General features: G+C 63.8%; 56 protein-coding genes and 2 pseudogenes. 16 read left to right on the top strand and 42 right to left on the bottom strand.

Annotated features, from left to right (window positions below; translation table 11 throughout):
* Positions 1 to 13: 13 nt before the first annotated feature.
* The 4 genes from FJ940_RS19960 to FJ940_RS19945 all read right to left on the bottom strand — a co-directional run bounded on the left by FJ940_RS19960 (position 14) and on the right by FJ940_RS19945 (position 3096).
* Positions 14 to 895 carry a DMT family transporter gene (locus FJ940_RS19960; protein ID WP_140657648.1) on the bottom strand — a complete coding sequence of 294 codons (882 nt, stop codon included), beginning with the start codon at positions 893 to 895 and terminating at the stop codon, positions 14 to 16.
* Between the two features lie 129 nt (positions 896 to 1024).
* Entirely contained in the window at positions 1025 to 2263 is a 1239-nt protein-coding gene (gene arsK, locus FJ940_RS19955) for an arsenite efflux MFS transporter ArsK (RefSeq protein WP_140657646.1), read from the bottom strand.
* Positions 2244 to 2657: an arsenate reductase (glutaredoxin) gene (gene arsC / locus FJ940_RS19950; protein WP_140657644.1), complete on the bottom strand. Its 414-nt coding sequence runs from the start codon at positions 2655 to 2657 to the stop codon at positions 2244 to 2246. The genes arsK and arsC overlap by 20 nt, the downstream gene beginning before the upstream one ends.
* Positions 2658 to 2742: 85 nt before the next feature.
* A complete protein-coding gene (locus tag FJ940_RS19945; protein ID WP_140500133.1) occupies positions 2743 to 3096 on the bottom strand; it encodes a metalloregulator ArsR/SmtB family transcription factor in 354 nt (117 codons plus the stop codon).
* A 42-nt stretch (positions 3097 to 3138) separates the two neighbouring features.
* Here FJ940_RS19945 and FJ940_RS19940 point away from each other — a divergent pair, with 42 nt between their 5' ends.
* Positions 3139 to 3675: a DUF6428 family protein gene (locus tag FJ940_RS19940; protein ID WP_140565315.1), complete on the top strand. Its 537-nt coding sequence runs from the start codon at positions 3139 to 3141 to the stop codon at positions 3673 to 3675.
* Positions 3676 to 3837: 162 nt separating this feature from the next.
* Here the strand turns inward: FJ940_RS19940 and FJ940_RS19935 are convergent, their stop codons facing one another.
* The 4 genes from FJ940_RS19935 to minC form a co-directional block, all read right to left on the bottom strand.
* Positions 3838 to 5304 carry a hypothetical protein gene (locus FJ940_RS19935; protein ID WP_140657642.1) on the bottom strand — a complete coding sequence of 489 codons (1467 nt, stop codon included), beginning with the start codon at positions 5302 to 5304 and terminating at the stop codon, positions 3838 to 3840.
* A 339-nt stretch (positions 5305 to 5643) separates the two neighbouring features.
* Positions 5644 to 5916 carry a cell division topological specificity factor MinE gene (gene minE, locus FJ940_RS19930; protein ID WP_140500137.1) on the bottom strand — a complete coding sequence of 91 codons (273 nt, stop codon included), beginning with the start codon at positions 5914 to 5916 and terminating at the stop codon, positions 5644 to 5646.
* A complete protein-coding gene (gene minD / locus FJ940_RS19925) occupies positions 5913 to 6728 on the bottom strand; it encodes a septum site-determining protein MinD (protein WP_140500139.1) in 816 nt (271 codons plus the stop codon). Before minD ends, minE begins: the two co-directional genes overlap by 4 nt.
* 173 nt (positions 6729 to 6901) lie before the next feature.
* A complete protein-coding gene (minC, locus tag FJ940_RS19920; protein ID WP_140657640.1) occupies positions 6902 to 7735 on the bottom strand; it encodes a septum site-determining protein MinC in 834 nt (277 codons plus the stop codon).
* Between the two features lie 336 nt (positions 7736 to 8071).
* On the opposite strand from minC, the gene FJ940_RS19915 reads away from it, so the two are divergent.
* Together FJ940_RS19915 and FJ940_RS19910 are read left to right on the top strand one after the other, a co-directional pair.
* A complete protein-coding gene (locus tag FJ940_RS19915) occupies positions 8072 to 9061 on the top strand; it encodes a TAXI family TRAP transporter solute-binding subunit (protein WP_140500143.1) in 990 nt (329 codons plus the stop codon).
* An 85-nt stretch (positions 9062 to 9146) separates the two neighbouring features.
* A complete protein-coding gene (locus tag FJ940_RS19910; RefSeq protein ID WP_140657638.1) occupies positions 9147 to 11204 on the top strand; it encodes a TRAP transporter permease in 2058 nt (685 codons plus the stop codon).
* A 189-nt stretch (positions 11205 to 11393) separates the two neighbouring features.
* Here FJ940_RS19910 and FJ940_RS19905 read toward each other — a convergent pair whose 3' ends face one another.
* From FJ940_RS19905 to FJ940_RS19840, 14 genes and pseudogenes are all read right to left on the bottom strand, one after another.
* Complete coding sequence (locus FJ940_RS19905; protein WP_140500147.1) at positions 11394 to 11741, bottom strand: hypothetical protein; 348 nt, start codon at positions 11739 to 11741, stop codon at positions 11394 to 11396.
* Positions 11742 to 11897: 156 nt separating this feature from the next.
* A pseudogene (locus FJ940_RS28860) lies at positions 11898 to 11977 on the bottom strand (PRC-barrel domain containing protein); the annotation flags it as partial.
* 233 nt (positions 11978 to 12210) lie between these two features.
* Positions 12211 to 13368, bottom strand: a complete 1158-nt coding sequence (locus FJ940_RS19895; RefSeq protein WP_140649221.1) for a sulfite oxidase — start codon at positions 13366 to 13368, stop codon at positions 12211 to 12213.
* Between the two features lie 366 nt (positions 13369 to 13734).
* The gene (locus tag FJ940_RS19890; RefSeq protein ID WP_127204769.1) at positions 13735 to 13884 is read right to left on the bottom strand and encodes a hypothetical protein; all 150 of its coding nucleotides are present in this window, start codon (positions 13882 to 13884) and stop codon (positions 13735 to 13737) included.
* On the bottom strand, positions 13881 to 14213 hold the full coding sequence (locus FJ940_RS19885; RefSeq protein WP_140498999.1) for a DUF2934 domain-containing protein: 333 nt from the start codon (positions 14211 to 14213) through the stop codon (positions 13881 to 13883). Before FJ940_RS19885 ends, FJ940_RS19890 begins: the two co-directional genes overlap by 4 nt.
* Positions 14214 to 14411: 198 nt before the next feature.
* Positions 14412 to 14663, bottom strand: a complete 252-nt coding sequence (locus FJ940_RS19880) for a hypothetical protein (protein ID WP_140499001.1) — start codon at positions 14661 to 14663, stop codon at positions 14412 to 14414.
* 277 nt (positions 14664 to 14940) lie between these two features.
* The gene (locus FJ940_RS19875; RefSeq protein ID WP_140499003.1) at positions 14941 to 15537 is read right to left on the bottom strand and encodes a BA14K family protein; all 597 of its coding nucleotides are present in this window, start codon (positions 15535 to 15537) and stop codon (positions 14941 to 14943) included.
* A gap of 111 nt (positions 15538 to 15648) precedes the next feature.
* Positions 15649 to 16169, bottom strand: a pseudogene (locus FJ940_RS19870) (DoxX family protein).
* A gap of 198 nt (positions 16170 to 16367) precedes the next feature.
* Entirely contained in the window at positions 16368 to 16865 is a 498-nt protein-coding gene (locus FJ940_RS19865; protein ID WP_140657636.1) for a tetratricopeptide repeat protein, read from the bottom strand.
* A 31-nt stretch (positions 16866 to 16896) separates the two neighbouring features.
* Positions 16897 to 17868, bottom strand: a complete 972-nt coding sequence (locus FJ940_RS19860) for an MBL fold metallo-hydrolase (protein WP_140657634.1) — start codon at positions 17866 to 17868, stop codon at positions 16897 to 16899.
* 107 nt (positions 17869 to 17975) lie between these two features.
* Positions 17976 to 18221, bottom strand: a complete 246-nt coding sequence (locus FJ940_RS19855) for a DUF680 domain-containing protein (protein ID WP_140556414.1) — start codon at positions 18219 to 18221, stop codon at positions 17976 to 17978.
* Positions 18222 to 18507: 286 nt separating this feature from the next.
* Positions 18508 to 18813, bottom strand: a complete 306-nt coding sequence (locus FJ940_RS19850; protein WP_140499015.1) for a hypothetical protein — start codon at positions 18811 to 18813, stop codon at positions 18508 to 18510.
* Between the two features lie 199 nt (positions 18814 to 19012).
* On the bottom strand, positions 19013 to 20068 hold the full coding sequence (locus tag FJ940_RS19845) for an AraC family transcriptional regulator (RefSeq protein ID WP_140657632.1): 1056 nt from the start codon (positions 20066 to 20068) through the stop codon (positions 19013 to 19015).
* 242 nt (positions 20069 to 20310) lie between these two features.
* Positions 20311 to 20997 (bottom strand): helix-turn-helix domain-containing protein, encoded by a 687-nt coding sequence (locus tag FJ940_RS19840; RefSeq protein WP_348641159.1) that lies wholly within the window; start codon positions 20995 to 20997, stop codon positions 20311 to 20313.
* A gap of 51 nt (positions 20998 to 21048) precedes the next feature.
* On the opposite strand from FJ940_RS19840, the gene FJ940_RS29065 reads away from it, so the two are divergent.
* Complete coding sequence (locus FJ940_RS29065) at positions 21049 to 21441, top strand: hypothetical protein (protein WP_348641158.1); 393 nt, start codon at positions 21049 to 21051, stop codon at positions 21439 to 21441.
* A 28-nt stretch (positions 21442 to 21469) separates the two neighbouring features.
* Here the strand turns inward: FJ940_RS29065 and FJ940_RS19835 are convergent, their stop codons facing one another.
* Complete coding sequence (locus tag FJ940_RS19835) at positions 21470 to 22597, bottom strand: KamA family radical SAM protein (RefSeq protein WP_140657628.1); 1128 nt, start codon at positions 22595 to 22597, stop codon at positions 21470 to 21472.
* A 126-nt stretch (positions 22598 to 22723) separates the two neighbouring features.
* Between FJ940_RS19835 and FJ940_RS19830 the strand changes: the two genes are divergently transcribed.
* Complete coding sequence (locus tag FJ940_RS19830; protein WP_140556406.1) at positions 22724 to 23077, top strand: hypothetical protein; 354 nt, start codon at positions 22724 to 22726, stop codon at positions 23075 to 23077.
* A 72-nt stretch (positions 23078 to 23149) separates the two neighbouring features.
* Complete coding sequence (locus FJ940_RS19825; RefSeq protein WP_246671063.1) at positions 23150 to 23695, top strand: DUF1629 domain-containing protein; 546 nt, start codon at positions 23150 to 23152, stop codon at positions 23693 to 23695.
* Between the two features lie 24 nt (positions 23696 to 23719).
* Here FJ940_RS19825 and FJ940_RS19820 read toward each other — a convergent pair whose 3' ends face one another.
* Complete coding sequence (locus tag FJ940_RS19820) at positions 23720 to 24451, bottom strand: SDR family oxidoreductase (RefSeq protein WP_140657626.1); 732 nt, start codon at positions 24449 to 24451, stop codon at positions 23720 to 23722.
* A gap of 32 nt (positions 24452 to 24483) precedes the next feature.
* A complete protein-coding gene (locus FJ940_RS19815) occupies positions 24484 to 24969 on the bottom strand; it encodes a VOC family protein (RefSeq protein ID WP_140657624.1) in 486 nt (161 codons plus the stop codon).
* Between the two features lie 111 nt (positions 24970 to 25080).
* Here FJ940_RS19815 and gcvA point away from each other — a divergent pair, with 111 nt between their 5' ends.
* On the top strand, positions 25081 to 25965 hold the full coding sequence (gene gcvA, locus FJ940_RS19810; RefSeq protein ID WP_140657622.1) for a transcriptional regulator GcvA: 885 nt from the start codon (positions 25081 to 25083) through the stop codon (positions 25963 to 25965).
* Positions 25966 to 26001: 36 nt separating this feature from the next.
* Here the strand turns inward: gcvA and FJ940_RS19805 are convergent, their stop codons facing one another.
* On the bottom strand, positions 26002 to 27624 hold the full coding sequence (locus FJ940_RS19805) for an ABC-F family ATP-binding cassette domain-containing protein (RefSeq protein WP_140657620.1): 1623 nt from the start codon (positions 27622 to 27624) through the stop codon (positions 26002 to 26004).
* A gap of 264 nt (positions 27625 to 27888) precedes the next feature.
* Between FJ940_RS19805 and FJ940_RS19800 the strand changes: the two genes are divergently transcribed.
* Both FJ940_RS19800 and FJ940_RS19795 read left to right on the top strand, forming a co-directional pair.
* Positions 27889 to 28200 (top strand): hypothetical protein, encoded by a 312-nt coding sequence (locus FJ940_RS19800; RefSeq protein WP_246671064.1) that lies wholly within the window; start codon positions 27889 to 27891, stop codon positions 28198 to 28200.
* A gap of 36 nt (positions 28201 to 28236) precedes the next feature.
* Entirely contained in the window at positions 28237 to 28506 is a 270-nt protein-coding gene (locus tag FJ940_RS19795; protein ID WP_140556396.1) for a hypothetical protein, read from the top strand.
* A 164-nt stretch (positions 28507 to 28670) separates the two neighbouring features.
* On the opposite strand, the gene FJ940_RS19790 is transcribed toward FJ940_RS19795, so the two are convergent.
* Positions 28671 to 29576 (bottom strand): S1C family serine protease, encoded by a 906-nt coding sequence (locus FJ940_RS19790; RefSeq protein WP_140556395.1) that lies wholly within the window; start codon positions 29574 to 29576, stop codon positions 28671 to 28673.
* A 231-nt stretch (positions 29577 to 29807) separates the two neighbouring features.
* Between FJ940_RS19790 and yghU the strand changes: the two genes are divergently transcribed.
* Together yghU and FJ940_RS19780 are read left to right on the top strand one after the other, a co-directional pair.
* Positions 29808 to 30674 carry a glutathione-dependent disulfide-bond oxidoreductase gene (gene yghU, locus FJ940_RS19785; protein WP_140499040.1) on the top strand — a complete coding sequence of 289 codons (867 nt, stop codon included), beginning with the start codon at positions 29808 to 29810 and terminating at the stop codon, positions 30672 to 30674.
* A 355-nt stretch (positions 30675 to 31029) separates the two neighbouring features.
* Entirely contained in the window at positions 31030 to 31770 is a 741-nt protein-coding gene (locus tag FJ940_RS19780; RefSeq protein ID WP_140499042.1) for a sulfotransferase family protein, read from the top strand.
* Between the two features lie 151 nt (positions 31771 to 31921).
* Here the strand turns inward: FJ940_RS19780 and FJ940_RS19775 are convergent, their stop codons facing one another.
* The 10 genes from FJ940_RS19775 to FJ940_RS19730 all read right to left on the bottom strand — a co-directional run bounded on the left by FJ940_RS19775 (position 31922) and on the right by FJ940_RS19730 (position 43156).
* On the bottom strand, positions 31922 to 32884 hold the full coding sequence (locus FJ940_RS19775; protein ID WP_181167220.1) for a hypothetical protein: 963 nt from the start codon (positions 32882 to 32884) through the stop codon (positions 31922 to 31924).
* Positions 32885 to 32917: 33 nt separating this feature from the next.
* Positions 32918 to 33949, bottom strand: a complete 1032-nt coding sequence (locus FJ940_RS19770) for a hypothetical protein (protein ID WP_140657618.1) — start codon at positions 33947 to 33949, stop codon at positions 32918 to 32920.
* Positions 33946 to 34767, bottom strand: coding sequence for a hypothetical protein (locus tag FJ940_RS19765; RefSeq protein ID WP_140657616.1), 822 nt, complete (start codon positions 34765 to 34767; stop codon positions 33946 to 33948). Before FJ940_RS19765 ends, FJ940_RS19770 begins: the two co-directional genes overlap by 4 nt.
* Positions 34764 to 36185 (bottom strand): hypothetical protein, encoded by a 1422-nt coding sequence (locus FJ940_RS19760; RefSeq protein WP_140499050.1) that lies wholly within the window; start codon positions 36183 to 36185, stop codon positions 34764 to 34766. The genes FJ940_RS19765 and FJ940_RS19760 overlap by 4 nt, the downstream gene beginning before the upstream one ends.
* A 243-nt stretch (positions 36186 to 36428) precedes the next feature.
* The gene (locus tag FJ940_RS19755) at positions 36429 to 37199 is read right to left on the bottom strand and encodes an exodeoxyribonuclease III (protein ID WP_140516135.1); all 771 of its coding nucleotides are present in this window, start codon (positions 37197 to 37199) and stop codon (positions 36429 to 36431) included.
* A gap of 7 nt (positions 37200 to 37206) precedes the next feature.
* Positions 37207 to 37851, bottom strand: a complete 645-nt coding sequence (locus FJ940_RS19750) for an alpha/beta family hydrolase (protein WP_140521445.1) — start codon at positions 37849 to 37851, stop codon at positions 37207 to 37209.
* 221 nt (positions 37852 to 38072) lie between these two features.
* Positions 38073 to 39194 (bottom strand): tetratricopeptide repeat protein, encoded by a 1122-nt coding sequence (locus FJ940_RS19745; RefSeq protein ID WP_140657614.1) that lies wholly within the window; start codon positions 39192 to 39194, stop codon positions 38073 to 38075.
* Complete coding sequence (locus tag FJ940_RS19740) at positions 39191 to 40099, bottom strand: Ku protein (protein WP_140521443.1); 909 nt, start codon at positions 40097 to 40099, stop codon at positions 39191 to 39193. The genes FJ940_RS19745 and FJ940_RS19740 overlap by 4 nt, the downstream gene beginning before the upstream one ends.
* Positions 40100 to 40324: 225 nt before the next feature.
* Positions 40325 to 42811: a DNA ligase D gene (gene ligD, locus FJ940_RS19735; protein ID WP_140499059.1), complete on the bottom strand. Its 2487-nt coding sequence runs from the start codon at positions 42809 to 42811 to the stop codon at positions 40325 to 40327.
* 120 nt (positions 42812 to 42931) lie between these two features.
* Positions 42932 to 43156: a hypothetical protein gene (locus FJ940_RS19730; protein ID WP_140499061.1), complete on the bottom strand. Its 225-nt coding sequence runs from the start codon at positions 43154 to 43156 to the stop codon at positions 42932 to 42934.
* A gap of 342 nt (positions 43157 to 43498) precedes the next feature.
* Here FJ940_RS19730 and FJ940_RS19725 point away from each other — a divergent pair, with 342 nt between their 5' ends.
* Together FJ940_RS19725 and FJ940_RS19720 are read left to right on the top strand one after the other, a co-directional pair.
* Entirely contained in the window at positions 43499 to 44764 is a 1266-nt protein-coding gene (locus FJ940_RS19725; protein ID WP_140582516.1) for an NAD(P)/FAD-dependent oxidoreductase, read from the top strand.
* 107 nt (positions 44765 to 44871) lie between these two features.
* Positions 44872 to 46059, top strand: coding sequence for an ATP-grasp domain-containing protein (locus FJ940_RS19720; protein WP_140582519.1), 1188 nt, complete (start codon positions 44872 to 44874; stop codon positions 46057 to 46059).
* A 12-nt stretch (positions 46060 to 46071) separates the two neighbouring features.
* Here FJ940_RS19720 and FJ940_RS19715 read toward each other — a convergent pair whose 3' ends face one another.
* From FJ940_RS19715 to FJ940_RS19700, 4 genes are all read right to left on the bottom strand, one after another.
* Positions 46072 to 46890 carry a class I SAM-dependent methyltransferase gene (locus FJ940_RS19715; protein WP_140559831.1) on the bottom strand — a complete coding sequence of 273 codons (819 nt, stop codon included), beginning with the start codon at positions 46888 to 46890 and terminating at the stop codon, positions 46072 to 46074.
* A gap of 22 nt (positions 46891 to 46912) precedes the next feature.
* Positions 46913 to 48124, bottom strand: a complete 1212-nt coding sequence (locus FJ940_RS19710) for a GNAT family N-acetyltransferase (RefSeq protein ID WP_140630568.1) — start codon at positions 48122 to 48124, stop codon at positions 46913 to 46915.
* 480 nt (positions 48125 to 48604) lie between these two features.
* Positions 48605 to 49906, bottom strand: coding sequence for a hypothetical protein (locus FJ940_RS19705; protein WP_181171789.1), 1302 nt, complete (start codon positions 49904 to 49906; stop codon positions 48605 to 48607).
* Complete coding sequence (locus FJ940_RS19700; RefSeq protein ID WP_140556375.1) at positions 49903 to 51072, bottom strand: glycosyltransferase; 1170 nt, start codon at positions 51070 to 51072, stop codon at positions 49903 to 49905. The genes FJ940_RS19705 and FJ940_RS19700 overlap by 4 nt, the downstream gene beginning before the upstream one ends.
* A 294-nt stretch (positions 51073 to 51366) precedes the next feature.
* Between FJ940_RS19700 and FJ940_RS19695 the strand changes: the two genes are divergently transcribed.
* Positions 51367 to 52527, top strand: a complete 1161-nt coding sequence (locus FJ940_RS19695; RefSeq protein ID WP_140657612.1) for a DUF1972 domain-containing protein — start codon at positions 51367 to 51369, stop codon at positions 52525 to 52527.
* Complete coding sequence (locus tag FJ940_RS19690) at positions 52524 to 53783, top strand: cellulase family glycosylhydrolase (protein WP_140516157.1); 1260 nt, start codon at positions 52524 to 52526, stop codon at positions 53781 to 53783. The genes FJ940_RS19695 and FJ940_RS19690 overlap by 4 nt, the downstream gene beginning before the upstream one ends.
* Positions 53784 to 53816: 33 nt before the next feature.
* On the opposite strand, the gene FJ940_RS19685 is transcribed toward FJ940_RS19690, so the two are convergent.
* The gene (locus tag FJ940_RS19685; RefSeq protein WP_140556369.1) at positions 53817 to 54686 is read right to left on the bottom strand and encodes an NmrA/HSCARG family protein; all 870 of its coding nucleotides are present in this window, start codon (positions 54684 to 54686) and stop codon (positions 53817 to 53819) included.
* 103 nt (positions 54687 to 54789) lie between these two features.
* On the opposite strand from FJ940_RS19685, the gene FJ940_RS19680 reads away from it, so the two are divergent.
* Entirely contained in the window at positions 54790 to 55680 is an 891-nt protein-coding gene (locus FJ940_RS19680) for a LysR family transcriptional regulator (protein ID WP_140521434.1), read from the top strand.
* The last annotated feature ends 186 nt before the right edge of the window (positions 55681 to 55866 follow it).

Raw genomic sequence — 55866 nt, 5'->3', positions numbered from 1 at the left:
CGTTGACCCGCCCCTACTCCGGCGACGGCACCGGCGGCTTCGACGTCAGCGCGGTGCCGGCGGCCGCGACGATGACGGCGGCGATGCCAGCCAGTTGCGGCGCGGTCAGGCTCTCATGCAGGAACAGGAAGCCGGCCAGCGCGCCGAGCCCTGGCTCCAGGCAGGTCAGCGTGCCGTAGATGCGGGCCGGCATCCGGGTCAGCGCCACCATCTCCAGAAAGAACGGCAGCGCGCTCGAGAACAGGCCGACGAGCAAGGCACTGACCAGGATCGACGGCGCAAGCAGGCCCGCTCCCGCCTGCGCCACGCCGAAAGGCAGCACCAGCACGGCGGCAATCGCCATGCCGTAGGCGGTAGTGCGGGTGCCGAGCTCGGCGCCCGCCTTCTGCGCCAGCACGATGTAGAGCGCCCAGAAACCGCCGGCCGCCAGCGCCAGCATCACCCCAATCGGATCGAGCGGCTGGAGCGAACGGATGAAGGGTGACAACAGCACGATGCCGGCGACCGCCAACGCGATCCAGGCAAAGTCGCCCGCCCGCCGCGAGGTCAGCGTCGCCACCAGCAGCGGTCCCGAAAACTCCAGCGCGACCGCAACGCCGAGCGGAATCGTGGCGAGCGCGGCGTAGAACAGGAGGTTGAGCGCGCACAGCGTTACCCCATAGGCGACCAGCCACGGCATGGTGGCGCGCGAAGGCCGCATCTGCCAGGGCCGTAGCACGGCGATCAGCATCAGCGCGCCGACGACCAGCCTCAGCGTCGTCGTGCCCTGCGCGCCGATCACCGGAAACAGGCTCTTGGCGAAAGTAGCGCCGATCTGGATCGACACCATGGCCCCCAACAGCGCCATCACGGGCAAAGGCGCCGCTTCACGACCGACAACCGGCGTCGATGTCACTTGATCCCGTCCTCCGTGCGCCATCAGGCAAACGCTGCGTCATGTGAGATAGGGCGAACCGGCCCGTCCGTCGTGAGGCAGGACCGGCATCTCGATGGGGCAAGAAAGGGCCGGACGAGTCGGCCGCCCTCAGACGCGGCCGTTGCGCGCGTTCGGCAGTCTCGTGATCGCTGTCAGGACCAACAGCGCGGTGCCGCCCAGAAACGCCATGGCCCCCAGCGACCAGGCAGTGCCGACATTGACGATGGCAAAGGCCAGCGCAAACGGCGCGACGGCCGAAACGAGCAGCCGGGCCGATGTGACGCGCCCCTGCAGCCGGCCATAGTCCGCACTGCCGAACAATGTCAGCGGCAGGGCGCCGATGACGATGCTGAAAAGCCCATTGCCCATGCCGAACACGACGGCGAAAACCATCGCGCCTGCGACGGAAGGCGCCGTGCAGTTCAGCACGACGACCCCGCTCGTCATCAGGCCGGCCGAGATGATGGCCAGCGTCAATGGCGGCAGGTTGATGCCGAAGATCATGTTGATGAAGCGGCTCAACACTTGTGACGGCCCGAACAGCGTTCCGACGATGGCGGCGGTCGCCCCGAGGCCAAGTCCGGAAAGCAGCGGCACCATATGCACCAGGACAGCGGCGCCAAGCAGGTTCTGCAGCGAAAAGGCGATGACCATCAACGCGAAGCCGAGCGGCCGCGCCGAGGCCGGAAGCGATCCCTGGACATGCCGTGGCGGCTCGGTCGCCGAGCGCCTGCTCTTGGCCAGCCCGTGCGAGAGCCAGGCGTGCAGCGGCAGGCAGACGAGCAGGTTCAGCCCCGCGAAGACGAGATAGACGGTTCGCCATGACATCTGCGCGTGCAGGGCCGAGGTGATCGGCCAGAACACGGTCGATGCGAAGCCGGCGATGAGGGTGAGATAGGTGATGCTACGTTGCGCCGCGCGCGGCCTTATCTGCACAAGCAGCGCGAAAGCGGCGCCGTACTGGACCAGGTTCGATGCCACTTCCAGCACGATCAGCGCCGCCACGAAGGCCCCGGCCGCCGGCGCGTAGGCACAGGCGGCGAGCGCAGCCGCGGCAAGGATCGAGCCGACGGTCATGATCTTGCCGGCGCCGAAGCGGTCGATCCAGTTTCCGAGCCAGGGCGCCGTCAGCCCGCCAACCAGCAGAGCCGCCGAGAGCGCGCCGAAAATCCATTCGGTCGGCCAGCCCAGATCGCTGGCCATATCGGCGGCGAGAATGCTGAAACTGTAGTACAGCGTGCCGTAGCCGATGATCTGGGTGACGCCGAGGGCGGCAATGGCGGTCAGCGGCGAGCGCTCCGGGAATTCTAGATCGGAAAGGCTTCGATCACTTGATGCCACGGTCATGGATCACTACCTCGCCGCCTTCCTTGGTGAAGCGGGCCACCGGATGGTCGAGCAGATCGAGCACGAGCTCGGACGGACGGCACAGCCGCGTCCCCTTGGGCGTCTCGACGATCGGCCGGTTGATCAGGATCGGATGCCTCAGCATGGCGTCGATCAGCTGTTCATCGGTCCATTTGGCGTCACCCAGGCCGAGTTCGGCATAGGGCGTACCCTTTTCGCGCAGCAGAGCGCGCGCCGGAATTCCCATGGCGGCGACAAGCTGGCGCAAGCGGTCCCGGCTGGGCGGATGTTTCAGATACTCGATGATGTCAGGCTTCTCGCCGCTCGCCTGGATCATGGCAAGCGTGTTGCGCGAGGTGCCGCAGTCGGGATTGTGGTAGATCGTAGCGGTCATGGCTTGGCCTCGACGGCAAGAGGTTGGATTTCGGATTGCTGATGCGGCGCGGTCGGGACGATCGCCCGGGCTGTCGGCGCGACGATCACTGAACCGGTCCCTTCACATCGGCGGCGCAGCAGTCTGGAGCCAACGCCGAAGCGCGGATCTCCAGCCGGCCGGAGCAGCAATCCTCCATCAGGAAACGGATGAGGCCGCTCAACGTGTCATATTCGGCGCTGTAGACCATGGAGCGCGAAGCGCGCCGCACGCTGATCAGCCCTGCCCGCTCGAGCTCCTTCAGGTGGAAGCTCACATTCGAGGCCGAGACCTCGACTTTTTCGGCGATGGCGCCCGCGGCAATCCCGTCCGGACCGGCGATCACCAGATGCCGCAGGATGCGCAGGCGCGTTTCTTGCGAAAGAGCCGCAAAGGCGGAAAGGGCTTGACGTTCATCCATATTTCAACAATCCTAAAAATGTTGAAACAAGGATTACCGCACATGCTCGTTTCTGACAATCGGGAATTTGAACCCGCTGACGTCGTTGATCCCGACGACATCACCATCGCTGGCTTGCTGGAGTTTCTGGCGGGCTACGAGGACCGGCGCCTGGTGTTCTTCTACGACGGCCGGCCGGTGAGGCCTGGTTACCACGTCACCGAGGTGAAGGCCGGCCAGTTCGCTGCGCTGGACTGCGGTGCAAACCCGGAATCCTGGGCCGAGATCTTCGTGCAGCTCTGGGACGTCGAGGAGGACCGCACGCATATGCCGGCCGGGAAATTCTCGGCGATCATCCGCAAGGTGACGGAGCATGTCGGCCTCGACCATTCCGCCAAGCTTACTTTCGAAGTCAGCGACGGCGTGCGCCCGATGCAGCTCTACCGCGCCGCGCTTCCCCGGCTCGCCGGTGATGCGGTGCATGTCGAGCTTTCGCCGCGGCCGGCAAGCTGCAAGCCGCGTGACCGCTGGCTGGAGGAAGAGAGGAAAGCCAAGGCCTGTTGCGGACCTTCGGCCGGACCGGAACCTTGCTGCGGCTGACGTTTCGCAGCCAAGCAGATGGCTTGGCGCCGTCTTGACGGACGGCCTTCCGCTCCCTCAGTTCAGCGATTTGCGCCGCGGCGGCGGCGTGCGATCGCGTTGAGGCAGCGGGCGCGGAACGCTGCCCCGCAGCGGGACCTGCGGCCATGCCGGCGAAATGAGCTACGGCGTGGCGCGGAGGTTCCTGCGGATGCGCCGCCTGCCCGTTCCACGGGCTTTCTCCGCCACCACGGCGGCGATGTCGACCACGTCGGCCTCGCGCGATCTGCCGTTGGTGGCCTTGTGGAGCCGTTCGTAAGGCAGCAATTCCTTGATCCGGGCATTGAGCGACGCGATTTCAGCTTTGAGGTCCTCGCATTCCTGCCTCTGGACATCCAGCTGTATCTGTTCCGATGCTTGTTGCAGCGCAAGCTGCGAAAGATTGGCGTTCGCTTTCGAAAGGCTCGTCTTGTCGTTTTCGTTCTCGTCGGTGAGCGAGGACAACTTTTGATCGGCGATTTTCTTTTCGGCCAGGGTGTCGTTCAAGTCGGTCTTGAGCCTGGCGATCTCGGCTGTGGCCTCGCTGTTCTCGTGCGAGGCCCGCTCCAGCCGTGATTGCAGGTCCTGGATCTCGGAACGCAATCCGCGCATTTCCATCTGGCTGCGCGCGAGTTCAGCTTGCCTGTCGCCTTCCATCATGCTGGCCGCTTCGGTCATTTCCGACAGCTTTGCCTGGGCAGTCTCGAGTGACTTCTGGAGCCTTATCTCCTCCTTTTCGCTCTTGCCGAGCGCGGTCAGCAGTTCGGCAAGCCGCGCTGCTTCGCTGGCATGGATCGTCGAGAGCTCGTCGAGCCTGTGGCGCGTCTGGGTTTCCCGCTTCAGCGCCTTGTCGAGCTCGATCGACAGGCTGACATGTTTTTCCCGCAGCATCTTGCTCTCGCGCAGGCGCCTGTTGGCCTCGACCGCCCTGGCCGTCAGCCGCTTGGCGATGTCGCCGAACTCCGCGTCGCGTTTTGCGCTCGCATTGGCCGTCTCGGCAAGTTCCAGCCTGGCCGCTGCGAGCGCTGCGCGAAGCGCCTCCCTGTCCTGGACCAGGCTTGTCTCGCGCTGTTGCAGCAATTCGCAGGCGCTTTCACGCTCGCGCAGCTTTCTTGCCGTGTCGTGCAGCTTTTCCGACAGCGTTCTTTGTTCCGCGACCAGGTCGCCATTTGCGAGCTCCAGCTCGTTGGCGCGAAGAATATCGGTGTGGAGGATGTTGAGGAATTCGCGCGTCAAATGGTGTGAGGTAGCGATCTCCGACAATTTGCCGTTGATCTCGTCCAGATAATCCCTGGCGTCGTGGAACATCCCTTCGAAGGCACTCAGCGCCGCCATCCGGGTCTGGGTATGGGGCGTCAGTCGTGGCGTGGTTTCGGTGGCGTCGGCGTTGCCCGCGCCGTCCGGATTATCCGCGCCATCCGCATCTGCCGCATTGGCCTCAGGTGCCGAGGCCTCGGCTCCTGGCGCGGAATCTGGGATATAGCCGCTGTCCGGCGGCGCGTCGTATTCGGTATCGAGGCTGGCATCCAGAGCGTCCGCCAGATCGGCCTGCAGCTCCTGGAGTGCATCATCTACGTCTTCGGCACGCTTGATCAGACCCTTGAAATTCATAACGAATGCCCTTTACGCATACCCAATTCAGTATTCAATAATTGGCTAATATGTATGCTTACATCCACTGATTGCGCAGGGGAAGCCCCCCATTAGGGGGAGCGTAAAGTTGGACATTTGGGGTTGCAATGCGGCGGGCAACCAATGCCACGGCCGTCTTTTTGCAGAATTGACGCACCCGATTTCTGGGTGGAATCTGAATGCGGGAAATCCTGGCTCCTACTTCCCTCGTGGAAGGTAGGACTGAGGGCGCTGGCGCTGGAGGATGCTCGTCCTGTAGCGCCGCGCCAACTCCGCTCGCTGCTTGCAGCGACCCTCCCCACAAGGGGAGGGTAAAAGTCAGCCCGCCATGGCCAGCGGCACGGCGCTTTTGTTGGGGATCTGGATGTCGATTTCCAGCGTCGACATGGTCTCGCCGCGGTCCATTGAGATTTGCAGATAGTCCTGGTCGATCTGCACGTGCTTGGCGATGACGGCCATGATCTCCTCGCGCAGCACGGAGACGAGATCGGGCTGGCCACGGCTGCGCCGTTCGTAGGCGAGCAGCACCTGCAGCCGCTCACGCGCCACGGGCGCGCTGGAGCGCCGCTTGAAGAGGTCGAGAATGTTCATGCCGCCCTCCTTCCGAGCAGCCTGTCGAGGAAGCCCTTGCGCTCGAAGGGAACCACGACCGGCAGGTCTTCGCCTTCCAGCCGCCGCGCCGCTTCGATATAGGCTTTGGCGGCGGCGTTCAGCGGATCGCTCAGCGTCACCGGCGAACCGAGGTTGGAGGCCCTGAGCACATCCTGGCTCTCCGGTATGATGCCGAGCAGCGGCACCGACAGGATTTCCAGCACGTCGTCGATGGACAGCATCTCCCCGCGAGCCGCGCGGCCGGCATCGTAACGCGTCACCAGCACGTGCTTGGCGATTTGCTCGCCCTGTTCGGCGCGCATGGTGCGGGCGTCGAGCAGGCCGATGATACGGTCGGAATCGCGCACCGACGACACTTCCGGATTGGTGACGATGACCGCCTCGTCAGCGAAGCGCATGGCGAGCTGCGCGCCGCGTTCGATGCCGGCCGGGCTATCGCAGAACACATAGTCGAACACCGAGCGCAGCTTCTCGATCACCTCGCCGACACCTTCTTCGGTCAGCGCGTCCTTGTCGCGCGTCTGCGAGGCCGGCAGCAGGAACAGCGTGTCGACGCGCTTGTCGCGGATCAGCGCCTGCGACAGCTTGGCCGTGCCCTGGATGACATTGACGAGGTCGAACACCACGCGCCGTTCGGCGCCCATGATCAGGTCGAGATTGCGCAGGCCGACGTCGAAATCGACCAGCGCCACTTTCTTGCCGGTCCTGGCGACCGCGGCCCCCAATGCGGCCGTCGAGGTCGTCTTGCCGACACCTCCCTTGCCTGAGGTGACCACCACTACCTTGCCCATGAAAAAAGCCTCCGTCGCCTGATGTTGTCGTTTGTTATCGCTCCGTGCGTCGCACGGCTATTGTTGGAACCTGCCATCATCCCACGCGAAACCGGTCCCAACCTTGCGGACCTGAGCGTCCTGTTCGCGATCGAGCAAGACGAGAACTGGTTCGGCGTTTTCATCCCGGCGCCCTAGTTCAGCGGCACGACGCGCAGCACGCCGTCTTCGAGGAAGGCCTGCACCGGCTTGCCGCGCGAGGCGCCTTCCATGTCCTCCGCCGTGGTGTACCAGCCGTCGATGGCGAGCAGTTCGGCCTCGTTCCTGCGGCAGAAGATGCGCGCCGAAATATTGCCTTCCGAGCCAGCGATGGCGCGGCCGCGCAGCGTGCCGTAGACATGGATCGAGCCCGCCGCGATGATCTCGGAACCGGAAGCGACCGATCCAAGCACGATGACATCCCCATGCGGATGAAAGATCGACTGGCCCGAGCGGAGGGGCGACTTGACCATCAGCGTTCCGGCCGACACCGGCTCCGCCGCGCCGGCTTGCTGTTCTGCCTTGGCCGCCTTGACCTTTCCAGCCTCGGCCTTGCCCTCGTCGGGCTCGCCCGTCTCCTTGCCGCGTTCCGAAGACACCGCTTCCGTTTTGGGGGCCTCCTCCGCCACGCCTGCCTTGCCGCGGCCGGGCTGCGCCAGCAGGCCATCTGAAGTGGCCTCCTTGGCGCCGGCCAGCAGCGGCGGCAGCTCGGGCCCGAGCGAGGCCCCTTCGAGCTCGATGGCATAGACCCGGATGCCACGCGTGCCGAGCGAAGCGACCAGCGCCGCGATCTCGTCGGCCGCAGGCTTCAGCGCATTGAGATCGAGCACCACCGGCCGCCCTGAGAAATAGCCCGGCGAATTGCCGATCCAATGATCCAGCCCCTCCAACCAAGCACCGATCGGCGCCTCCGGCGTCAGCGTGAAAGCGACGAACGAACGGGCGCGAAAGCGAATGGATTTGGTCTCCAGGGGAGCGGCAAAGGTCACGGCTGGCGAATCCTTACTCAATGGTTAAAGGGTGCCGGCCGAATGGTTAACAAATGGTTAATAAAGACGGCTGGCACCTTGGAAGCCGCCAGAAATTGGAGGGTCGGCTAACCGCCAGTTGCGGATCCGGCTGACAACACGCGGAATGTGTTGATAGCGCCGCGTCAGCAAGCGGATTACCGCCGTTCAATCGACAAGCTAGATCTCAAAATGCGCCATGACGGCAACAGCGGGGGAGCCACCGCCAGCGACGACCGATCCTCTCCGAAAGGCGCGCGCAGGTTGACAATCCTTGGGTTGATGCAACATCCTGCCGATCTTTGACCGGGAGGTAGTATGACTGTTTCGATCAACCGTCGCGTCTTTTCCGTCGGCGCGGGCACTTTGGCGCTGGCCGCGGCAGGGTTTTCGCCTGCGCGCGCGCAGCAGGCTTTTTTCCGTATCGGCACCGGCGGCACGTCCGGCACCTACTATCCGGTGGGCGGGCTGATCGCCAACGCGATCTCGGCGACGGGGCCGGCCGGCGTCGAGGGCCTGGTTGCCAGCGCCACGTCCTCCAACGGTTCGGTGGCCAACATCAGCGCCATCCAGTCGGGCGCTTCCGAATCGGGCTTCACGCAATCCGATGTCGCCTACTGGGCGCATTCGGGCACCGGCCTCTACGAGGGCAAGCCCAAGGTAGAGGATCTGCGCCTCATTGCGACGCTCTATCCTGAAACCATCCATCTGGTCGCGCGCGCCGACGCCGGCATCAAGACGGTGGCGGATCTGAAGGGCAAGCGCGTCTCCCTCGACGAGCCGGGTTCCGGCACCATCGTTGATGCGCGCCTGGTGCTCGGCGCCTACGGTCTAACGGAGAAGGACGTAAAGCCCGAATATCTCAAGCCCGGCCCGGCCGGCGAGCGCCTGCAAGACGGCGCCATGGACGCCTATTTCTTCGTTGGCGGCTATCCGACCGGTGCCATCGTCGAGCTTGCCAGCACCAACAACATCACGCTGGTGCCGATCACCGGCCCCGAGGCCGACAAGCTCCTGTCCGAACAGAAGTTCTTCTCGACCGACATCGTGCCCGCGGGCACCTACAAGAATGTCGGCGAGACCAAGACCATTTCGGTCGCCGCGCAATGGGTGACCAGCGCCAAGCAGACCGATGACCTCATCTACAAGATCGTCAAGTCGCTCTACAGCGACGAGACCCAGAAGGCGCTGCAGGCTGGTCATGCCAAGGGCAAGCTGATCACGCTCCAGAACGCGGTCACCAGCGCCGGCATTCCGTTCCATCCGGGCGCGGAGAAATTCTACAAGGAAGTCGGCGCCCTGAAATAAGAGGCCATCAACAGACTGGCGACAACGAGGCGGAAGGCGTGCTTTCCGCCTCGTTTGTCTGGGGATTCAGGATACGGAACCGACTATGAGCGACGACGACAAAATCAGGCTTTCCGGCATGGAGTTCGACGAGGAAAAGGCTCGCGAACTGGAGGAGAAATTCGACTCCGAGATCCGGTTCCGGCCGCTGACCCGGGCCGCCGGCTGGCTGGTCGGCTTCCTCCTGGTGGCCTTGTCGCTGTTTCACTATTACACGGCTGGATTCGGCTTGCTGCAGGAGATGCTGCACCGGGGCATCCACCTGTCGATGGTGCTGTCGCTGATCTTCCTCGTCTTCCCTCTGGTGAAGAAGGGCTACGACCAGCCCGCCCAATCCAGCTTTCTGCGGCCCCTCGGCATACCGGTTTTCGACTGGCTGCTGGCGCTTGCCGCGGTGGTAGCGGTCCTGCACGTGCCGATGATCCCGCTCGACGATCTTGCCTTCCGCGTCGGCAACCCCACGACGACGGACGTGGTGCTCGGGCTGACCCTCATTCTGCTCCTGCTGGAAGCGACGCGCCGGTCCGTCGGCATCCCGCTGCCCATCATCGCCGTCCTCTTCATGGTTTATGCGCTGTTCGGCCCCTATATGCCGAGCATCCTGGTGCATCCCGGCGCGTCCGTCTCCCAGCTCGTCGACCACCTCTACCTGACGACGCAAGGCATCTACGGCATCGCGCTCGGCGTCGTCGCCACCTACGTTTTCCACTTCGTCCTGTTTGGCGTCTTCGCCACCCGCATCGGTCTCGGCCAGCTCTTTCTCGACTGCGCGGCATGGGTCGCCGGCCGCTACGCCGGTGGTCCGGCCAAGGTATCGATCTTCGGCTCGGCCCTGTTTGGCATGATCTCTGGCTCGTCGGTCGCCAACACCGTCACCGTCGGCTCGCTGACCATCCCGGCGATGATCCGGCTCGGCTACAAGAAGCATTTCGCCGCCGCGGTGGAGGCGGCTTCCTCCACCGGCGGGCAGGTGACGCCGCCGATCATGGGAGCCGCCGCCTTCCTGATGATCGAGTTCCTCGAACTGCCCTACACGACCATCATCCTGGCAGCGATAGTGCCGGCCTTCATGCACTTCTTCGGCGTGTTCATGCAGGTGCATTTCGAGGCCAAGCGCACCGGCTTGCGCGGCCTGCGGCCGGACGAGATGCCCGACGTGGTCGAGGCATTGAAACGGGACTGGCCGACCATCATCCCTCTCGTCGTCCTGATCGGCGTGCTTCTTGCGGGTTATACGCCCTACATGGCTGCCTTCTGGGGCATTACCCTTTGCATCCTGGTCGGCCTGTTTAACCCGCGCCGGCGCATGTCTGTCGCCGACATCGTGGTGTGCCTGCGCGACGGCGCCAAGTATGCGCTCGCCGTCGGCGCTGCCGCCGCCACGGTCGGCATCGTCGTCGGCGTCGTCACCCTGACCGGCGTCGGCTTCAAGCTGTCCTACATCGTCACTTCGACGGCAGGCCATCTGTCGCTGCTGTTCGGCACCTTTATCCCCGAAGCGATCTTCTCAACGCACGGGCTGACCCTTTTGTTCACGCTGATCATGACCGGCGTGGTCTGCATCCTGATGGGTTGCGGCATCCCGACGACAGCGAACTACATCATCATGGTGACGATTGCCGCGCCGGCACTGGTGATGCTCGGCACCGAGCCGATCGTCGCCCACTTCTTCGTTTTCTATTATGGCCTGCTGGCCGACATCACGCCGCCGGTTGCGCTGGCTGCCTACGCTGCCGCCGGCATGGCGGGAGCTGATCCATTCAAGACCGGCAACACTGCCTTTCGGCTCGGGCTCGGCAAGGCGCTGGTGCCTTTTGTCTTTGTCTTCTCGCCGTCGCTTCTCCTGGTGACGAAAGATTTCACCTGGCCGAACTTCTTCCTGGCTTTCTTTGGCTGCGTGCTCGGCATCACCTGCCTGGGGGCCGCCCTCTCGCGCTACCTGCTCGTGCGCACCCGGCCATGGGAAAACGTGTTGCTGGTCTTGGCCGCCCTGCTTCTGGTGGCGCCCGAACTCTATTCGTCCCTACTCGGCCTGGTTCTGACCATTCCCGTCGTCTGGCGCCATTGGAGCGCGCGCAACGTCGAAGAGGCGCGACCGGCTTGATCAGCGCCGCCCCAACGATCCCTCCCCGAGAACTCAAAGGGGCAGGAAACGTTTTGGGGACTTCAGGAAGTCAGCGTGCTCTCAACCTGAATCTGACGCGAACCGCCAGGATCGGTTCCGCGGGGGAAAAGTTCCCCGAGAGCTGACAGACAGCCTTCGACATCAGAAAGCGACAGCCGGAGTTTCAAGTCATTGAGGGTCAGTGACGAAAGGCATGATGTCCACGCCGTCTCCCGGGAAGACGGTGAAATGCGGATGGCTTTCGAACAGGCGGGCGGCGGCATCGATTGTATCGGCCTCGACGACAATGTAGCCGCAGAAAGGGTTCACGGCGTCTGCGACCCCATCCTTGGTAACGCGCGTCGTCCTCCCGACCATGCCGCCGCGATCGGGGAAAGATGCGGCATTTCTCTCCTCCCAGTCCGTCCACTGCTGTAGGCCGACGCTATCAATCGCATCTTGCTCGGGCTTGGGCAGGCTGCGAAAGCGGGCAAGGTCTTCAGGCTTCATGGTGTAGACGGCAAGAAAGCGGGGCATGTGACGGTCTTCGCGCTGACAGAACCGATGCCAGCCTAGACTCTCGGTTGGCCGAAGTCACTAAGCACTACCACCCTCAGGCACGGCGAATTGCCCTTGTCCGGGCACTTTCGGATCATCTCACTCTCCTTTCGAAAAGGGCCACGGTCGGGCCCTTCAGTCGCGGTGCTCCGGCACTCCTTTCAGCTGGTCCTTGGTCCATTGGGTCACGGCGTGGCGCCGTCCTCGTCGCGCATGAGTCGAGCTCGGTGACGGCCACCGGGCTCGGCGAAGGGCGAGGAACGCCAGCCGTTCAAGTTTTCTCCGCGTCCGCGCAGGTCACTAAACACCGCTCTTGGCGCTGCGATGGAGTCGTCATCGCATCGTCTCTGGCCAGCTTCAGGCCGGCGCCTGGTCGGATGTGGGTGACCCCATGCCAAAGACATGGGGGCACATCGCTCTCAGACACTTTGATACGACTGCCCGCCAGTCAGTGAATGTTGATACGTCGCGTCACCTGACCGTTGCTTTCCCAATAGGTATGCTTCTTGGCAATGATGGGATCGTCCATTGCGGGTTGGACCTGCCCTCCCGTATCAACCGCGCGCGAGGTGACGGCGTGCTCTCCGGCGGAAGGCTTGGGCCAGTCGACGGACCATAGTTTCCAGGCAAAGTCCGCCTTGTCGGTTTCGTCGATGGCCGCCGGCATCCATGGCCCGTCATCGATCTTCACCTCGACCCGGTCGACCGGTGCGCCCCAGGCGGCCCCGACGATCCGGTAGTCATCGCCGATATGAGTGACCCGGGCCGGTGCCGATTTCAGCCTCGCCCGCCCGACCGAAGTTTCCACCCATACTGTCTCGCCGTTGTGGTCTTCCTCGCGCAGCGTGACATAATCGCGTCCCATGAACCGGTTCTCGAAGCGCTGATCGTTCACGTCTATGCGCTTGATCCATTTGACGTTCGCGATCCCGTACCATCCCGGCGCAATCAGCCGCAGCGGGAAGCCGTTGTCAGGAGGCAAGGGGGACCCATTCATCTCGTAGCAAAGGATGTTTTTGGGATCCATGGCGTCGGCAAGTGACATGCTGCGCGCAAAATTCTGCGTGAACTTGACGTCGTCGGCCCGCTTGATTTCCCCTTTATCGGTGCCCCAGAAGACGACCTCGATACCAGTGTCGAGGACTCCGGCCTCCGTGAGGATCGGCGCGAGCGGCGTGCCCGCCCAGCGCGCATTGCCAATGCCGCCATTGAAAAACGGCAGACCGGTATTGCCCGAACATTCGACCGTGAAGGTGACTTCCTGGCGCGGTCGAGCCTTGATGTCGGCGAGCGTCAGGGTTGTCGGCTTTTTAACGGAGCCGCCGATTTCGAGTTTCCAGGTGCTTTCGTCGATCACCGGCCGGTCGAAATGCGCGATTGAAAAGAACTTGTCGTTGGGCGTCACCCAGGAATCGAGATCCTCCCACACCAGCTGATTTTTGATGACTTCCGGAACCGGGTTCGGCGGCAGCTGATCCAACCATTTGATGACTTCCTCGCCGGCCCGGCTTGGAAAGGCAGAGGCAATCCGCGATTGAAAGGACGCCAACGCTGCGAGGGCTGCCCCGCCTTGAACGATGAATTCACGTCTGGGAAGGTAATGCATGACGACTTCTCCTCCAGTGAAAAGCTCAGTTCTCCTTCAGTGATAGATGCAATAGCGACCGGGATCGCGCAAAGCAGAGGCCGGCCGCGGCGGGCAATTATGAGAGCGTGTGAAACAACCCGAGTTAGAAGCGCGCCGTAGTTAAAGCGACGTCTCCGCTCTCAACCGCCAGCTTGTCAGGTCCGAGCCGGCGATCTTCAACTATATGCCCTATCTGTCCTCGTGGCGAGGGCAAGGGCCGCATCTTCGCATCACGATTGGCATCTGCCTCGTGTTCGAAAATCCAATGCAGCCTACAATTGGTGGGTCGGATTTTGTGAGCGGCAGGGACAACGCCGAGAATAAAGGACCAACGAGTCGATTTCCTCAATGGCGCTTGAAATACTGCACCTCGCGCTCATGCTTCTCCGCCGCCTCGCGGCTATCGAAAGTCCCCAGGTTCCGTCGCTTGCCCGTCTTCTCATCCTTCTTGCGCGAATAGAGCCGGTATTTTCCGTCCTTGAGTTTGCGGATCATTTGGCCTCTTCCTGACCGGGATTTCGCCGCCGCTTGCCCTTCAGCCCGAGTGCTGCCTGTTCGATCGCGGCGCGGTCGTTGCCCAGCCTGTCGATCAGGTCCTGTGCCTGCTTGCCTGATATGCCGGTGCGCATGGCCAATTCCTCGACCGTAAGCACGTCGGTGCTGGCGATCTCGCGCGGCGGCGCGTTGCCTGCCGCCATCGACAGCTCCCTGTCGATCTCTGCCTCGGCCCGGTGCCAGTGCTGCTCGGGGTCGCCGCCGCCTTCGCGCTCCCAGATCCGATAGGCGCGCTCCTGGATTTTCCCATGCCGTTGGTCGTCGCCCATTTCTCAAATCCTCCATTGGGTAGCATCTGAACGCCGCCCGCCTCCGAACGATCCAAAGAATTTGCGTGATCGCCGGGCTGGGTCGTTGGAGATTGGGATGATACGAGGCGCGCCGGGCAGAGCCGGTCATGGCGCGAATGATCCAGGCGGCGGGTCCGCCCGCCGCCTGGATGCCGGCCATGGCGGCCGGCTTTGTTGTCAGCGTCCCCAGATGCCCTGACCATAGCCCTGTGCAGGCATGTCGGAGTTCGAGTTTGCCCCCATTGCGCTGTCAGCGATGCTGTTCGTGACGCTCGGGACAGCCGTCTTGGCACCGCCCGACATCATCGCATGGGTGGTTGGATAGCTGCTTGCGGCAGGGATGAAGTCGGAGCCAAAGTGGTCGCTGCCGGCAAAAGCCATGCCAGAGGCGAACAACAACGAGGCAACGGTCAATACGATCTTCTTCATTTCGGTTTCCATCTTTTGAAGTTGACATTTGGCCCCAACGCGCCGCCCGCCCGCGTTCATGGGACCGTGTTTGTTGTTTCAGGCGAAACCGGCCCACCGCGATCCCACTGGATCTTGCAGCGACAGGTCGTTCAGCGCACGACCGTCTCGGTCCGTTGTTGCGCTGTTGGCGGCTTGATAGGGGCGTGGTGTTTGTGCGGGCGTGGTAGGCGGCGTGGTAAAAACCCTTGCCGGAGTGGAATTTTGCGTGGAATGCAGCCGGAAAGCGCAGCGCCCGCTATTGGCATTGCCGCCTCGGCCCGCCGGAATAGGGCTGATAGCTGTTGTCTTCCGGGCGGTAGGAGCGGTAGCGGCTGAAGCAGGAGGCGACATGGTCGTCATCCCCGGCGGCGGCATAGGCGCCCGGCCCGGTGCCGTTTTCCTCGACGTAGCTGGCCTCGGCGGCGGGCGGCGGGACACGGTCGGCGTCGAGATAGGGCGAGATGCAGGGGCGCTGCTGCCCGCTATAGGACATGTAGCTGTTGTCCTGCGGCCGGTAGGAGCGGTAGCGGCTCGCGCACCAGGCGACATGCGGCTGCGGCAATTCGGCCGTGGCGGGCGCGATGGCGCCGGTGGCGGTGGGGTCGGTCTCCCCGGCCTGGCGCTTGGGCTCGATATTGGCGGGCGCGGGCTGCTCGGCCGGCAGGCGCTCGAGATTCTGCGCCGTTCTGTCCACCGGCCGCGCCGTTTTGGTCCAAAGCTCCGCCATGCTGACGGTGGCCGGTGCCTGGCGCGGTGGGTTCGCGGTGATTAACCAGACGGCGAAGGCCAGACCGCTACCGAACACCGCAAGGGTCAAAACAAAACCGCAGACCAGTCCCAACAATGCTTTCACGCCGCGCTCCTTGAGCCCCTGCTAAAGCAATGCGGGGGGTCAAGGCTGGTTCCAGCAAAGCGCGGGAAATAGGCGCGGCGCTCCGCTGGGCGAATGCGAAGGCGGCGCCGTTCAAACCAGCTGCTTCACGTCCACTGGCAATTGGGTCTCCGCTGTGGGCAACGCGGCCGGCATGTCCTCGCCGCGCTGGCGCTGTCGCAGATGGAGCGCCAACAGCCGGTCCAGCGAGACCCTGCCGGCGCCCGCAACGGCCAGCACGAACATGCCGCCCGATATCGCCAGGTCCTTTTCGAAATGCAGCAGTTCGTTCTGGCTGCCGAAATTGGTGTGGAACAGCATGGCCGTTGCCAAACAGAACAGGCCGAGCGCGATGGCGCCAAGCCGCGTCAGCAGGCCTGACGCGAGGGAGAGCCCTGCCCCCAGTTGCAACGCGACGGTGGCGACAAACAGCGGCAGGTTGACACCAAGCGCTGCCATGGCCTGGCGGCGGCATTGAAATGGGCGGCCAGCATGGCGCCCTCATGCAAAAAGATGAGAGACAGAAGCAGGCGGCCGGCAAGCAGGCCCACGTCCCCGAGGTGGTATTTAGCGGCAAGACCCTGCAGCTTCGCGGAGCGTTCGGTCAATGTCATGGTCAGCCTCCGATCTTTTTGGCACGGGCAGGCGCCAAGCGCCTGATGTTGAAAAGGCCGGAGCCGGCGCGAGGGAGAGGATGCCGGCTCCGGCAAAGCGCGCCAGCCACGAGCGCCCAGCCGTGGTGGACGAAGGGGCGAGCTCGGGGCCAACGCCCCCTTCCGTCTCGGCTTCGCCGTGGAGGGGGAGGAAAGGTCTTACTTCGTCACCCTGGTGTCGATGGCCTGCCGCAGATCGGAAAGCTCGTCGCACCCGGCCGGGCACAGCTTCTGCAGGGAGGCCAGCTGCTCCTTGGCCTTGTCCATATCGCCGGTCTCGACATAGAGCTCGCCCAGATATTCGCGGGCGGCCTTGTGGTCGGGCTTCAGCTCCAGCGCCTTGGTGTAGTAGGTGAGCGCGGTCTTGAAGTCGCCGGTCTTGCGCAGCGTGAAGCCGAGCAGGTTGTAGACGTCCGCCTGCTGCGTGTCCTGCGCCAGATCGCGCAGCTCAGCCAATGCGCCGGAATAGTCCTTGGCATCGATCTTGGCCTTGACGGCGGTGAGATCCGGCGCGTCGGCGCCTTCTATATCGTCGACCGCATAGGCCGGCATGATTGTCGCGACCGGAAGCACCGTGAGCACGGCAATGGCGCCGAGCAGGCCGAACAGGGCATGTCTGCCCGACAGGGCATTTCTGCTCAAAAGGGATCGTTTCATTGTCTTTCTCGCTTGCGTTGGAAGCTCGTGCTCATATCTGGACCGGAGTAAATCCGTACGCCTTGCCGTCCTTGACGAAGGTGCCGGTGCCCGGGAACGGGAAGTGCGACCCGGAAATGCGGATATTGTCCGATATCACCCGGTCGATGATCTTGTGGCGCGTGACGATCGCCGTCGGCCCGTCCTGGTCGTAAGCGCCCTGCCACTCTGGATGCGGCGCCAGCAGCGCTGGCACATACATGGTGTCGGCCGAGATCATGATCTGCTCCTTACCGGAGTTGGCCAGGTAGACAGAATGGCCTGGTGTGTGGCCGGGCGCGGCGATGATCTGGATGCCGGGCGTGACCTCGGCGCCGTCCTCGACCAGCTTCCAGTTCTTCCATTTCGGAAAGTTCTCGGCGATGCGCTTGCCCGCCGGCTTGCGGCCCTCGGGCAGCTTGGCCAGCCGGCTCGGGTCGGTCCACCACTTATATTCGATGGCGTTGACGATGAGCTCGGCATTGGGGAACACCGGCGCGTTGGTGCCCTTTTCCATCAGGCCCCAGACATGGTCGGGGTGGAAATGCGAGATCATGACGGTGTCGATCGCGTTGTAGTCGATGCCGGCCGCGGCCATGTTGGCCGGCAGATGCGTGGCATTGGCCTGCCACTGGCCGACACCCGAGCCGGCATCCATCATGATCAGCCTACCGCCCATCTTGAGCACGACGACAGTGAGCGGGATGGGCATGAAGTCGGTGGTCAGCCCCGCTTTGGCGAGTGCTGCCTTGGTTTCCTCGACCGAGACATCCTTGATGAAGGCCGGATCGTGCGGCTTGCGCCAGATGCCGTCATAGATGGCGGTGATCTCGATATCGCCTACCTTGTATCCGTAGAAGCCGACGGTGGGCTCGACCGGAGCTTGCGCGAAGGCCGGACGGATGAATTCAAGCTTGCCGGCAAGGCCGAAGGCGGCAGCAGCGGCGGCGGTGCCAAGCACTGTGCGGCGTGTCATGGTGAACATGGTGATCTCCTGTTCGAGGTGGTGGCTAAAGTCGCGAATGGCCAAAGTCCTGGAAGGAGTGACGAAGAGAGGCCGGTACCCGTCGGGAGCCGGCCCGGCCCATGAATTCAGCGACCCCAGAGGCTGTCGTTGTTGTGCCTGGTGATGATGTCCTGCACCGACCCCTGGCTCGGCCCCGTCTTTATCTTGGTGTCGACGCCATTGGGGCGTACCGTGTAGGGGATCGAGCCGGTGGCATTGGTGTCGACCGGAGCGACCGGCTGGTTGGCGTTGTTGGCGCCATGATCGCTGCCGGCGAAGGCAGCGCTCGAGGCAAGCATCATGGCAGCCACGCTGAGAGCGAGCTTGGTCATTTTGGCTAGGTCCTTGTTTCGTTTCCTCGGCGCGGGCCTTCAGATTGGCCCCGCTACAGTGAAGACCCTGCAGCCCCGCGCTTTATTCCCGGGCGCGATGAGATTCTTTTGAGGGAGAATAATCAGGGGCTCGGCGGCGACAGGACTGAAGTCCTCGCCCACGAATATTAGCGAGAGGAACCAGGCAGGGAACGCCGCCGCGTTCCGGCACGCCGACCGCGTGCACGCACGAAAGGCGCCGGCGCAGCGCGCCGGCGCCTCTGATGATACGCCGAGTCCGTTCTGGTTACGGACAGGTCTTCTTGCCGCAGACCGCGATGCAGATCGCCGGGTTCGAACAGGTGTAGGTTTTTCTGGAGCTGGTCCCGGACGAAGACCCGCTGCTGGAAGCGGCGATCTGCCCGGACGCGCCTTTGGACAGGTCCAGCGCCTTCATGTCGGGATCGCGCGCGGCGATCTTGCCGCATGTTTCGCTGCCGCAGACCGCCCTGCAGATTGCCGGATTCATGCATTTGTAGGCCGCGAAGACCTCGGTCGGAAGAATTGCGCAGAAAACCGTAATGCCCAGTATCAAGCTTCTCGCCGCACGCATTTTTATCTCCAGGGCCAGCTTTCCGATGTCACGGAGGCCTGGCCGCTCGCCCCCGCTCCCGCGCATGCCGTTGCACCCGCGTCCGCCGGCGCGACCATGCCCGCACCGGGGATAAAGGCGTATCGCACTGGCGGCACAGGCAAGTGGCACTGACGGAACAGGTGACCGGGTTTGCCATGCGTGAGCGGCCGCATGCGTCTCACGGCGCGCGGCCGGCGCGCACCTCCGATGGGGTCATGCGATAGCGCGACCGGAACTGCCGGTAGAAGGTCGAGGGTTCGACCAGCCCCGCCTCGAAAGCGAGGTCGGCGATCGGCCTTGCTGAAAAAAGCGGGCTGGCGAGCTGCCGGTGGACCCGCTCCAGCCGTCTTTGCATGACATAGTCGGAAAACCCCTGCCCCTCTTCGGCGAAAAGGCGCCTGATGTAGCGCGGGCTGAGCCCCAGTCCCCGGCCCGCCGTCTCTGCCGAGAGGCGCGCTCGGTGCAGGTTCTCTTCGATGTAACGCTTGATGGCATGCATGCGGGCGGCGCGAACGCCGCGACCGGCGACCACCTGGTCGACCTCGCGGTTGGCGCCGACCGCCGCGGCGAACAGATCGGCAATGTGCTGGGCGGCCAGCGGCGCCAGACCGGGGCTGATCGCCCCACGCGCCACCGCCCCGACATAGGCCAGCAGAAGCCGCGCTTCAGGCGTGCCGGGATTGATGGCATCCGGCCTGAGATCGCCGACATGGCGAAGGAGAGGAGTGAGCGTCGATCGGGCAAATCGCGCGCAGATCGTCCAATCGCCGTTCTGCGCCCTCGCTCGCCAGCTCCGGTCCATCGGCATGATGCAGGGCGCACCGGGCGAGGTCTCAACCGCCTCGTGCCGTGCCGTATCGAAACGCCACCCGCCCGCGATCCAGGACACCACTAGGTCGTCATTGGCGTCCTGCTGGAGCGCGGCCGTGCGTTCCCAAGCCATGGGCGCGACCTGCCCGTGGGCCACGCTCACCCCTGGCAGGATGGTGGTGGAGGCGCTTAGCCGCAACTCGCCGCGTTCAAGCGGCGCAACGTCCAGCCGCATGCAGATGCGGCCATAGAACTCGCGCACGGCAGCTTCGCGCTCTCGGGCCGCGATCGCGTCCGTGGACAGAACTATGATGGTCTCCTGGTCGGCCACCTGCGTTCGATCCCCGCTCAGAACCTCACGGGATGCCGACGATGGCGGCGCGCCGTTTGCTGCCCCTCCGCCCTGGACAGTGTCGAAAGCCATGAACCCCTCCAGTGCCCTCGACGCGGTGTGAGCCTTCGGCCGCTTTTCGCGCGGGCGGCGGCAGAATTTCAAGACTTATGTGAGGGCTCCGCGCAAATGTGGCATGAGGCGCAGGGAATGTGGCCGCTGGTGCAACCGATCGGGGAAATCGCCTCGGAAAGCACGGGAAGGCTCTTCACATGCCTGCTGATCGGACACCGCTTGTCCATTGATTCATTTGCCTTTCGGCTGGCACGCCGCCTCTATCGCAGTTCGCGGATCCAGTGCCACATGGTGCGGTTCTCGCCATGGCCGAGGGACTGGCTGCGCCCATGGGCGGCATGTGCCCGCATCTCCCGCGGGGTCATGTCGAAAGAGCGGCGGAAGGCGCGCACGAAGCTCTTGCGGTGACCGAAACCATAGCGATCGGCGATCTCGGCAATGCTTTCGTGCCGGCGGCCGGGATCGGCGAGTTCGGCGCGGCAGCGGCGCAGCCTCTCCTCCTGGATATATCTGGAAAGACCGCCATGAGGCTCGAAGAGGTAATAGAGCTTGCGCATGGAAATGCCGAACATGGCGGCGATGGCCTCGGCGGTGAGGTGCCGGCTGCGGATATGCGCGTCGATGTGGCGACGAATCTCGCTGGTCAGCGCCAGGTGGACCGAGGCGGCGTTTTCCGCCACGGCCGAATTCACGGCTGCGGCGGCGAGTTCCAGCGTCGGCCCGATCACCGCCTCGGCGTCCTGACGGCTCATTGCGGGCGCGGCCCCGTAGAGGCCCACAAGATGCCCACGCAACAGCGCCGCCAACGGCGCGTTGCCGGAAATGACGCGCATATTGTGCTCGTCCGGCGCCTTCAGGAATGGCGCCAGCAGGCGGCGCGGCATGGTCAGGTTGAGGCTGTCGAAATCGGAGGTGCCTGTCGACTGGGCCTGTGCCAGGTCGGCCACGATCAGGTCCCCGGATGAGGCCTTTTCATCCGATGCGCCATCGCGCCGTCCATGGCTTCCGCGCAGGCAGACCTGCACAGTGATGTGATCGAGGCCGTCGCGGCTGATCCGGGCGCGCGAGCGGTCGAAGCTTTGCGCGATGCATCCATACGAGGTGAGGACGATCTCGCCGAAGTGAAAGGCATCGGCGTGGAAATGAAACCGGTCATCGCCGGCGTTGCGCAGGCGAACGTCGTAGAGCAGGCCGATATTCTCCTGCCACAACGCAAGGGCTTGCCGAGGCGCCAGGCCTGCCGTGTCCAGTACGCAGCGCTGAACCCCGGTGTCGACGAATTGCCGTTGGGACACAACGCCTTGACTGCTGCCTGCCGCTGCCACCGCCCATGCTCCGCAACCGCGAACCGCTCACAATATGCATTTATGCCGGGGCGCGACAACGCCTGATCGCACGGACGCCGCCGGGAATGTGGACTCAGAGCTGGCTCACCACTTCTGTATATTCCCTCACCTTTCCATCCTGCCCACGAATGCGCCAGTTGCCGCCGTCGCGGTCTTCCACGTAACCCGGCCCGATCGGCACCTTGCCGCCACCGTCGGGCAGGTCGAGCACGTAGATGGGATTGCAGATGCCGGACAGGCGCGCGCGCAGCGCGGCCACCAGCGCCTGGCCTTCGGCGATCGTGGTGCGGCGGTGCGCCATGCCGCGCGCGAGGTCGCCATGGTGGAGGTAATAGGGCTTTACCCCCAGGCGGTACATCAGCTCGCGGCAGAGTTCTTCCTGCACCTCGACAGTGTCGTTGACGCCCTTGAGCAGGACGCTCTGGTTGAGCAGCACGAAACCCGCCTGCCGCAAGCCACGGCAGGCCGCCTCGGTCGCATCGGTGATCTCGCGCGGATGGTTGAAATGAGTGACGACCGTGATCATCAGCCGGCCTTGCAAGGCAGCGACCAGCCCTGGCGTGATGCGTGAAGGCAGCGCGACCGGTACGCGGGTGTGGATGCGCATCAGCCGCACATGCGCGATCGCCTCGATGCGGGCGCGGATTTCGCTGAGCGCCTTGTCGGGCAGCGAGAGCGGGTCGCCGCCGGTCAGGATCACCTCGCGGATCTCGGGGTGGGAAGCGATATAGGCGAGCGCCGGCTCCAGGGCTTCGCGCGTATAGCCGCGTCCGATCGAGGTCAGGGACTCCTTGCGGAAGCAGAAGCGGCAATAGACCGCGCATTGATAGGTGGGAAACAGCAGCACCCGGTCGGCATGGCGATGCGTCAGCCTGGGCACCGGACTGAAGGCGTGGTCGCCGATCGGGTCGTCGAGCTCGCCTTCGCCGGTCACCAGCTCGTCGGGAGACGGGATGACTTGCGCCCGGATAGGATCGGCGGGGTCTTCCCAGTCGATCAGGTCGAGATAGGATTTGGGGATACGCACCTTGTGGCGGGAGGCTGCTTCCTGGGCCGCCGCGCGTTCGCCTGGCGACAGCGGCTGCACGGCCAGATCGCGCACATGGCGCACGCCGGCGCGGATGTCGTCCTGCCAGGCGGCGTCGGCATCGGAAACGGGCTCAGCTGCGGCCGTCGTCGCATCGTGGAGCTGTGTGGTCATGGGGTTCTCGAGGTTTTTAGCGGACCTATCGGCCGGATGGCCTGCCGGGTCAACCGCCTTGCGCCGGCCTTCCCCGTGTAGCAAGGAGGGTCTGTGCTCTCGAAAATGCCGCGGAGAAGACCCGGGATGAGACTTGTGGTGTTGGTGGTGCTAGCCACGGTGGCAACTGGATGTGTGAGCTCTCCGGTGGATTATGGGGCCTCGCTTTCGACGCAAGACCCGAAATGGATATCGCCGGAATGCCAACAGGCCCGGGTCGAGGCCTCGAACTATGATGCGCGTGAAAAAGAGCATCCCGGTTGGGGGACCGGTGTCTTCCTTGGCCCTTACGGATTGGGTCTCGCGGCAGCCATCAAGGAGCACGAGCAAAAGGAGCGCAAGATATTCGCCCGCAGGATACATTTGCAGTGCTCGAGTTTGCCGCTGCCGAACGAACTCGCGGGCGAGCCGAGCCCCCCGGCCACGACAAAATATCCATAGATGATATGCTTTGATGCTTCTGAAGGCAGGCCAGCGTTTGATGGGATCGCAGAAGCGGAAGCAGGCCTGAACTTGGGAACGCCGGCGATGACGACCATTTACGAATTCGCGGTTGTCGAGGGCCAGGAATGGGTGCTTCCGGTCGACGAGGCCTACTACGAGGTCTTCTCCTCCCTTGACGGAACACCCCTCGAGAACTGGGATCCACCGGTCATGCGCCGCGTGTCGGAGGGCGACCCCCTCTATTCGGACTTCCCTTGGCTTGGCGAGCATGCGCCGCTTTTGCGCAAGCCTGCCGTCGACGCGCTGAAGGCATATCTGCTGCCCCATGGCCAGCTGATCCCGTTGCGCGGGGAAGAGGTCTGGCTTTTCAACGTGACCACCGTGATCGATGCGCTGGACGAGGAGCGGTCTGGAATCGTCTATTTTGATGACGGCGCCATTCTCGCGATCGAGCGATACGAATTCGATGCGGACAAGATCGGCACCGCCGAAATTTTCAAGCTGCCGATGCGCGCGTCCCCGGTGTTCGTCAACGACGCATTCGTCAATCGCGTGCGCGACGCCGGACTGCGGACGGTATCGTTCAAACCCAGGTGGCGTCGCATCGAAGCGTGACGTTTGACGACCCTGCGATGCCAACTAGATCAGGTTCTGTCCGCCATCGATGCGGATCGTCTCGCCGGTCGTGAATTCGCTTTCCATGAGGTAGAGATAGGCAGGGGCGACGTCGGCGGGCGTAGCGACCTTTCTCGCGGGCAGGCGGGCGGCCATGCCGGCGAAAAAACCGGATTTGGCCTCACCGACGAGTTCGTCCCACATCGGCGTGTCGACCCATCCCGGCGACACGATATTGACGCGCGTCGGGGCCAGCTCCAGCGCCAGCGCCCGGGCGAAATAGCCGAATGAACCGGCGATCGCGGAAACAACCGAGCCTCCGGGAACCGGCGGGCGGTCCTTGTTGATGCCTGATGTGAAGGTCATCGACCCTCCGGCTTTCAGCGTGCGCACGCCATGTTTGGCGAGCATCACGGCGCCGATCAGCTTGTTGTCGACGAAGCGCCGCACGTAGTCCATGTCGGTCTGGCCGATCGGGTCGTTGGGCGGCGGCGTGCCGGCCGTCGAGACGAGGTGGTCGAAGGCACCGGTTTCGTCGAACATCCGGGCAATGTCCGCCTCTTTCGTCATATCAGCGGAAAGGCTTCGCACGCGACCGCCCGGGCCGAGCGTCCGTTCCGCGGCCTTGAGCTTTTCGCCCGAGCGGCCGACGATCACCAGCTCCGCGCCGCGCTCCAGCGCGGCTGCCGCTACGCCGAGCCCTATGCCGGAACTGCCTCCGACGACAATAATTCTCTTGCCCTTGAGCGATGCCATGGGAACCTCCGTCTTCAGGATGGACTGCTGGATTACGCCTTGCCGGCGTGGGCCGCGTCGATGTCGGCGACAATGATCTTGCTCATCTTGTACATCGCCTGCCGCGCCCGGCCCGCCTTGTCGCGGTCCGGGTCGTTCATCAGGCGCAGGGCCGCTTCGGGGATCACCTGCCAGTAGACGCCGAATTTGTCCCTCAGCCAACCGCAAGGCTTTTCTGCGCCGCCGCCCGCCGTCAGCGCGTTCCAGTAATAATCTGTCTCGGCCTGGTCCTTGGTCTCGATGTAGAGCGAGATCCGCTCGTTGAACGGCGGCATTGAGCCGGCATTGAGCGCGGTGAAGCGCTGGCCCTCGAGCTCGAAGTCGAAAATCGCGTGCGGCACCGTTTTGTTCGTGCCGCCGACGAAATCGGTGAATTCGATCGCCTCAAGCGCCCGGCCATTCTTGAATACAGACAGATAGAAGTCGCGCGCCTCTTCAGCGTTGAGATTGAACCAGAGGAAGGGGTGAACGGTAGCCATGCTGCTCTCGTGAGGTTTGATCACAAATCCTGCGAGCATTCTGTCCAGCATGTGCTGGACAGACAATCCAAAATTTGGCAAGGATTTGTGATCAAATCTCACAGATTGGGCATGATCCGCAGACTTCCCCCACTCAACGCGCTGCCGGCCTTCGAGGCCGCCGCGCGGCATTTGAATTTCTCCAGGGCAGCCGACGAGCTCAACGTCACGCACGGCGCCGTCAGCCGGGCGATTAAGCACCTTGAGGAACAGCTCGGCGTGCTTCTGTTCGAGCGCGCGACGCGCTCGGTGCGCCTCACCGCCGTGGGCGAGCCCTATGCGAGGGCGGTCCACGAGATGCTCGACCAGCTTGCGGCCGCCACCCAATTGGCGACGGCCGCCCATTCGGGCTCGACATTGAACGTCTCCACCTCCGACGGCTTCGCGGGAAAATGGCTGGTGCCGCGGCTCTATCGCTTTCATCGCGCGCATGGCGACATCGACGTCAGGATTTCGACGACCGGCAAGTTGACCAATTTCCTTGGCGACGGCATCGACGTCGCCATCCGCTATGGCGCCGGAAACTATCCGGGTCTCACATCGGAATTCCTCACTGGCGAGGAGGTGTTTCCAGTGTGCAGCCCGAGGCTCATGCAAGGCGCCTGGCCCCTGGAGAAGCCCGACGATCTCAGGCATCACACGCTGATCCATGATGGTTTCCCGATCGGCTGGGCGGCCTGGCTGTCCAGCGCGGGAGTGGAAGGCGTGGATCCGCGGAGCGGGATTACCTTCGATTCCGCCACTTTCGCCGTCGAGTCGGCCGTGCAAGGCGAAGGCGTGGTACTTGGCCGGACCATGCTCGTGGCGGCCGACCTCGCCACCGGAAGGCTTGTCCGCCCTTTCGGCCACGCGCTGAAATCGGTTTCCAGCTTCTACCTGGTCTACCCGCCGGACGCGGTCCGCCGGCGCAAGGTGAAGGCTTTTCGCGATTGGCTCTTTTCGGAAATGACGGCGTAGCGTGCCACGGCCGCTTCCGGAGAATAGCCTCTGTGCTTATCCCCTCAGCCCCGGTGCCTCCTGCCCGGTGCGCTCGACATATTCGGTGTAGCCGCCGCCATAGGTGTGGATGCCTTCCGGCGTCAGTTCCAGCACGCGATTGGACAGCGCCGCGAGGAAATGGCGGTCGTGCGAGACGAACAGCATCGTGCCCTCATATTGCGACAGCGCCTCGATCAGCATCTGCTTGGTGACGATGTCGAGATGGTTGGTCGGCTCGTCCAGCACCAGGAGGTTGGGCGGGTCGAACAGCATCAGCGCCATCACCAGCCGCGCCTTTTCGCCGCCCGAAAGCACCCGGCACTTCTTCTCGATCTCGTCACCGGAAAAACCGAAGCAGCCGGCGAGTGCCCGAAGCGGCGCCTGGCCGGCCTGCGGAAAATTGTCCTCCAGGGTCTGGAACACGGTGCGCTCGCCGTCGAGCAGTTCCATGGCATGCTGGGCGAAATAGCCCATTTTCACGCTAGGCCCGCGCGCCACCGAACCCTGGTCGGGATCTGAGGCTCCGGCCACCAATTTCAACAGCGTCGACTTGCCCGCGCCATTGACGCCCATGATGCACCAGCGCTCGCGCCGGCGCACCTGGAAATCGAGCCCCTCATAGATCGAACGGCTGCCATAGGCCTTGTGGACTTTCTTCAACGTCACGACGTCCTCGCCGCAGCGCGGCGCCGGCTGGAACTCGAAATTCACCGTCTGGCGGCGCTTGGGCGGCTCGACGCGATCGATCTTGTCGAGCTTCTTCACCCGGCTCTGTACCTGGGCCGCATGCGAGGCGCGCGCCTTGAAACGTTCGATAAAGGCGATCTCCTTGGCCAGCATCGCCTGCTGGCGCTCGAACTGCGCCTGCTGCTGCTTGTCCGCGATCGCGCGCTGCTGCTGATAGAATTCGTAATTGCCGGAATAGGCGGTGAGCGACCCGCCGTCGATCTCCACCACCTTGTTGACGATGCGGTTCATGAACTCGCGGTCGTGCGAGGTCATCAGGAGCGCGCCGTCATAATTCTTCAGGAACTGCTCGAGCCAGATCAGGCTTTCCAGGTCGAGATGGTTGCTCGGCTCGTCGAGCAGCATGGCGTCGGGCCGCATCAGCAGAATGCGTGCCAGCGCCACGCGCATCTTCCAGCCGCCGGAGAGTTTTCCGACGTCGCCGTCCATCATCTCCTGCGAGAAACCGAGACCGTCGAGCACTTCCCGCGCCCGGCCGTCGAGTGCATAGCCGTCGAGTTCCTCGAAGCGGTGCTGCGCCTCGCCATAGCGTTCGATGATCTCGTCCATCCGGTCCGCCTGGTCGGGATCAGCCATAGCCGCCTCCAGCGCCGCCATCTCGGCCGCCACTTCGCTCACCGGCCCGGCGCCGTTCATCACTTCGGCCACCGCGCTGCGGCCGTCCATATCGCCGACATCCTGGCTGAAATAGCCGATGGTGACGCCGCGATCGACCTGCACCTGGCCCTCGTCGGGCTGCTCCTGCCCGGTGATCATGCGAAACAGCGTCGTCTTGCCGGCGCCGTTGGGGCCGACGAGCCCGACCTTCTCGCCTTTCTGCAAGGCGGCCGACGCCTCGATGAAGACAAGCTGACGACCGTTCTGCTTGCCGATGTTTTCCAGTCTGATCATGAGTGGTCCGGGAGGCTGATGTGAGGGTGCGGGAGTTGCCCCGGCCCATACGCGAATGACAGCGGCGAGGAAAGAGGCAGAAGCGCCGCAGCGGGCGCGGCGCTCTTACGCTTCCCACGGCGGAGGAGGGAGAAGTGCCCTCCAGACACACTTCAGAAACAAGATTCAACATCCGGGAAAAACTGGAGAAAAGCGGTGCTGCGATAACCACCCCCGCGGCGGCCGGAACCGGTCGCGGCGCAACGCAAAGGGATGGTCCCGAAAATGAAACCACGTTCGACCGGATGGATGGGTGCCCTGCTTGGCATTTCGTTTGCCATCAATGCGGTCGCACCGTCGGGTGCGGAAGCGGCGGTTACCCGCAGCGAGTCCTGCAGCCGGCTCGGTCTTCAACTCGACGGAGCCATCGAGACGAAAAACGACCTCGGTGCCAGTGCGATCCATCTGGCCGAGGCAACCGCGCTCCAGAACAAGGCCAGCCGTTTTTGTGCCGAACGCAAGGAGGCGCAGGGCATCCGTACCTTCGCCAACGCCTTGAAACTTCTGGGCGTGCCACCGGTCGATCTGAACCAGTGACGTCCACCATCTATCTCTGAAACAAGGAAGCCTTTCATGAACAAGCCTCTCCTCTCCGCGCTCGGCCTGGCCATTGCACTCGGTCTCGCAATGCCGGTTCTCGGCGCCAGCACCGCCAACGCGGCCGCCACCACCGCGGCAGCCTCGACCGCGGCTCCGCTCGCTGCCGCTGCCGTGAAGAAGCCGGTCAAGGCGGCCGCGCACAAGCATGTCAAGCATCGCAAGCACGCCAGCAGGCATGTGAAGAAGCCTGTACGCAAGCACAGCCACAAGCACGCCGTCAGGAAGCACAAGGCCGCGGCTTGATCTTCTCAAGCCCGAACAAGGAGATAGAACGGTATCTTGAATCCCTTGATCGTTTTTTCCTGACGTCGTCCCAGGGAAAAGCCGCCCTCGCGCAAGCGACGGCGGCTTTTCTTTTCGGACTGGGCTGAAGGCTTTCCTTCTCTGCTGCCGAGAAGGTAACGCGCTCACTGCAACTGCGGCTTCTTCAGGAAACTGTCGCGATCGGCGGATTTGACGCGCAGCCAGGTTTCACGGCCGTCGCGCAGGACCCGCATCGGGATCTCGGCCCCGGCCGAACCGCTCTCCCATAGTTTGCGATAGAAATCGGCCAGCCCGTCGACCGCGCCGTCTCGTATGTCGGAGATGACGTCGCCCTCGCGCAGGCCCGCCTTGGCGGCCGGACCGCCTTCGGTCACGCTCATCACCACCACCCGGCCGTCGCTTTCGGCCGAGAGGGCGCCGAGCCATGGCCGTGGCGGCCGCGCCACCTGGCCGCGCGTCAGGAGATCGTCGAGGATGGGCGGCAACAGGTCGATCGGCACCACCATGTTGATATCGGCGACCTCGCCGTTGCGGCTCATCTGCAGGCGCAGCGACCCGACGCCGAGCAGCGCGCCCTTTGCATCGAACAGCGCCGCGCCGCCCCAGGAAGGATGCGCCGGCTCAATGAAGATCGCTTCCTCGAGCAGGTATTCCCAATAGCCGGCGAATTCCTGCTTGGTGACGATCCTGGCCTGAACCGACTGGCCGATGCCGTCGGCGAGCACCACGTTGTCCCCGATTTTGGCTCTGCCGGCGTCGCCCAGCGCCACCGCCGGCAGGCCAAGCGGCGCCAGCGCCTGAACCAGGCCAAAGCCCGATTCCTGGTCGTAGGCCAGCGCATGCGCCGGCACGACGCGGCCGTCATGGGTCGTAAGCCACACCTCTTCCGCCTCGGTAATGAGATAGCCGATGGTCAGCACCAACCCATTGTCGCGGATAACGACGCCGCTGCCTTCGCGCAGCGTGCCTAATGCCCCGGCAGTAAAGGCATCGTCTGGAATGGTGGCGCGCACCGCCACGACGGAGCGTCTGTTGGGATTGATGGGCATGCTCTTGTCCTGGACGGGCTTGGGGGTCACGTTCCTATAGGTATGGCACGCGAACCAAGGCGCAAGGGGGGGCATCCCCTCCATCCTTTCGAAGCCCGAAGGGAAGATGAGAGGGATGGTCATTGACAATAGTTCAACGCAAGTTGAACTTTCCCGTTTGCAGCCCTAGCTGTAGGTGCAACTGCCAGTCCCGCTTCCAACCTGTCTCTCCCCACAATACGAGGCCCTGCGATGACCGAATACACTCCGCCGAAAGTATGGACCTGGAACAAGCCGAGCGGCGGCGCCTTCGCCAGCATCAACCGCCCGATCGCCGGCCCGACGCATGACAAGGTGCTGCCGGTGGGCAAGCACCCGTTGCAGCTCTATTCGCTGGCGACGCCCAACGGCGTCAAGGTGACGATCATGCTGGAGGAATTGCTGGCGCTTGGCCACAAGGGCGCCGAATACGACGCCTGGCTGATCAGGATCAACGATGGCGACCAGTTCGGCAGCGGCTTCGTCGAGGTCAATCCGAACTCCAAGATCCCCGCACTGATGGACCGCAGCGGCGCCACGCCCATCCGCGTCTTCGAGTCCGGTTCGATCCTCACCTATCTCGCCGAAAAGTTCGGCGAGTTCCTGCCGACCGACCAGCCGGCGCGCGCCGAGACCCTGTCCTGGCTGTTCTGGCAGATGGGCTCTGCCCCTTATCTCGGCGGCGGCTTCGGTCATTTCTATGCGTACGCGCCGACCAAGATCGAATACGCCATCGACCGCTTTGCCATGGAAACCAAGCGCCAGCTCGACGTGCTCGACCGCCGCCTGGCCGAAACCGAATATCTTTCCGGCGCCGGCTACTCGATCGCCGACATGGCGGTCTGGCCCTGGTATGGCGGACTGGCGCTCGGCCGCATGTACAATGATTCCGGCGAGTTCCTTTCGGTGCAGGATTACAAGAACGTGCAGCGCTGGGCGAAGGCGATCGACGAGCGCCCCGCGGTCAAGCGCGGACGCATGGTAAACCGCGCCTTCGGCGAACCCGCGATGCAGCTGCACGAACGTCACGACGCCAGCGATTTCGACACGAACACGCAGGACAAGCTCGCGGCTGAGTGAGCTGCGAGGGCGGGCAGCGGCGCTGCCCGCCCTCCGTTTGATTTTGCGAAAGCGTCGATGACGGCAACGTCTCACCTGGAGGCGTGGACATCGCGCCGATCCGCTCCGCGCCGTCCAAGACGGCAATGCGTCTTCTTCTATCATCGTCCGACGTCAACAGCGGTCCTCTCACACAGGACCCATAGAAATCTGTTGCGCAAATGCCGGCCGGGGCGCAACGTGTTGCCAGCAGATCGATGCAAGCGAGCAAATCGATCCTGCGGCGCGGCGTCCTTGTCGCGCAGGGCATGCCTAGGGTTGCCGCGGCGTCCTTTTTGGGCGCGAGCACGCGGCCTTGGTTTGGTCGAGGGAACAAATGACGCTCACGCTGATCGGGGCCGGCTTCGGCCGCACCGGTACATGGTCGACCTTCGTCGCGCTGAACAGGCTCGGCCTGCCCTGCTACCACATGCAGGAAGTGATCCTGAACAAGGCCAACAAGGGCCATCTCGATTTCTGGCGCAAGGTGGCCAACAGCCCGCCCGGCACGCAGCAAGACTGGAGCCGGGTATTCGGCAATTACAAGGCGACGGTCGACAATCCAGGCTGCTGCGTGTGGCGCGAACTGATGGCCGCCTATCCCGACGCCAAGGTGCTGCTCACCTTGCACCCGCGCGGCGCGGAAGCCTGGTACGAGAGCACCATCGACACGATCTACTTCACCGAGAATGTCTGGCAGTTCAAGATCCTGGAATGGCTGACGCCGTTCGGCCGGAAATTCGGCGACATGTCACGCAGGCTGATCTGGGGCCGCACGCTAGCCGGCGTCATGGGCAACCGCGCCAAGGCCGTGGAGCGCTACAACGCATATGTCGAGGAAGTGAAGGCGGCGGTGCCGCCGGAAAAGCTGCTGGTGTTCAAGGTCAGCGAAGGCTGGGCCCCGCTCTGCCACTTCCTCGACGTGGCGCAACCGAACGAGCCCTTCCCCAATCTCAACGACCGCGAGGCCATCAAGAAGATCATCGCCGACATCATCAAGGGCTCCTACATCATGCTGGCGCTAAGCGTGGCGGCCGTTATCGCGGTGATCGCGGCGCTATGGTGGTGGCTGGGGTAGTTGGGCGCCGTTCGTCGATCCCTCGGTGCAGCGGGAGCGAAGCGACGAAGGCTTTGCGATCCAGGCCACGCGATTGCGAAAAAGCGCTGCGGTCAAAACAAGGGCGTCGTTGTCGATACCGCCAAGCAGGCTGAATCGCGCGATCACCGCGTTAATTGGTGCCGCCGTCCGAGGACCGTCGTACCCGAATCTCGATACGCCGGCGTTCCCGAACATCGCCAACGTGGCTGCCGTCGGCGATAATGTCTCCCGGCATTACGAGCTGTGCCGCTGACAACGGAATGATCTTCACACTGCCCAGCCGTCCCGTCTGGATCAGCGCGTTCGCTACCGCGATAGCGCGCGAGAGCCCCAGCCCCGCATTGTCGGCCGGGGTCAAATCGCTGATAGCGCTGGCTCCGTTCATCGCCGAGATCGCAACCGCATCGAGGTTGGACGGCTTGGCCGGATTGATTTTCTGCTCATCCGTGTGACCGACGATCTCGACGACATCGACTTTGTAGCGTGTCAGCAAAGACAGAACGTCGTCCGTGACCTTGGTCTGCAAACGAGCCCGGAACGCGTCGGTGAGAGCAGCGCTGCCACGTTCAAATGTATAGCCGTCGTCGCTCAACGTTATCATCGGCGGCCACTGCATCGACGATTCAGCGTCCGCGCTCCTGTCGTTGGAGGCCGAGAGCGTCTTTTCAAGTCGGTCCAGCAGACGGGGGTCGGCGGCTTTGGCTTCGCTGATTTCGAGCAGCAATTTCCGCAGCGTCGGATCTGACGTCGGCGCGGCATCGATGCCCTTTTCCGTAAGCCCGTCGATCACCGCTTTGGCCGCAACGAGCTCGGTCCAGTTGGCTGGCGGCAAAGGAAGCGCCGCTTTTGGAAACAGCGCCTGCAGGCGCGCCAGTTCGGCACGCATGTCGGCAAGCTGGCCCACCGTGATGTCCAGGTTCGCGGAGGCCTGCAGCTCGGCGATCCTCTCATCTTTTCGCTGTGCGATGCTGGCCGAGACCAGAAGGAGGCAGAAAAGCAGAAGGAGGAGAAGCTCGGCCATTGTGAGCCCAAGCACCACGCCTCGGCGATGGCCGCGTTCCCCTTCGGCGATAAGCGAGGAAGGCATCTTCATCGACATCGTCCCACACTGACCATGCAACGCGCTTTAGCCGCCACGCCAGAGCCGTCTGAATAGACCCTGCCGCGTCGGCGCTCGATCATAACCCTCAAATGTCGCCGCAAGTTTGTCGAGCACATCGCTGGCCCGAAGCGCTTCCGCCGTGGACTGTTCCAGCCCGCGCCGAAGCTCCGCCACATCGCCAAGACGGGAAGAGAAATCGCTCATGGCGGTTTCGATCGCCCGCTGCAAACCGGCCACGACCGGCTCCAGCCGAACCTCGATGACCTTGTCGGGTGTCGACATGCCAGCGAGCTTGTCGGCCATCATCTGTGTCGCGGTCGCAATCTGCGTGCTGGCGCTGGTCAGGATGGCGTTGATATCGTGAACTGCCTTGGCTGTCCGGTCGATGCCGCCCCGCAGCTCCTTGGTGTCTATTCCGCTCTGCATCGCCAGCGAGGATGCCCTGATGTGCTCGGAAGCTTCCTTGGCGAGCAGGTCCAGAGACTGGACCAGGGATTTCGCCGAGGTTTCCACTTGCGTTCGTATCTCGTGATAGCCCTCTTGCAGCATCTGCTGGTTGGAGCGTTGGAAATGGTTCATCTCGCTCAGGATGCCATCGAGTTCCCGGCGCACCTTGCGGGACGCTTCTGCGAGCTCGAGACGTGACACGCGTTCCACTTCCATGGGGTCGCGTCGGAGCTGATTGAAGACGATGCGAAATGCAATGCCGGCGATGGTGGAGGCAACCGCGATGCCGAAATTGCGCACGATCTCGTCGACTGCGCCACCGCCTCCATACTGGTAAAGCGAAACGGCGAGGCTGGTGAGCGTGAAGATGAAGCCCATATAGTAGAAGTTGTCCCCGGTTTGGTCGTCGCGCAGCCGGAGCCCGCGCGCGATCATGATCATCGCCGCGTAGCCCATCATCAGCGCGATCGGCACGAAGGTAACGACGAATGCCGACACGGAAAGCGATTTGGCCACGACTATGTAGGCGGCGCCCAGGCCGGTAAAAACGATAAAGACCAGTGGCGCCGCAGCGTCCAACTGCCGGCTGGCCACGCGCGGCCGCCTCACCCTTCAACTCCTTGCAACGACTTGGCAGAGCTGAAAACGCCGTGATTGTAATCAATCCACTGCTGCCAGAATGCCATCAACGCGACGCTGTCGACGGGCGACTTCGCCCGGCGTATGAGCCAGATCGACACATCGCTGCCAGCGAGATCCGTAGCGAAGCGGTTTGCCGCGGGCGACTTTTTGAAGGCATCGAAATCTGTGGCGCCGCGGTAGTGAGAGAAGAATTCGGTATTCTCGAACATGTCCGAAACGACAATCAGCCGCGAGGGGACCGCACGCGTTTTCTGGGCGACCAGATGGCTGACGGCTATCGACTGAATGCCGGCCATGATCGGCGAGCTGTCGGCCTTGTTTGCCTCGACCGCTTTTTCAAGCGCAACCAGCAGCGGGTGGCCGAATCCCGCTTGCCAACGCTCTCGCGCCAGCGCCGCATTGCCGGTGAAAGCACTGAGGTCGCCGCCATTGCCGGGGTTGCACAGCGAGAAGAGTTCTTTCGTATAGGGTACCGCTGATGTAAGGGCCCTGATCTCGAGCAAGCCACCGCGCTGGATGCCGGAGGCGGTATCGCGCAGCAGGGTCTGGATGTTCAGTTTGGTGACGTCAGCGATTGCATCCGTGGTATCGATCAGGATGATGGTTTGCGACGCAGCTCCGACGACCGGGCAAAGCCGATCGTCAAGTTCGACGAGTTGCGAGCGCGCCGAGACATAGACGTAGGTAAAGCCTATCGCGGCGGCAATGAGGCCGAGCGCGAATAGAATAATCCAGCCCCAGTTGACAAGGTTGGAAGGCGAGCGCCGGGACCGTCGACCGCTCATTGGGCTTCAGGCACCAGCACATCCAGTTCGCGATACTGCTTCAACGCAGCCTCGAACTGTTCACCCAGGGCGACCAGCATCTTGTCGAGGTCGCCTTGCGCATCCTTGATGGAAGCTTGCAATTCGTCGCTGTTCCATTCCCCGTCGCGGAAATACTGGACGCCGATGCGGCCGAGTTGGTATGGCCGCGAAAAGCGCTCCGGCGCGGGTGTCGTGCGTACAGCGATATTGGCGTCCCTGTAGATTCGGAACAGGCTGTTTGCCGCACGTTCAAGCTGAGCTTGGTGGGCGTCGAACAGCCCAACCAACCGAGAGCGATGGGCCACGATCGCATCGTGTTCTGTCCGCTGCTTGCTGAGGTCGGCGCGCGCATCGGCGAGTTCGTCCTCATAACCACTGCGAACATCGGAAAGCTCGCCGATCAGGCCTTGCCGCTTGTTTCGATAATTTGCCCGCGCCTCGTCAAGCCGGTGATCAACCGTGGCGTAGCCTGGATAAGTGTCACGCATGCTGAGCCCATCGATCAGGGCAAAGAGTGAAAACATCACACCGAGGAAGAAGAGTATCCAGGAGCGAAATTCGTTCAGCGCGAATGGCGCGCTTAGCAAGCGTCGCATCACCTCGTCGCCATTGGTCGCGATCGTTCCGGCAACCTCGCGGTAATGCGCCAGACCAAGATTGATGGCAATCGCTGCGCCGATATAGGCCGCGATGGCGAGAATGCCGACAAACTTACGGAAAATCGAGCGATGCGCGATCTCGCGCACGCCATAGAGGGCGAACATCAGCGCGACGCCGACATTGAGAATCGCGAAGATCAGCGCCTCGACGATGCCGCCGACCAGCCCGAGCTCGTTTCGCTTTGCAAGCAGTTCGCCATTGATGACGAGCTCTGCCATCACCAGCGCCACCACAAAGAGCCATTTCAACGTCGTACCGATGGCGGTGGTCTTCTTGCAGGGCCGGCGAAGCCCGTTCTGATCCTTGAAATCACGATGCCAGGACTCTGCCTCCTTCAGATCGCGACGCAGCCCATGCAGATCATCGATTCCCATCTGCAATTCGGCTTTCAAGTCGGAGAGACCAGCCGTGGATGCCGCTTTTATATTGGCAAAGCGCGATTCAAAGTCGAGGTCGATGAGACGCTGCCTGAACCCCGCAAGTTGGTTCTCCAGATGATCGTGGGATTGTTTCTGGGCGGCTCCGACCAATTCGATGATATCGTTTTCAACGGCATCGTAAGGTAGGTCATCGCTTTGAGGCAGATTCTCCCTGCCCCGCTTCTCGCCTTTCTCCGCAAGCCGCATATCCGTTGCAATGCGCTGGACGTCGATGTCGGGGAATGACTCTGTCGTCGGCCTATAGGCATGCGGCGGCCGCAACAGCCGTTGCTTGAGCTTTTCCAGTGACCCGAACATTCCACCCCACGTACACTCTTCCGACCACCCGGATCGAGGCTAGCGGTAAGCTCCGGATTCTTCAACGAGTTTCGCCCAATCGAAAGTGGAGCTTTTGCGGACGCAAAAGCACGGCAATTCCATCAGAATGACTGTCTACTGCTAGGGAGCCGTATTTTACTCTGCGCCGTATACTGTATGGTCGCTGTCGCCGAAGGGCGGAGAAAAAGAGAGCGGGCATTCTGCTTCGCCAAACGCCGCCCCTCACCGCAACTCCACCCACACCGGCGCGTGGTCGCTGGCGCCGTCCTCACCGCGCACGTCGCGGTCGATGCCGGCAGCCTTGAGCTTGCGGGCGAGCTTCTTCGACAGGAGGATATGGTCGAGCCGCAAGCCCGCATCGCGCGGCCAGCGGTTCCGCCGGTAATCCCAGAAGGTGTAGAGCGTCTCTTTGGGGTACACCTTGCGCAGTGCGTCCGTCCAGCCTTGCTCGATGAGCGCCGCAAAGGCTGCCCGGCTTTCCGGCTGTACCAGCGCGTTATCGTCGTAGGAGCGCGTGGCATAGATATCGCGCGGCTCGGGCACGATGTTGTAGTCGCCCGCCAGCACCACCGGCAGACCGGTGTCGAGCAGTTGTGCCGCATGCGCGGCGAACCTGTCATGCCAGGCGAGCTTGTACTGGAATTTCGGTCCCGGTCGCGGGTTGCCGTTCGGCGCGTACAGGCAGCCGATGACGATTCCGTTCACCGCCGCCTCGATGTAGCGGCTCTGCCTGTCGGCATCGTCGCCGGGCAGCACATCGCGCGTCAGCACCGGCTCGGCGCCCCGCGCCAGTATGGCGACGCCGTTCCAGGTCGGCTCCCCCTTCCACACCGCGCCGTAGCCGGCATCGGCCAGGGCAGTGCGCGGAAACTGCATATCGCGCGCCTTCAACTCCTGCAGGCAGACGACATCGGGTCTTGCCGCCGCCAGCCAGGTCAGCAGATTCTTCAGTCGGCTGTTGACGTTATTGATGTTGAAGGAGGCGATTTTCATCGGCGGGTCAAGAGACGAGCTTGCCCGTCCAAGCCTTCACCGTTTCGGCCAGCGTCTTCAGATGATCGGCGGTCGAAAACCCCGAGATGCTCTTGCGCGGCTTCAGATCGTGATCGCCATCCTCCAACCATACGACCTCGATGCTGTCGGAGAGCCCATAGCCGGCAATCTCGTCGGGCGTGCCGAACTCGTCGCGCGTGCCCTGGAAGATCAGCGTCGGTATCGTCAACCCGGCCAGATGCTTGGTCCGCAACTGCTCGGGCTTGCCGGGCGGGTGGAAGGGATAGCCGAGGCAAAGCAGGCCCGAGATTTCGCCCCTGGCAAACATCTCGTCCGCCACCATCGAGGCGACGCGACCGCCCATCGATTTGCCGCCGATGATCAACGTCCCGGTCACGCCCCTCGCCCTGAGGTCGGCGATCGCCTTGATGTATTCCGGGTTCACTGTCTCGGCGCGCGGCGGCGGCTTGCGGTGGCCATAGCGGCGGGACGCCATATAGTGGAACTCGAACCGCGCGACCTGAAAGCCTACTGCCGCCAGCGCCTTGGCGGTGGCGGTCATCGAAGGAGAATCCATCGACGCGCCAGCGCCATGCGCGAGCAGGATGGTGACGGGAGCTGTGTCGTCGCCGTCGAAGAGGAAGGTGGTCATGGAATAGGGCTCCCGTGGCTCGGCGTTGGTGACCCCTTCTCCCCTTGTGGGACCCGAAGGGCGGCGAGACCGTTGGCTCGCCCCGGGGGTGGTCTCGCGAAGCTCGGCCGGATGACGGGTGTTCCAGGGAACGCAAACGCCTCATTCCGTGACGCACCCCTCAACCGTCTCGGCGCTGCGCACCGATCCACCTTCTCCCACAGGGGAGAAGGAAAAGAGCCTTAGCCCGCCGTCCGCGCCAGCTGCATGTCCACGAACTGCACGCCCTTGGCCGCAACTCCAGCCCACTCCGACTCCGCGTCGAGCTCCAGATACCGCGCCCACAGCCGCCGCGCTTCCAGCAGATTGCCGGCGTCGAATTCGAGCCGGGCGAGATTGAAAACCGGATCGGCGTAATTGCCGTCGAGCGCGATCGCCTTCCACAAGTGCCTTCGCGCCGACGCCGTCTTGCCCTCCTCGCTCATCAGCCCGGCGAGATTGAACCAGGCCTCGACGAAAGCCGGATCGAGCTTGATCGCGCGCGCATAGTCATGGGCCGCTTCCGCCGGGTGGCCGCCGGCGCGCAGGCAGTTGGCGCGGTTGAAGGCTGCGATCGCGTCGCCTGGATCGATGGCAAGGCAGCGCCGGTAGAGCGCGGCGGCACCATCATGGTCGCCGCCCTCCTCCGCCGCTTCGGCCTCGGCGAACAGCTCTTCCAGCGGATCGTCGTCGGAGGCGCCGAGATCGAACAGCAATTGCCCGTCGAGCTCGCTCTCGCCGCCATCCAGATAGATCGCATCGGGCCGCCCGGATGCCGAGCCGACCGCGAGCGACTTGGCGGTGAGCGAAGCCACCGGGCCGGAACGATGCACCGAGCGCGCGATCGCGCCCCATGTCGCGCCGCCGGCGACCAGCCCGGCATATTTGCGCGCCAGGATCAGGTCGCGGAAGGAATAGGGTTCCGAGTCATGTTCGAAGGCATCGAACAGCGACAAGAGATCGAGGTCGGCGCCGGATAGCTGCGACTGATCGATCAGCGATTGCCGCGACAGCGAGGAGGCCTCAGGCGCCTTCATCAGTCCGAGCAGGCGCAGAAAACCGTTCTCGCTGAGCAATGTGCGCCCGGCGCCGCGCTCGGCGGCGACGCGGCGTTCGACCTCGACATCGCCGGTCTTCGTGAGCCCGGCTTTGACCAGCCCGGCCTTGAGCAGCAGACCGCGACCGAACACGACATGCGTGGTGCGCCGGATGACACCGCGCCTGAGTTCGCCATGCTGGCGCGCGACCTCGCGCGCCGCCAGCCTGAGCGGAAACGCCGCCAGCGCGCCGATCGTGCCGAATATAGCGCCGGCTGGTGCCGTCACTTCTTGCTCTTGCCGACCGCCTTCAGCAGGTTGGCTTTCAGCGGATTTTCAGCAGCGCCGCCCGCGGCCGTCTTGGCCTTGGCGGCGGGCTTCTCGTCGGCCTTGCTCTTCGACTTGGCCGGCGGCTTCGACTGCGACTGCGACAGGCTCGCCTTCAGCGCATCCATCAAATTGATGACGTTGCCGCGCTCGGGTGCCGCCGCGATGATAGGCTTGTGGCCCTTCAGCTTCTCGCGGATCATCGCCATCAGCGCGATCTCGTAGCGATCCTCGTAGTTCTTCGGATCGAAGGTGGTTTCCTTCTGCTTGATCAGCGCTTCGGCGAGTTGCAGCATTTCAGGATCCGGGTTGCCGGCAGGGATATTGCCGAAATATTCAGCCGTGCCGCGCACTTCGTTCGGGTTCCTCAACGTGCACACGAACATGCCGTTTTCGCGCGCGCCGATCGTCACCACGCGCTCGCGGCTGGACAGGACTAGCCGCGCGATCGCCAGCTTGCCGGATTTGCGCATGGCTTCGCGCAGCACGGCGAAAGTCTCCTCCGCCATCGCGCCGTCCGGCGCCATGTAATAGGGCGCGTCCTGGTAGATGACGTCGACCTCGTCCTCGTCGACGAAGGCCTCGATGTTCATCGTGTGGTTGGATTCGATGCGCACCGCGTCGAGGTCGCTATCGTCGATGATGATGTACTGCTTGTCCTCGTACTCGTAGCCCTTGACCAGGTCCGAACGCTCGACCAGTCCGAGTTCCGGATCGACCGGCTTCATGTTGATGCGGTTGTGAGTCTTCTTGTGCAACTGGTTGAACGAGATGCGCTCGCTGGCGCTGGTGGCGGGGTATAGCCGCACCGGACAGCTCACCAGACTGAGCTTGAGGTAACCTTTCCAACTTGCCCTGGGCGCCATGATGAACTCCTACGCGGCCATGCACTGAAACTTTTCGCAGCGCTTTCGTCCGAAGGACGAACAAGGCTGCGCAAATCCTACACCGACCCCGCACCTTACCGGCAAATCCTGACGAAATGTTTTAGGACGCCGGAAGGGCCGCGAGTAGAGAATAATTCAAATTGTCAAAAGCGTCGATGGACTTGGGTTTCCTCGCCCCCGCGAAGCGGGGGAGAGGAAACCAATTTATTTGAACGTGGGCAAATCCCGAGCAAACTCGTCGATCTCAGCCCACGGATCGCCCGACGTTTCCAAGAGTCCCGGCAGCGACGCATAGTTCAGGTCCTGCGGCGCGTCGATCGTCTCCAGATCCGCCCAGCTCACCGGCGTCGAGGCCGGCAGGTTGGTGCGGGCGCGCAGCGAATAGGGTGCGGCGGAGGTGTGGCCGCGCGCGTTGCGGTGATAGTCGATGAAGATGCGCTTCTTGCGGTTGTCCTTGCCCATTGTGGTGGTGAAGGTGTCAGGCGCGCTTGCCGCCAGATGCGTGGAAATAGCGCTGGTCGCCTGGTGCAGCGTCTTCCAGTTCTGCCTGGCGGTCACCGGCACGGTGATATGGATGCCCTTGCCGCCCGAGGTTTTGGCGAAGGGGACCAGCCCCAGCCTCTCCAGTTCGCCCTTGATGTGCACCGCGGCCTCCACCACTTCGCGCCAGGAGATCCCTTCGCCCGGATCGAGATCGAAGACGATCTGGTCGGGCCTGTCGAGGCTGGTGCGATGCGTACCCCAGGTGTGGAACTCGACCACGCCGAACTGCGCCAGCGCCAGATAGCCCTTTGCGCCCTCGACCGAGAGGTAGGATTTGGTCTCACCCTCGGAATTGGTCGCCTCGAAGGTGGCAACCGAAGGCGGCATGCCGGTGAAGGCATGGCGCTGGAAGAAGCAGTCCTTCGGCAGGCCGGTCGGGCAGCGCACCAGCGACACTGGACGCCCTAGAATATGCGGCAGCATGAAATCTCCGACCAGCGCGTAGTAGACGGCGATGTCGAGTTTGGTCGGCCCGGTCTTGCCGAACAGGCGCCTGGTCGGGTTGGTTACCCAGATCGTGGCGAGGTCAGCCTCCGCGATCAGCCGCTTGCGCTTGGCCGAAACCGGCGTCGAGAGGCCGACATCCCTGAGGCCGCGAAACACCGCATGGCGCAGAGCATTGTCCGCCGTGCGGTTGGCGTAATGGATATGGGCTGAAAACAGCGGCTTCACCCAATGCATCTCGCGCATGATTTCGCGCGGCGCGCCTTCGGGCGCCATGGCGCCTGATGTGAGCGGCTCCAGCCGGGCCAGAAGATCGGCCGCGGTCTCGGCGTCGAAGCCGGTGCCGACCTTGCCGCGATAGTGAAGCTCGCCGTCCTCGAATTCGGCAAGGCCAAGCGCCGCCAGCCCCTCGGCTGCATCCGAAACGGTGTAGCCGGCGATGACAAAATCGCCGGTTTGCAGCGCCTTCGTCTTGGTCCAGCTCTTCGTGCGGCCGCTCTGGTAGGTCGCGGTTGCGCGCTTGGAGACGACGCCTTCCAGGCCAAGCTCCGAGGCCTGGTCGTAAAGCCCCTGCCCGTCGCCGCCCACGTGATCGCTGTACTGGATCGCGGAGTTGGCGCGCAGGCCGGCGAGCAGTTCGGCCAGCAGCGCCTTGCGCCTTTCCAGCGGCGCCTTGCGCAAATCCCAGCCGTCGAGATGCAGGAGATCGAAGGCGTAGAAATGCAGCTTGCTGCCGGCGCCCTCCGCCAGCGCGTCCTGCAGAAGCGCGAAGCGGGAAATGCCCTTGCCGTCGAGCACGACGATCTCGCCGTCGATGATGGCCTCCCGGCACGGCAGCTTGGCGAAGGCATGCGGCAGATCGCCATAACGCTTGGTCCAGTCGATGCCGCCGCGGGTGATCAGCCTGACCTCGCCACCTGTCAGATGCGCCATGGTGCGGTAGCCGTCGAACTTGATCTCATGCAGCCAGGACTCGCCGGTGCGGTCGCCAGGATCGTCACCGCCCGGCGGTTTCGGCACCTGTGTCGCCAGCTGCGGCTCTATGCGGGCGGCGGGAGAGGCCTTGACCGCGCCGGGCAAGGCGCCGGGCTTCAGCGTGCCGGGCCTTGGCGCAGCCTTGGCCGGCGGCGGCGCCACCAGCTCCTCGATACGGCGGCCGGATTTCACGCTCTCCGGCCGCTCTTCGAGGATGTCGAGCGTGGGATTGGAAGCGAGATCGCGCTCCTTAAACAGAAGCCAATTCTTCTTGCCCTCCTCTTCGCCGGGCTTCGGCTTCAGCCTGGTCAACATCCAGCCGCCATTGAGCTTTTTCCCGGCCAGCCGGAACTTGAAGGCGCCGGTGCGCAAGCTCTTCTCGACATCCTCCATCGGCGCCCAGCTGCCCGTGTCCCAGACGATCATCGGCCCGCCGCCATACTCGCCTTCGGGAATGACGCCCTCGAAGTCGATATATTCGAGCGGATGGTCCTCGGTCTCGACCGCCAGCCTTTTGTCGGCCGGATTGAGCGAAGGTCCGCGCGGCACCGCCCAGCTCTTCAGCACGCCGCCGACCTCAAGGCGCAGGTCGTAGTGATCCGCCGTGGCATGGTGCTTGTGGACGACGAAGCGGTTGCCCTCCTCGGCGATCAACCCACCCGCCGGTTCCGGCGTCTTCGAGAATTCGCGCTTGGCGCGGTAAGGTTTGAGCTTGGAGGGCGTCGTCATGGCATCGACCGTCGCAAGCCAGCCAATTGCAACAACAGAGCGCCATGCCTGCTCGAACGGTCCGATGCGGCATGTATCAGGGTGACTAGCCGAAACGTCGCTGCCAACCAGTCACCACGCTCAATCGTCGGCCGCCGGCGTCAGTTCGAGCTCAGCGGGCGACAGGCCCTGCCGCAGCTGGCTCAAGCGGAATTCGTCGACCCAGTAGGCCTCGCCATCGACCAGCACGCGCGCCCTATAGGTGCCGCCTGAAAAACTCTGCGCGGTGATGTAGACCTTGTGGCGGTCGAGCGCCTTGCGCACCGCGGCACGCTTGGAGTTCTGGCTGTTCACGGCACTGGACATGCGCTTCGCCCTCGGTCGCCCTGACACGGAACTCGACCGCTCTTCGCGGTCCGGCGACTGGCCCCAAGGATGGCGGAGAGCGGCGCGGGTGTCAATTTCCTCGCCGCGGCGGCTTCCCTGCAAGACGCAAGCATAGCCGACGGCATCGGCTCGATTATGTCCGCGAACCTGTGGGCTGGAACAATATGACATCTTGTTTGGCATATGCGCCGAGGCGGCTCGGCGCTTCTGCTTTCCGCATTGTTAACCTCGGCGCGCCTAGGAATAGGGCGGGCTCCGGCCGCGGCGCCAATGCGTCAGAGCGGCGCGGGGATGGCGCGGCCATCCAGGAGAACAAGGTTCATGACCGCTTCCGTGCGAAGCAATGACTGTGAAGTGGCTGTTGTCGGCGCCGGACCTTTCGGACTTGGCGTCGCCACGGCGCTCAGGGCAGCTGATGTAGACGTGCTTGCCTTTGGCAGCCCGATGGGCTTTTGGCGCGAGAACATGCCTCGGGGCATGCGGCTTCGCTCGCCCTGGCGCGCAACCTTTATCGGCAACCCGAACGGCCCGCTCTCCCTCGATTCCTACGCCAGCGGCCAGCGCGTCCAATTGCGCGAGCCATTACTGCGGCAAGATTTCGTCGACTATGGAATGTGGGTTCAGGCTCAGGCGGTTCCGGATCTCGACACGCGCATGGTGAGCCGTGTCGAACGGACCAATGCGGGATTCCGGCTGATCCTTGCCGACGGCGATGCGGTTCGCGCCGGCCGCGTCGTCGTCGCCATGGGCCTGAAGAACCAGGAACTGGTGCCCGCCGCCTTCACCGGCCTGCCCTCCGAACTGGTCAGCCACACCAGCGCGCACATTGGATTCGAAGCCTTTGCCGGCAAGCATGTCGCCGTTGTCGGACGCGGACAGAGCGCCTGCGAATCCGCCGTCCTGCTGAGAAAGGCGGGAGCCGACGTCGAACTCGTCTGCCGGGGCGACATCCATTGGCTGGGCGCGCCGTCCAGCAGCCGGGGCCGCAATGTGCTCGGCGCCGCCGAGGAACTCCTGGCGTCGCCCTCGCGCGTCGGCCCGTTCCCGCTGTCCTGGCTGATCGAGGCGCCGGGTCTCGTGCATGGTTTGCCGGCGGCGGCGCGACGCTGGGTCAATGCGCGTGGCCTCAGGGCCGGCGCGTCAGGCTGGCTGCGGCCGGACTTCGGCGGCATCAAGGTCAAGGCCGGCCGCGTGATCGTCGGCGCCTCCGCCAGCAACTCCGGACTAGACTTGCGGTTCGAGAACGGCTCGACCGCTTACGATCACGTCCTGCTCGCGACCGGCTATCGCATAGACATCGGCAAGCTCGGGCTCTTCGCCCCCGATTTCCTCGATGCGATCGCCTGCCGCGACGGATCGCCTGTCCTTTCCACGGGACTGGAATCGAACATTCCCGGCCTGCATTTTGTCGGCGCCAGCGCGGTCGCGAGTTTTGGCCCGTTGATGCGTTTCACCGCCGCCACCCCGTATGCGGCGCAGGCCGTCACCCGTTTCATACGCACTGCCAGAAGCAAGGGGCAGAACGCACGGCGCTCCACCGTGAGACTGGGCGAAGCCTCGGTTCCCGCCGGCCCGAAGCCGCGTTGAGCATCGCGGGCCCCGCCATGTATCAGCGCGATCAGGCGGGGCTCTCGCCTGTCAAAGCGGAAGAGCTGGGCAACCGGCCGTGCCGGACAGCATGTGAGGATGTAGGCTTGGCGACGTCAGGCGCAGTGTTTCTTGGGGGCGCGCACGGCACGCTTGCCCTGGCGCGCAGCCTCGGCGCGCAAAAAGTGCCCCTCACCTACATCACCAATGATTCGCCGCTGCCGGGCTGGTCGCGATTTGTCGGAGCCACCATCCGCTGGCCCGGCCCAAACGATGAGCGGGCACTGCCGTTTCTGCTGGAAGCGGCGCCTAAACACCGGCTGGAGGGATGCCTCCTGATCCCGGCCGCCGATCCAGAGGTTCGCCTGGTCTCGGAAAACCTCGCCGCCCTGTCGGCGATCTATAAGATCTTGCTGCCTTCCTGGGATGCGTTGCAGTGGGTCTGCGACAAGCCTCTCCTCTACAGGCGGGCAACCGAGTTGCGGCTGTCCATTCCAAGGACCTATGACATCGCATCCATGGCGCAGGCCTCATCCCTGGACATGGTTTTTCCGGTCGTTCTCAAGCCTCACATGGGCGGCGGCAACACCCGCATCGCCAGGGCCAAGGTCGTCCAGGCCGACGACAGGGCCTCGTTTCTTGCCGCCTATCGCGACGCGGCCGAACAGGTCGGCGGCCAAAACGTCGTCGTGCAGGAGCGCGTGCCGGGCGGGGGAGAAAGCCAATTCTCTTACGCCGCGCTCTGGAACGAGGGCAAGCCGATCGCGGAGTTCACCGCGCGCCGCTCGCGGCAGTATCCGGTCGACTTCGGCTATACCAGCACCTTCGTCGAGATCGTCGACGAGCCCCGCGCCGTCGCTGCCGCGCGCACATTGCTGTCGTCGATCGGCCATAGCGGCCTGGTCGAGGTCGAATTCAAGCACGATTGTCGCGACGGCACGCTCAAGCTTCTCGACGTCAATCCGCGCCCCTGGTCGTGGTTCGGACTTTGCGCGCCTGCCGGCGTCGACCTGGGCGCGATGCTGTGGGAGACAGTGAACGGCCGGGCCACCGCAGCCGCTACCGCTCGCCCGGGAACGGCATGGATGTATCTGGCCCGCGACGCTGTTTCATCCGTGACGCTGATGCTGGGCGGCAGGCTTGGCATCGCGGCCTATGTCAACTCCTTCGCGACGGTTCGATCCTGGGCGGCGTTCGCCTCAAACGATCTGCTGCCGGGGCTGATCGAACTGCCGCTGACGGCATGGCGGGTGCTGACGAAACGGCTGCTGAACCCGGCCGGCCGCCGGCCCTGACAAAATCGCCCTTTATGATGGCCGGTAGTCGAAGATCGCGTAATCGATGGTCCGCACCGCGTCGAGGAAACGCGGCATGGGCGGCGTCACGCGTTGGTGGAAAGACCCGGCATCGTGGATGGCGGGCTTCGCCCATTCGATGGCCCTGTGGCTCGAACTGCCGTAAACGACGAGGCAGGGCCGCGGGTGCCGTTCCAGCGACGACATGAGATTGCCCAGCACGATTTCGAACACGTCCCTGGAAAAGGGATTGTAGAAATAGACCAGCAGCGGCGTCGGCGGGAACTCATACGTCGCGGCATCCGCTTCGATAACTGCAATCTGGCGGCATTTCTGGGCCGGGCTCTTGTATCGCTCGATGTTGCGCCGGGCGATTGCGACGAGCTCCCGCGCGAACTCCACACCGACAATCGCGGCGAACGGGTAATGCGAGGCCAGCAGGAGCGTGCGCGACTTGCCCGAACCGATATCGATGAAGGTGTAGTCTGCAAGATCGTCCGTCAGCCTGTCCATGATGAAGGCGAAGGATCTGGGCGACGTGCAGACGCATTCATTGCCCTGGTCCCGGTGCGGTCCGACGACATCGAGCGCGTCGAGCCGGATCGAACCCGCCGTGTCGACGCCATTGTCGCGATCCCACTGGCGCGCCAGCCGGTCGGCAACGAGATGGCGGATGTTGCGTGCGACGAAGCGGCCGCTGTCACCAAGGCCATGCCGTCGCACGAGCCGGAACGGTTCGAGGATTCCTTGCTGCCGGACGAACCGCAGCGCCCTCGCGATGCGTCCTCTCGACCGGTCCTGCAAATCGATGCTGTACGTTTTACGGTTCATTGCGGATCAGCTCGGTTGCCTGTCAGCGCAAGCGGCGCAGGCCGCGCACCAGGCCTTGGCCGGCCTTGAGCAGCCGCGGTTTGGAGCGAATGAAAAGCTCGATCCGGCAGCGCAGCGAAATGTAGGCGGTGGCGCCCCATCCCCGCAGTGTCATCGACTGGCACAGTTCCGCCAGCACCGAACTGGCGGCGCCGATGTGCTCCTTATAGCCCTGGCTGCCGACCGAAAGGTCGAAATAGTCGAACCCGTGCCCGCGCCCCCACATCATCAGCTTGCCAAATGTCGTCAGTCCCGGCGGGGCGACGGCATTCTGGTCGATCCCGAGCAACAGGGTATGGAGCGTGCCTTTCCTGACCAGTACATAGATGACGGCGAGCCAGGCTTCCCCTCCGCGCAATCCGAAGATGCGCACCGAGCCGTCGGAAAGGCCATGCAGCGCGGCAACTCGGTAGAAGTCGACGACGGGTTCCTGCGTCAAGAGGTCGAAACGGCCGAGCTCGCGAAACCGCTTCAGTCGCAGTTCAAGGAGCGTGTCAAAGAGCGTTTCCGTAAGCGCCGGCGTGTCGGCCTCGACCAGGCTCAGGCCACCGAGCTTTTCGAGGCGGCGGCAATGCTTGTGAAAGCTCTTGGCGAAGGAGGGCCTGCAGATGCGCTTGATGAGCGTTTCCGGTTCGCCGTGCAGGACAAGGCCGGAGGTGATCTGGAGAGAATCGTGCGCCGCCGAAAGCAGCGCCAGAGGATTGGCGACTCGTTGGATCTGTTGCGGGATTCCCAAGATATGGATGCGATCCGCCGGTGGCAGCACGGCGCGGACTGCCGCCCATGCGGCGTCGGCGCCTTGCCTGGTCCATGCCCTGTCATCCGCCAGCAGCGGTGCCGAATAATCGCAGACGCCGCAGCTCAACCATTCGATCACGGAGTGGCCCAGCGCCCGGCGCCGCATCAGCGGCAAAAGCATGACCGGCGCGCCCGTGGCGGCGTCGTTCACCTCGACGACAAGCAGTTCCGCGCCTTTGGGCATCAGCCGTTTGGCGATCCCCTCGACCCACGCATAATGCTGATGCGCGGTGCACACGCCATCGGCCTGAAATCGCAGCCAGAGCGGCTTTACAGTGTCGAGGCTGGTGTGCAGCCGGGCTTTGAAGCGCGCGGCTGTACCGGCGCTGGCGGCAGTCGGGGACAATAACCCGTCGGATAGATCCGTCTTGGGAGCCGTTCCCGTGGCTTGCCACATGCTTCTCCTGTCCTCCCGGCCGGCCATAAACATCGTTCACGCAAGCAGTGTAAACCCCGCCAACTCAGGACCGCCCCGGGCAGCCGTGCGTTGGAGCGCACGAAAGCCATGGTTGCGGACCAATGGCAGCGCTTGCGATACCCACGCATCCTAAACCACGGCAAAGTTCGGTCAGGACCAGACCTTTGGCGCCATTATGTTCGTTGCTTTCGCCTACCGGCCGATGGCCGAACTAGTCGAACCTTTGCCCGCGTGCCCAGCTCGTCGACCTGCCATGAGGCCCGGTGAGACGTTGGGCACTTGCGCTCAGGTCGATCGCTAGCATCAAAGCATGAACGGTGCGTTGATGGACACTCAGAAATTGCACCGATCGGTCGTGCCACGTCGGGGCCATTCGTGAGACGACGCCGACGACAAACGGGGCCTTCCCGCCGCGTGCGTCCGTTACACCCTCACTGCCTCGCCTGCCACCGGTCTCTGCTACCGTTTTACCGGGGCGAACGGGACCGACCGCCGCCACCCGCCCAACCAGCTGTCGCGCCGCTGGTCCGGGTGCTCGATGTTCCATATGCGGTGACGCGCGAAATACCATGATGCGGCAAGGACGAAGATTTCGGAGACCGCGGAACCCAACAGCGACCACGGCGGAGGCGCGATTGCCAGCAGGATTGCGATCAGCGTCAGCCCGATTATTGCGCCACCGGTCGTGATGAACGCGACGGTCCGGAAATCGCCGAGGATCTCAAGGATGATGCGAGGCATGACATAAAGCATGACCGGGATGAAATTCGCGATCACGAAAAGTCCGATGAATCCGACCGAGGCATCCTGGAGGGCCTGGGATTTTATCATCGGCAGGACGAATAGGATGGCACATCCATAGACGAGGCCACCGATCCCCATGACCAGCGACCAGATCTTCGCTTGCGCCCAGACACGGCTTGTTTCGTTATTGCGCATCAGCTTCGCCAGCTCCGGCTGCGTCATGTTGAAGAGAGCAAGGCTGATGATGCGCAGTGGGGCAAACAGCACGAGGACCGCCGCCAGCGGCGCGTAAGCGGCGGGTCCGGCAATGCCCGCGACCAGCAGGGCCAGGCATTGACCCTGGATGTTTGTGGTGGTCGCGCTGAACGCCGACCAGCGCAGCTGCGGCCAGAGCCTTGTATAGCGGCGGCGCGTCGGCATGCGGAAGCTGATGCGAGGTGTGCGGCGCGCCAGCCGAACCAGGACGACGATGCCGAGCAGATTTGCGGCCGCAAGCACATAAAACACGGTTTGCAGCGCGTCCTTCGCCAACCACATGGTCAGTCCGGTCAGGATGATGCCGGCAATCGTGAAAGCGGCGTCGCTGATGGAGACGATCACCTGCTGGCGCCGAGCGAACAGTGCCGTGCGCATGTGGCTGCGCAGCGACCATGCGCCGACGAAGCAGCCGGCGGCGATGCCGCTCGGATCGCCCAGGAGATGCATCAGGATCGCCGTGCTGCCCGCCATCAGCAGCGACACCACAAGCGCCGCTGTTCCGAAGGCCACGTCATGGGCATCGACGCCGGCGCTGTTGGTGCTCTTGCCCATCCATATCGAGGCGGGGACGGCGGTGAGCGATCGGATGTACGACAGGCCGACGCCGCCCATCACCATGCCGATGGCGAAGAGACCGTAACCTTGCGCCGACAGCATGTGCAGCAGCGCGATGTTGAGGGCAAAGTGAAAGCCGCTCTGCATCGCCTCGCCGCCGACCATCAGCACGAGGCGTCGCAGCAGATGGACCGGGAATTTCACGGCCGGGTCTCCGCCTGGCGGGCGGTTGCCGGCCTGCCCGGCCTCGCCATCGTCACTTTCAGCTTGTCGGCGGCGATCGCCGCGATCGCGGCCGCTGCGACCGGTTCGCTGAAGACTGTCTCGTAGCGCGCGCGGCCGGCGGCAATAAAACCGCGCCAGGCCTCGGGCCGCAGGATGATCGCCTGCAATTTCGCGGCAAGGGCGGCGGCGTTGTTCGGCGGAACATGCCAGCCGGTCTCCCCGTCGCTGACCACCTCGACCAGCCCGCCGATCGCCGATACCAGTGGCGGCCGACCATAGGCCATCGCCTCGATGGCGACGCGGCCCAGCGATTCCGGGCGCCGCGACGGAACGGTGACGATGTCGGCCCAGCGGTAGTGTTGCGAGGGGTCCGGTATGAACGGCAGCACGCTGACGCGATCGGCCAATCCCATGGTGTTCACCAGCTCGGCCAAGGCCAGTTCGCGCTCGGTGCTTTCGAAAGCGCCGCCCACCAGCCGCACTTCGATGCGCGAGCGCAATTCCGGCGGCATCGAGGCGACCGCCTCGAGCAGCACTTCCTGGCCCTTGATCCTGTTGATGCGGCCGAGCAGCAGCACCCGCAACGGCCGGCTGCCGTCATAGTGCATCGGCTCGACCGCGGGCGGGCCGGCAACGCCATTATAGACCACATGCGTGCGTGAACGTCCGGCAATGCCGAAAGCGGCGCGCGTGGCGCGTGAATTGAAGATCAGGTCGGCGTGGCTCCAGCGCATCAAGGCGACCAGGATCGTGCGCATGAAACCTTCGGGGATCTCGTGGATATGCAGGACAGCCTTGTGAGGCAGCAGGCGGGCGGCCAGCGCATAGTCGGCCACGATCGAGGTGTTGACATAGACCAGATCGCATTGCCTCAGACGTCGCCATGCCCGCCATAGGGCCAGCGGCAGGCGCGCCATCTCGACGGTCGCGAGGCGCAGGATGGCTTGGCGCCGCAACACCCAGAGCGGCTCGAAGACGATTCGGCTGGCATGCGGTTCGAGGATCTGCACGATCGGCCCGCTGCGCGGCAGCACGACTTCGATGTCGGCGGACGGAAACGCGGCGCGCAGGGCTGCGACGCTTTCCGCGAAGCTTCGGTCGGAGCCATAGAGTTCGTAGCCCTGATGAACGCAGGCAATCCGCATCTTAATATCCCGCCAGGTTCATACCCCATCCAGCATCGCGCGAGGCGGATGGCTGCCGAAGTCCAGGGGCAAGAATCATGCCCGGTCCGCTTTCCCAGGCGGTTAGGCCGAGGAACCCCAGCAACGCCTCGTTTCGATACAGATACGCCCGGAAAGTTGACCGATAATGAAACAACTCCGGCGTTTGGTAAGAATTTTTTACGACGTTCTGCGACAGTTGCTCCCACTCTTGCCCGGCTGGAAGTCGCAGGGTGGGTTCTGGTGCAATGAACATTCCGGAAAGTCCCGTCGGCCATGACATCAAAGCCCTCCATCCTGATCCTGGGAACGCGCGGCATACCCGCGGCCCACGGCGGTTTTGAAACCTTCGCCGAGAAGCTGGCGCTTTTCCTCGCCGGACGCGGCTGGAGGGTCGGCGTTTACTGCCAGGACGAAGTCGAGCGTGTCGAGCACAGGGTGCGCAGCGAAACCTGGCGCGGCATCGAACTCATCCACATCCAGGTCGCCTCGAAAGGTCCGCGCGCGACGCTGGAATTCGACTGGCAATGCGTGCGCGATGCCGTGCGGCGGCCCGGCGTGTGCCTCGTGCTGGGTTACAATGGCGCGCTTTTCCTGACCTGGCTCAGGCTGATGCGGCGCAAGATCATGACCAACATGGACGGCATCGAATGGCGCCGCCCCAAATGGGGCCTGTCGGCGCGAAGCTGGTTCTGGCTCAACGAATGGATCGGCGCCTGGACCTCGCATCGCCTCGTCGCCGATCATCCTGTCATCGCCGATCATTTGGCGACACGCCGGCCGCGCAGCGCGATCGTCACCATCCCCTATGGCGGCGATCCGGTGACGACGGCGCCGGAGGCACCGGTCAGAGCGCTCGGGCTCGAACCTGGAAAGTACCTGATCTCGATCGCGCGCATCGAGCCCGACAACAACATCCTGCCGATCGTCGAAGCCTTTTGCAGCAAAAAGCGCGACATGAAGCTGGTGGTGCTTGGAACGCTCTCGGATGAAATCCCCTATCACGCCGCCATCCGCAAGGCCGCGAACGGCTCGGTGGTCCTGCCCGGGGCCATCTATGACCAGGCGACCGTGAAGGCGCTGCGGTACCACGCGCGCGCCTATATGCATGGCCACACGGTCGGCGGCACCAACCCGTCATTGGTCGAGGCGCTGGCGGCCGGCAACATGGTGATCGCCCACGACAATCCCTACAACAGATGGACCGCGGGCGCCGCCGCCCTCTATTTCACCGATGCCGGCACTTGCGCCGGCCGGATCGATCGGGCCATCGAAGACGACGCCCTGGTCGAGAGTTGCGGTGAGGCCGCCAGGGCGCGCGCCCGCGAAGCCTTCCGCTGGGAAGACGTGCTGCTGGCCTATGAGAATGAAGCCTTCCGGCTGCTCGGCGTCGTCGCCGGCGAGGCCGTTCCGGTCGACCATCCCTCGCACGCATGACGACGTGGTCGCGCCGGCGGGTTCTCGGAGCGGCGCTGTCCACGGCGGCGTTGTTCGCGCCGCTTTCTCCCGTGTCGTCCAGCCTGGCCGCCACCGGCGAATGGCGCTTCCGGCGCGGCGTCAACGCCTTCCCCTGGTTTTCGCTGACGCGCGAATTCCCCGCACCCCGTACCGACTACGACTGGCCTCCATTCCAGCAGCGGCCGGTGCCGACGGCGGCCGATCTGCGCAGGCTGCGCGCGACAGGTCTCGATTTCATCCGCCTGCCGGTCGATCCTGGCCCGTTCCTGGCCGGCGATGCCGGCACGCGCGGCCGTTTGCTGGCGATGCTCGATCGGGCGGTCACCGCCGCTCTCGACGCCGACCTCGGCATCATCGTCAACGTGCAGGCCAATAGCGCGACCCACTATTGGAATCCGGACCGCATGGTCTCCAGCACTGCCGCGCCCGCCTTCGATCTCTATCGGACGCTGATCGGCGAGCTTGCCGGCCGGCTGGCGCGGTTTCCATCGGGCAAGGTCGCGCTGGAGCCGGTCAACGAGCCGCAGCAATCCTGCGAGTCCAACGTCTGGTCGCAGGTCCAGTTCGCGCTCCTGACCGAAGCCAGGGCATCGTCCGTTACCCTGCCGCTGGTCGTGACCGGTGGCTGCGGCTCCATGGTGAGCGGGCTGACCGCGCTCGATCCGGCGCCGCTCTCGCGCTTCGAACCGATCCTGTTCACCTTCCACTTCTATGAGCCCTACCTGTTCAGCCACCAGGGCGCGCCGTGGATGAGCGAACCCGTCTACCGTTCGCTCAACAACGTGCCGTGGCCCGCCTCGGCCGGTTCGCTCGAGGCGACGCTAGCTTCGGTGCGGGCGCGCATGGCCGAGGACGCCGAAACCTCCGAAGCGGACAAGAAAGCCGCCTACGCGGAAACCGAGCGCGTGCTGAAGGTCTATTTTGACGCCCAGCCCGGCCGCTGGTTCATCGACAGATACCTTAGCCAGGCGCGCGATTGGGCGGATAGCCATGACATCGCGCCCGAACGCATCATCATGGGCGAGTTCGGCGCGCTGCGCACCGACGCCCGCTACGTCGCCGCGCCCGATCCCGACCGCGCCCGCTACATCGCCGACGTCAGGCAAAGCGCAGAGTCGTTCGGCTTTGCCTGGGCCTTCTGGGCCCTCTTCGACGGCATGGGCATGATGGACGACACCACGCGCGCCCTGGACCCGGCGATGATCGAGGCGCTTGGGCTGGAGATGCCGGGCTAGACGGCCTATCCCCGTTGCTTGTCCTTGCTTCCGTCAAGCGGAGGCAGCGATCGCCGAGGCGAAGTCGCGATATGGGCGCAGTGGGCGTCCGAGCAAGGCGGTCAGGCGCTCGACGTCGCCGGCCTCAGGCAGCATCCCGTTGGTCAAGAACCGCTCGCCCATCAGGCGCATGTCGTAGGCCATCCAGGCGGGCAAGAGCTGCTTGAGATTTTGCTCGAAGCCTTCGGTATTGTCGCCGCCGTAGTTGATCGGGCGGCCAAGCACCTCTGACCAGATTGCGGCGATATCCGTCCCGGTCAGTGTCTCCGGGCCGACGAGGTTGATTCGGTCGAGCGCAAGCGGCTCGGAAGACTGTTCGCGGCGCAGCAACTCGAGGGCGGCGATCTCGGCGATATCACGCACGTCGATCATGGCGAGCCCCTTGGCGCCGATCGGCATTGGGTAGGTGCCGTGGCCGGTGATGACGTCTTCGATCATCAGATCGTTCTGGATGAAGTAGGCCGGGCGCAAGATCGTAGCCTTGAAGTCCATCTCCTCGATCATGCGCTCGACGCCGAACTTGCCCGCGAAATGGGGTACGTTCACATAGACGTCAGCGTGGACCACCGACAGATAGACGATCCGCTCGATGCCGGCAGATCGGGCGACGTTGAGCGCGACCAAAGCTTGGGTGAATTCGTCCGGTACCACGGCGTTCAAGAGGAACAGAGTAGAGACTCCGGACATGGCTTTCCGCAGCGAATCGACATCGAGAAAGTCGCCTTGCACGACGGAGACGCCTGCCGGGAAGTTGGCTTTCGACGGATCGCGGACGAGAGCACGCACATCTGCGTCGCGCTTGACGAGATGTTCGACGACTTGGCGGCCAATGTTGCCCGTGGCGCCGGTAACGAGAATGGTCATGAAATTTCTCCTGTTGGATTGCTTGACAGCTCCAATATGTGTGGCTCACTAACAGCCCAACAGGCGGAAATTTTAGACACGTCGTCTCACTGGTGGAACACACATGGACCTCCTTGCCCTCGCCGATTTCAATCTCGTTGCCCGTCATGGCGGCTTCGGCAAAGCGGCAAGGGCCACCGGCCGGCCCAAGGCAACCCTGTCCCGGCGCGTTGGCGAACTGGAAAGCAGTCTTGATCTGCGCCTGTTTGAACGGGGTGCGCGTAACCTCAAGCTCACCGAAGAAGGACGGGCGCTCTTCGAGCGGACGGGAGCGTTGCTCGCCGAACTCGACGAGACCGCTTCGGCGATTGCCTCGGGCGGTCAGAGACCCAAGGGGAGGCTGCGGATCAGCGCGCCTTTGCATTTTTCTCAGACCGCAATGGGAAGGATCGCCGCGGGGTTTGCCCTCAAATATCCGGAGGTGAGGCTGGAGGTCACGACCGAGGACCGGGCCGTGGACATGATCGAGGAAGGCTATGACCTGGTGATCCGGGTCAATCCGGATCCCGACGAAAGCCTGGTCGGACGGGCGTTTCTGCGCGATCGTCTGGTCGTGGTGGCTCGCCCCGACCTTCCTCGCCCGACCGGTGGACTCGCCGCTCCTGGCGTTGCGCGCGGGGCAGGCGATCTGCAGACATTGCACGTGAAGACACAAGGCGGCCGGTCAACGATCAGGATCGAGCCGGTCGTCGCTTTGTCGACGCTCATCATGGTCCGGGACGCGGTGCGGGCCGGCGTCGGTGCGGCACGTCTTCCCATTTCGTTGGTGAGCCACGACCTGGCTGACGGCACACTGGTAAGTTGGGGGGAGATCGACGGCCCCGAGATCGCTCTATGGACGCTCTACCCCTCTCGACGGCTGCTCAGCGCGCGAGTGTCGGCGTTCATGGACTTTCTAAAACAGGCCTTCCCGAACGGGACGCCCGACGAACTGGCCGCCTATATTGGCAGGTGACGACCGCACCCGCTTTCGGGCGTGGAAAGCCTTGAAGCACTTTCCCGGCGTCCTGGCTGAGCCCCATGTCACATGCCGACGTCTTGGCGAAACGCGGGGGAACCTGCCGCTAGAGCGGAATGAATTGAGGCTGAATCGGGTGGGATTCCCTAAGGCTTGCAAATCTGATTCAACATGCTGGCTGGG

The organism is Mesorhizobium sp. B2-3-7 (genome assembly GCF_006442695.1).
GTDB lineage: Bacteria > Pseudomonadota > Alphaproteobacteria > Rhizobiales > Rhizobiaceae > Mesorhizobium.
This window is presented reverse-complemented; position numbering and strand designations above follow the sequence as displayed.

Coding starts and splice junctions, on each gene's coding strand:
- FJ940_RS19850 (WP_140499015.1), bottom strand. CDS start 18,813: ATGCGTGCGGCGAGAAGCTTGATACTGGGCATTACGGTTTTCTGCGCA.
- FJ940_RS19730 (WP_140499061.1), bottom strand. CDS start 43,156: ATGTCCAGTGCCGTGAACAGCCAGAACTCCAAGCGTGCCGCGGTGCGC.
- arsC (WP_140657644.1), bottom strand. CDS start 2,657: ATGACCGCTACGATCTACCACAATCCCGACTGCGGCACCTCGCGCAAC.
- FJ940_RS29065 (WP_348641158.1), top strand. CDS start 21,049: ATGGCTTCCGCGCAGGCAGACCTGCACAGTGATGTGATCGAGGCCGTC.
- minD (WP_140500139.1), bottom strand. CDS start 6,728: ATGGGCAAGGTAGTGGTGGTCACCTCAGGCAAGGGAGGTGTCGGCAAG.
- FJ940_RS19710 (WP_140630568.1), bottom strand. CDS start 48,124: ATGTGGCAAGCCACGGGAACGGCTCCCAAGACGGATCTATCCGACGGG.
- FJ940_RS19715 (WP_140559831.1), bottom strand. CDS start 46,890: ATGAACCGTAAAACGTACAGCATCGATTTGCAGGACCGGTCGAGAGGA.
- FJ940_RS19800 (WP_246671064.1), top strand. CDS start 27,889: ATGAAACCACGTTCGACCGGATGGATGGGTGCCCTGCTTGGCATTTCG.
- gcvA (WP_140657622.1), top strand. CDS start 25,081: ATGATCCGCAGACTTCCCCCACTCAACGCGCTGCCGGCCTTCGAGGCC.
- FJ940_RS19910 (WP_140657638.1), top strand. CDS start 9,147: ATGAGCGACGACGACAAAATCAGGCTTTCCGGCATGGAGTTCGACGAG.
- FJ940_RS19685 (WP_140556369.1), bottom strand. CDS start 54,686: ATGACCATTCTCGTTACCGGCGCCACGGGCAACATTGGCCGCCAAGTC.
- FJ940_RS19760 (WP_140499050.1), bottom strand. CDS start 36,185: ATGTTCGGGTCACTGGAAAAGCTCAAGCAACGGCTGTTGCGGCCGCCG.
- FJ940_RS19830 (WP_140556406.1), top strand. CDS start 22,724: ATGAGACTTGTGGTGTTGGTGGTGCTAGCCACGGTGGCAACTGGATGT.
- FJ940_RS19765 (WP_140657616.1), bottom strand. CDS start 34,767: ATGAGCGGTCGACGGTCCCGGCGCTCGCCTTCCAACCTTGTCAACTGG.
- FJ940_RS19755 (WP_140516135.1), bottom strand. CDS start 37,199: ATGAAAATCGCCTCCTTCAACATCAATAACGTCAACAGCCGACTGAAG.
- FJ940_RS19860 (WP_140657634.1), bottom strand. CDS start 17,868: ATGTTCACCATGACACGCCGCACAGTGCTTGGCACCGCCGCCGCTGCT.
- FJ940_RS19695 (WP_140657612.1), top strand. CDS start 51,367: ATGACATCAAAGCCCTCCATCCTGATCCTGGGAACGCGCGGCATACCC.
- FJ940_RS19750 (WP_140521445.1), bottom strand. CDS start 37,851: ATGACCACCTTCCTCTTCGACGGCGACGACACAGCTCCCGTCACCATC.
- yghU (WP_140499040.1), top strand. CDS start 29,808: ATGACCGAATACACTCCGCCGAAAGTATGGACCTGGAACAAGCCGAGC.
- FJ940_RS19815 (WP_140657624.1), bottom strand. CDS start 24,969: ATGGCTACCGTTCACCCCTTCCTCTGGTTCAATCTCAACGCTGAAGAG.
- FJ940_RS19795 (WP_140556396.1), top strand. CDS start 28,237: ATGAACAAGCCTCTCCTCTCCGCGCTCGGCCTGGCCATTGCACTCGGT.
- FJ940_RS19740 (WP_140521443.1), bottom strand. CDS start 40,099: ATGGCGCCCAGGGCAAGTTGGAAAGGTTACCTCAAGCTCAGTCTGGTG.
- FJ940_RS19680 (WP_140521434.1), top strand. CDS start 54,790: ATGGACCTCCTTGCCCTCGCCGATTTCAATCTCGTTGCCCGTCATGGC.
- FJ940_RS19805 (WP_140657620.1), bottom strand. CDS start 27,624: ATGATCAGACTGGAAAACATCGGCAAGCAGAACGGTCGTCAGCTTGTC.
- FJ940_RS19725 (WP_140582516.1), top strand. CDS start 43,499: ATGACCGCTTCCGTGCGAAGCAATGACTGTGAAGTGGCTGTTGTCGGC.
- FJ940_RS19880 (WP_140499001.1), bottom strand. CDS start 14,663: ATGAAGAAGATCGTATTGACCGTTGCCTCGTTGTTGTTCGCCTCTGGC.
- FJ940_RS19790 (WP_140556395.1), bottom strand. CDS start 29,576: ATGCCCATCAATCCCAACAGACGCTCCGTCGTGGCGGTGCGCGCCACC.
- FJ940_RS19775 (WP_181167220.1), bottom strand. CDS start 32,884: ATGAAGATGCCTTCCTCGCTTATCGCCGAAGGGGAACGCGGCCATCGC.
- FJ940_RS19915 (WP_140500143.1), top strand. CDS start 8,072: ATGACTGTTTCGATCAACCGTCGCGTCTTTTCCGTCGGCGCGGGCACT.
- FJ940_RS19835 (WP_140657628.1), bottom strand. CDS start 22,597: ATGACCACACAGCTCCACGATGCGACGACGGCCGCAGCTGAGCCCGTT.
- FJ940_RS19945 (WP_140500133.1), bottom strand. CDS start 3,096: ATGGATGAACGTCAAGCCCTTTCCGCCTTTGCGGCTCTTTCGCAAGAA.
- FJ940_RS19780 (WP_140499042.1), top strand. CDS start 31,030: ATGACGCTCACGCTGATCGGGGCCGGCTTCGGCCGCACCGGTACATGG.
- ligD (WP_140499059.1), bottom strand. CDS start 42,811: ATGACGACGCCCTCCAAGCTCAAACCTTACCGCGCCAAGCGCGAATTC.
- FJ940_RS19935 (WP_140657642.1), bottom strand. CDS start 5,304: ATGAATTTCAAGGGTCTGATCAAGCGTGCCGAAGACGTAGATGATGCA.
- FJ940_RS19865 (WP_140657636.1), bottom strand. CDS start 16,865: ATGAAACGATCCCTTTTGAGCAGAAATGCCCTGTCGGGCAGACATGCC.
- FJ940_RS19690 (WP_140516157.1), top strand. CDS start 52,524: ATGACGACGTGGTCGCGCCGGCGGGTTCTCGGAGCGGCGCTGTCCACG.
- FJ940_RS19890 (WP_127204769.1), bottom strand. CDS start 13,884: ATGATCCGCAAACTCAAGGACGGAAAATACCGGCTCTATTCGCGCAAG.
- FJ940_RS19905 (WP_140500147.1), bottom strand. CDS start 11,741: ATGCCCCGCTTTCTTGCCGTCTACACCATGAAGCCTGAAGACCTTGCC.
- FJ940_RS19700 (WP_140556375.1), bottom strand. CDS start 51,072: ATGCGGATTGCCTGCGTTCATCAGGGCTACGAACTCTATGGCTCCGAC.
- FJ940_RS19895 (WP_140649221.1), bottom strand. CDS start 13,368: ATGCATTACCTTCCCAGACGTGAATTCATCGTTCAAGGCGGGGCAGCC.
- minE (WP_140500137.1), bottom strand. CDS start 5,916: ATGAACATTCTCGACCTCTTCAAGCGGCGCTCCAGCGCGCCCGTGGCG.
- arsK (WP_140657646.1), bottom strand. CDS start 2,263: ATGACCGTGGCATCAAGTGATCGAAGCCTTTCCGATCTAGAATTCCCG.
- FJ940_RS19845 (WP_140657632.1), bottom strand. CDS start 20,068: ATGGCTTTCGACACTGTCCAGGGCGGAGGGGCAGCAAACGGCGCGCCG.
- FJ940_RS19855 (WP_140556414.1), bottom strand. CDS start 18,221: ATGACCAAGCTCGCTCTCAGCGTGGCTGCCATGATGCTTGCCTCGAGC.
- FJ940_RS19940 (WP_140565315.1), top strand. CDS start 3,139: ATGCTCGTTTCTGACAATCGGGAATTTGAACCCGCTGACGTCGTTGAT.
- FJ940_RS19820 (WP_140657626.1), bottom strand. CDS start 24,451: ATGGCATCGCTCAAGGGCAAGAGAATTATTGTCGTCGGAGGCAGTTCC.
- FJ940_RS19885 (WP_140498999.1), bottom strand. CDS start 14,213: ATGGGCGACGACCAACGGCATGGGAAAATCCAGGAGCGCGCCTATCGG.